This is a genomic window from Pantoea sp. alder81, assembly GCF_020179835.1.
In the GTDB taxonomy this organism is placed as follows: domain Bacteria; phylum Pseudomonadota; class Gammaproteobacteria; order Enterobacterales; family Enterobacteriaceae; genus Pantoea.
Map to the genome: position 1 here is coordinate 114,044 of NZ_JAIUDA010000004.1, position 57,188 is coordinate 171,231.

Annotated in this window: 53 protein-coding genes (2 of these 53 running past the window's edge); 20 read left to right on the top strand and 33 right to left on the bottom strand. The window is 54.2% G+C overall.

The genetic code is table 11. The features are described 5' to 3' along the window. The 4 genes in view from LBW88_RS12820 to LBW88_RS12835 are tightly spaced (at most 11 nt apart) and all read right to left on the bottom strand, a layout consistent with a single transcriptional unit that may run on beyond the window. On the bottom strand, window positions 1–727 hold the 5' portion of the coding sequence (locus tag LBW88_RS12820) for an MFS transporter (protein WP_224932659.1). The gene continues 587 nt to the left of window position 1, outside the view; 727 of the gene's 1,314 nt are visible here — the first part of the coding sequence; it begins with the start codon at window positions 725–727; its stop codon lies off the left edge, out of view. Next, the gene (locus LBW88_RS12825) at window positions 720–1,355 is read right to left on the bottom strand and encodes a DUF4286 family protein (RefSeq protein WP_224932660.1); all 636 of its coding nucleotides are present in this window, start codon (window positions 1,353–1,355) and stop codon (window positions 720–722) included. Before LBW88_RS12825 ends, LBW88_RS12820 begins: the two co-directional genes overlap by 8 nt. After that, on the bottom strand, window positions 1,355–2,698 hold the full coding sequence (locus tag LBW88_RS12830; RefSeq protein WP_224932661.1) for an amidase: 1,344 nt from the start codon (window positions 2,696–2,698) through the stop codon (window positions 1,355–1,357). Before LBW88_RS12830 ends, LBW88_RS12825 begins: the two co-directional genes overlap by 1 nt. Window positions 2,699–2,709: 11 nt before the next feature. Further along, window positions 2,710–3,390 carry a DUF2848 domain-containing protein gene (locus tag LBW88_RS12835; RefSeq protein WP_224932662.1) on the bottom strand — a complete coding sequence of 227 codons (681 nt, stop codon included), beginning with the start codon at window positions 3,388–3,390 and terminating at the stop codon, window positions 2,710–2,712. 114 nt (window positions 3,391–3,504) lie between these two features. Between LBW88_RS12835 and LBW88_RS12840 the strand changes: the two genes are divergently transcribed. Further along, entirely contained in the window at window positions 3,505–4,179 is a 675-nt protein-coding gene (locus LBW88_RS12840; protein ID WP_224932663.1) for a GntR family transcriptional regulator, read from the top strand. 226 nt (window positions 4,180–4,405) lie between these two features. Here LBW88_RS12840 and LBW88_RS12845 read toward each other — a convergent pair whose 3' ends face one another. The 6 genes from LBW88_RS12845 to LBW88_RS12870 form a co-directional block, all read right to left on the bottom strand. Further along, window positions 4,406–4,966, bottom strand: coding sequence for a hypothetical protein (locus LBW88_RS12845; RefSeq protein ID WP_224932664.1), 561 nt, complete (start codon window positions 4,964–4,966; stop codon window positions 4,406–4,408). 326 nt (window positions 4,967–5,292) lie between these two features. Then, window positions 5,293–6,603, bottom strand: coding sequence for an MFS transporter (locus LBW88_RS12850; RefSeq protein WP_224932665.1), 1,311 nt, complete (start codon window positions 6,601–6,603; stop codon window positions 5,293–5,295). A gap of 576 nt (window positions 6,604–7,179) precedes the next feature. After that, on the bottom strand, window positions 7,180–8,574 hold the full coding sequence (locus LBW88_RS12855; RefSeq protein ID WP_224932666.1) for a c-type cytochrome: 1,395 nt from the start codon (window positions 8,572–8,574) through the stop codon (window positions 7,180–7,182). Next, a complete protein-coding gene (locus LBW88_RS12860) occupies window positions 8,571–10,226 on the bottom strand; it encodes a GMC family oxidoreductase (protein ID WP_224932667.1) in 1,656 nt (551 codons plus the stop codon). The genes LBW88_RS12855 and LBW88_RS12860 overlap by 4 nt, the downstream gene beginning before the upstream one ends. Before the next feature lie 29 nt (window positions 10,227–10,255). Then, window positions 10,256–10,822 (bottom strand): sorbitol dehydrogenase family protein, encoded by a 567-nt coding sequence (locus LBW88_RS12865; protein WP_224932668.1) that lies wholly within the window; start codon window positions 10,820–10,822, stop codon window positions 10,256–10,258. Between the two features lie 529 nt (window positions 10,823–11,351). After that, window positions 11,352–12,374, bottom strand: a complete 1,023-nt coding sequence (locus LBW88_RS12870) for a LacI family DNA-binding transcriptional regulator (RefSeq protein WP_224932669.1) — start codon at window positions 12,372–12,374, stop codon at window positions 11,352–11,354. A gap of 239 nt (window positions 12,375–12,613) precedes the next feature. Here LBW88_RS12870 and iolG point away from each other — a divergent pair, with 239 nt between their 5' ends. Continuing rightward, window positions 12,614–13,612, top strand: a complete 999-nt coding sequence (iolG, locus tag LBW88_RS12875) for an inositol 2-dehydrogenase (protein WP_224932670.1) — start codon at window positions 12,614–12,616, stop codon at window positions 13,610–13,612. A gap of 201 nt (window positions 13,613–13,813) precedes the next feature. On the opposite strand, the gene LBW88_RS12880 is transcribed toward iolG, so the two are convergent. After that, window positions 13,814–14,539: a pirin family protein gene (locus LBW88_RS12880; protein WP_224932671.1), complete on the bottom strand. Its 726-nt coding sequence runs from the start codon at window positions 14,537–14,539 to the stop codon at window positions 13,814–13,816. A gap of 123 nt (window positions 14,540–14,662) precedes the next feature. On the opposite strand from LBW88_RS12880, the gene LBW88_RS12885 reads away from it, so the two are divergent. After that, complete coding sequence (locus tag LBW88_RS12885; RefSeq protein WP_224932672.1) at window positions 14,663–15,541, top strand: LysR family transcriptional regulator; 879 nt, start codon at window positions 14,663–14,665, stop codon at window positions 15,539–15,541. 298 nt (window positions 15,542–15,839) lie between these two features. Here LBW88_RS12885 and LBW88_RS12890 read toward each other — a convergent pair whose 3' ends face one another. The 5 genes from LBW88_RS12890 to LBW88_RS12910 all read right to left on the bottom strand — a co-directional run bounded on the left by LBW88_RS12890 (window position 15,840) and on the right by LBW88_RS12910 (window position 21,584). Then, complete coding sequence (locus LBW88_RS12890; protein ID WP_224932673.1) at window positions 15,840–17,075, bottom strand: MFS transporter; 1,236 nt, start codon at window positions 17,073–17,075, stop codon at window positions 15,840–15,842. A 251-nt stretch (window positions 17,076–17,326) separates the two neighbouring features. After that, window positions 17,327–18,262: an ROK family protein gene (locus tag LBW88_RS12895; protein ID WP_224932674.1), complete on the bottom strand. Its 936-nt coding sequence runs from the start codon at window positions 18,260–18,262 to the stop codon at window positions 17,327–17,329. After that, entirely contained in the window at window positions 18,259–19,125 is an 867-nt protein-coding gene (locus tag LBW88_RS12900; protein WP_224932675.1) for an ABC transporter permease, read from the bottom strand. Before LBW88_RS12900 ends, LBW88_RS12895 begins: the two co-directional genes overlap by 4 nt. Continuing rightward, window positions 19,125–20,045, bottom strand: a complete 921-nt coding sequence (locus LBW88_RS12905) for an ABC transporter permease (RefSeq protein WP_224932676.1) — start codon at window positions 20,043–20,045, stop codon at window positions 19,125–19,127. Before LBW88_RS12905 ends, LBW88_RS12900 begins: the two co-directional genes overlap by 1 nt. A gap of 3 nt (window positions 20,046–20,048) precedes the next feature. Beyond that, window positions 20,049–21,584 carry an ABC transporter substrate-binding protein gene (locus tag LBW88_RS12910; protein WP_224932677.1) on the bottom strand — a complete coding sequence of 512 codons (1,536 nt, stop codon included), beginning with the start codon at window positions 21,582–21,584 and terminating at the stop codon, window positions 20,049–20,051. Window positions 21,585–21,784: 200 nt separating this feature from the next. Here LBW88_RS12910 and LBW88_RS12915 point away from each other — a divergent pair, with 200 nt between their 5' ends. The 3 genes from LBW88_RS12915 to LBW88_RS12925 are packed head-to-tail and all read left to right on the top strand — an operon-like array spanning window position 21,785 to window position 26,158. Then, on the top strand, window positions 21,785–22,918 hold the full coding sequence (locus tag LBW88_RS12915; protein ID WP_224932678.1) for an ROK family transcriptional regulator: 1,134 nt from the start codon (window positions 21,785–21,787) through the stop codon (window positions 22,916–22,918). 10 nt (window positions 22,919–22,928) lie between these two features. Next, window positions 22,929–24,371 carry a M81 family metallopeptidase gene (locus LBW88_RS12920; RefSeq protein WP_224932679.1) on the top strand — a complete coding sequence of 481 codons (1,443 nt, stop codon included), beginning with the start codon at window positions 22,929–22,931 and terminating at the stop codon, window positions 24,369–24,371. Further along, window positions 24,368–26,158 (top strand): ABC transporter ATP-binding protein, encoded by a 1,791-nt coding sequence (locus LBW88_RS12925; protein ID WP_224932680.1) that lies wholly within the window; start codon window positions 24,368–24,370, stop codon window positions 26,156–26,158. The genes LBW88_RS12920 and LBW88_RS12925 overlap by 4 nt, the downstream gene beginning before the upstream one ends. A gap of 69 nt (window positions 26,159–26,227) precedes the next feature. Here LBW88_RS12925 and LBW88_RS12930 read toward each other — a convergent pair whose 3' ends face one another. From LBW88_RS12930 to LBW88_RS12945, 4 genes are all read right to left on the bottom strand, one after another. Next, window positions 26,228–26,689, bottom strand: coding sequence for a helix-turn-helix domain-containing protein (locus LBW88_RS12930; protein ID WP_097118777.1), 462 nt, complete (start codon window positions 26,687–26,689; stop codon window positions 26,228–26,230). A gap of 108 nt (window positions 26,690–26,797) precedes the next feature. After that, complete coding sequence (locus tag LBW88_RS12935) at window positions 26,798–27,256, bottom strand: acyltransferase (RefSeq protein ID WP_224932681.1); 459 nt, start codon at window positions 27,254–27,256, stop codon at window positions 26,798–26,800. A gap of 79 nt (window positions 27,257–27,335) precedes the next feature. Further along, a complete protein-coding gene (locus tag LBW88_RS12940; RefSeq protein WP_224932682.1) occupies window positions 27,336–27,734 on the bottom strand; it encodes a tautomerase family protein in 399 nt (132 codons plus the stop codon). Then, on the bottom strand, window positions 27,734–28,042 hold the full coding sequence (locus LBW88_RS12945) for a carboxymuconolactone decarboxylase family protein (protein ID WP_100703090.1): 309 nt from the start codon (window positions 28,040–28,042) through the stop codon (window positions 27,734–27,736). Before LBW88_RS12945 ends, LBW88_RS12940 begins: the two co-directional genes overlap by 1 nt. A 98-nt stretch (window positions 28,043–28,140) precedes the next feature. Between LBW88_RS12945 and LBW88_RS12950 the strand changes: the two genes are divergently transcribed. Beyond that, window positions 28,141–29,025 carry a LysR substrate-binding domain-containing protein gene (locus LBW88_RS12950; RefSeq protein WP_224932683.1) on the top strand — a complete coding sequence of 295 codons (885 nt, stop codon included), beginning with the start codon at window positions 28,141–28,143 and terminating at the stop codon, window positions 29,023–29,025. Between the two features lie 9 nt (window positions 29,026–29,034). Then, window positions 29,035–29,745 carry a GNAT family N-acetyltransferase gene (locus tag LBW88_RS12955; protein WP_224932684.1) on the top strand — a complete coding sequence of 237 codons (711 nt, stop codon included), beginning with the start codon at window positions 29,035–29,037 and terminating at the stop codon, window positions 29,743–29,745. A gap of 56 nt (window positions 29,746–29,801) precedes the next feature. Here LBW88_RS12955 and LBW88_RS12960 read toward each other — a convergent pair whose 3' ends face one another. The 3 genes from LBW88_RS12960 to LBW88_RS12970 are packed head-to-tail and all read right to left on the bottom strand — an operon-like array spanning window position 29,802 to window position 32,413. Then, the gene (locus tag LBW88_RS12960) at window positions 29,802–30,467 is read right to left on the bottom strand and encodes an RraA family protein (RefSeq protein WP_224932685.1); all 666 of its coding nucleotides are present in this window, start codon (window positions 30,465–30,467) and stop codon (window positions 29,802–29,804) included. A gap of 9 nt (window positions 30,468–30,476) precedes the next feature. Next, entirely contained in the window at window positions 30,477–31,424 is a 948-nt protein-coding gene (locus tag LBW88_RS12965; RefSeq protein ID WP_224932686.1) for an ABC transporter substrate-binding protein, read from the bottom strand. Window positions 31,425–31,444: 20 nt separating this feature from the next. Then, window positions 31,445–32,413: a Bug family tripartite tricarboxylate transporter substrate binding protein gene (locus LBW88_RS12970; protein WP_224932687.1), complete on the bottom strand. Its 969-nt coding sequence runs from the start codon at window positions 32,411–32,413 to the stop codon at window positions 31,445–31,447. A 179-nt stretch (window positions 32,414–32,592) separates the two neighbouring features. Here LBW88_RS12970 and LBW88_RS12975 point away from each other — a divergent pair, with 179 nt between their 5' ends. Genes LBW88_RS12975 through LBW88_RS12990 form a run of 4 tightly spaced genes read left to right on the top strand, consistent with a single transcriptional unit; the run spans window position 32,593 to window position 37,211 of the window. After that, complete coding sequence (locus LBW88_RS12975; protein ID WP_224932688.1) at window positions 32,593–33,918, top strand: LLM class flavin-dependent oxidoreductase; 1,326 nt, start codon at window positions 32,593–32,595, stop codon at window positions 33,916–33,918. Next, window positions 33,902–34,366, top strand: coding sequence for a tripartite tricarboxylate transporter TctB family protein (locus LBW88_RS12980; RefSeq protein ID WP_224932689.1), 465 nt, complete (start codon window positions 33,902–33,904; stop codon window positions 34,364–34,366). Before LBW88_RS12975 ends, LBW88_RS12980 begins: the two co-directional genes overlap by 17 nt. Next, window positions 34,366–35,865, top strand: coding sequence for a tripartite tricarboxylate transporter permease (locus tag LBW88_RS12985; RefSeq protein WP_224932690.1), 1,500 nt, complete (start codon window positions 34,366–34,368; stop codon window positions 35,863–35,865). Before LBW88_RS12980 ends, LBW88_RS12985 begins: the two co-directional genes overlap by 1 nt. Next, window positions 35,862–37,211 (top strand): MmgE/PrpD family protein, encoded by a 1,350-nt coding sequence (locus LBW88_RS12990; protein ID WP_224932691.1) that lies wholly within the window; start codon window positions 35,862–35,864, stop codon window positions 37,209–37,211. The genes LBW88_RS12985 and LBW88_RS12990 overlap by 4 nt, the downstream gene beginning before the upstream one ends. Here LBW88_RS12990 and LBW88_RS12995 read toward each other — a convergent pair. Beyond that, window positions 37,180–38,349: an ROK family transcriptional regulator gene (locus LBW88_RS12995; RefSeq protein WP_224932692.1), complete on the bottom strand. Its 1,170-nt coding sequence runs from the start codon at window positions 38,347–38,349 to the stop codon at window positions 37,180–37,182. The two genes, LBW88_RS12990 and LBW88_RS12995, sit on opposite strands and share 32 nt — an antisense overlap. 261 nt (window positions 38,350–38,610) lie before the next feature. On the opposite strand from LBW88_RS12995, the gene LBW88_RS13000 reads away from it, so the two are divergent. From LBW88_RS13000 to LBW88_RS13020, 5 genes are read left to right on the top strand one after another with little or no spacing between them, the layout of a single operon-like run. Further along, window positions 38,611–39,858: an extracellular solute-binding protein gene (locus tag LBW88_RS13000; protein ID WP_224932693.1), complete on the top strand. Its 1,248-nt coding sequence runs from the start codon at window positions 38,611–38,613 to the stop codon at window positions 39,856–39,858. A 9-nt stretch (window positions 39,859–39,867) separates the two neighbouring features. Further along, window positions 39,868–40,776 (top strand): carbohydrate ABC transporter permease, encoded by a 909-nt coding sequence (locus LBW88_RS13005; RefSeq protein WP_224932694.1) that lies wholly within the window; start codon window positions 39,868–39,870, stop codon window positions 40,774–40,776. Then, window positions 40,766–41,605 (top strand): carbohydrate ABC transporter permease, encoded by an 840-nt coding sequence (locus LBW88_RS13010; protein ID WP_224932695.1) that lies wholly within the window; start codon window positions 40,766–40,768, stop codon window positions 41,603–41,605. Before LBW88_RS13005 ends, LBW88_RS13010 begins: the two co-directional genes overlap by 11 nt. An 8-nt stretch (window positions 41,606–41,613) precedes the next feature. Next, window positions 41,614–42,555, top strand: coding sequence for a carbohydrate kinase family protein (locus LBW88_RS13015; RefSeq protein WP_224933007.1), 942 nt, complete (start codon window positions 41,614–41,616; stop codon window positions 42,553–42,555). A gap of 3 nt (window positions 42,556–42,558) precedes the next feature. Then, complete coding sequence (locus LBW88_RS13020) at window positions 42,559–43,641, top strand: ABC transporter ATP-binding protein (protein ID WP_224932696.1); 1,083 nt, start codon at window positions 42,559–42,561, stop codon at window positions 43,639–43,641. A gap of 189 nt (window positions 43,642–43,830) precedes the next feature. Here the strand turns inward: LBW88_RS13020 and bamA are convergent, their stop codons facing one another. Together bamA and LBW88_RS13030 are read right to left on the bottom strand one after the other, a co-directional pair. Then, window positions 43,831–46,269 carry an outer membrane protein assembly factor BamA gene (gene bamA, locus LBW88_RS13025; RefSeq protein ID WP_224932697.1) on the bottom strand — a complete coding sequence of 813 codons (2,439 nt, stop codon included), beginning with the start codon at window positions 46,267–46,269 and terminating at the stop codon, window positions 43,831–43,833. A gap of 205 nt (window positions 46,270–46,474) precedes the next feature. Beyond that, window positions 46,475–47,884, bottom strand: a complete 1,410-nt coding sequence (locus tag LBW88_RS13030) for an MFS transporter (RefSeq protein WP_224932698.1) — start codon at window positions 47,882–47,884, stop codon at window positions 46,475–46,477. Window positions 47,885–48,000: 116 nt separating this feature from the next. Here LBW88_RS13030 and LBW88_RS13035 point away from each other — a divergent pair, with 116 nt between their 5' ends. After that, window positions 48,001–48,855: a helix-turn-helix transcriptional regulator gene (locus tag LBW88_RS13035; RefSeq protein WP_224932699.1), complete on the top strand. Its 855-nt coding sequence runs from the start codon at window positions 48,001–48,003 to the stop codon at window positions 48,853–48,855. A 112-nt stretch (window positions 48,856–48,967) separates the two neighbouring features. Here the strand turns inward: LBW88_RS13035 and LBW88_RS13040 are convergent, their stop codons facing one another. Continuing rightward, window positions 48,968–49,870, bottom strand: coding sequence for a LysR family transcriptional regulator (locus LBW88_RS13040; protein ID WP_224932700.1), 903 nt, complete (start codon window positions 49,868–49,870; stop codon window positions 48,968–48,970). A 95-nt stretch (window positions 49,871–49,965) separates the two neighbouring features. Between LBW88_RS13040 and LBW88_RS13045 the strand changes: the two genes are divergently transcribed. Beyond that, window positions 49,966–50,973: a zinc-dependent alcohol dehydrogenase family protein gene (locus tag LBW88_RS13045; protein WP_224932701.1), complete on the top strand. Its 1,008-nt coding sequence runs from the start codon at window positions 49,966–49,968 to the stop codon at window positions 50,971–50,973. Window positions 50,974–51,072: 99 nt separating this feature from the next. On the opposite strand, the gene LBW88_RS13050 is transcribed toward LBW88_RS13045, so the two are convergent. Beyond that, window positions 51,073–51,594, bottom strand: coding sequence for a type 1 glutamine amidotransferase domain-containing protein (locus tag LBW88_RS13050; protein ID WP_224932702.1), 522 nt, complete (start codon window positions 51,592–51,594; stop codon window positions 51,073–51,075). A 403-nt stretch (window positions 51,595–51,997) separates the two neighbouring features. Here LBW88_RS13050 and LBW88_RS13055 point away from each other — a divergent pair, with 403 nt between their 5' ends. Next, window positions 51,998–52,579 (top strand): hypothetical protein, encoded by a 582-nt coding sequence (locus tag LBW88_RS13055; protein WP_224932703.1) that lies wholly within the window; start codon window positions 51,998–52,000, stop codon window positions 52,577–52,579. Between the two features lie 184 nt (window positions 52,580–52,763). Here LBW88_RS13055 and fucP read toward each other — a convergent pair whose 3' ends face one another. The 5 genes in view from fucP to LBW88_RS13080 are tightly spaced (at most 36 nt apart) and all read right to left on the bottom strand, a layout consistent with a single transcriptional unit that may run on beyond the window. Then, complete coding sequence (gene fucP / locus LBW88_RS13060; protein ID WP_224932704.1) at window positions 52,764–53,990, bottom strand: L-fucose:H+ symporter permease; 1,227 nt, start codon at window positions 53,988–53,990, stop codon at window positions 52,764–52,766. Between the two features lie 36 nt (window positions 53,991–54,026). Further along, entirely contained in the window at window positions 54,027–54,377 is a 351-nt protein-coding gene (locus LBW88_RS13065) for an L-rhamnose mutarotase (RefSeq protein ID WP_224932705.1), read from the bottom strand. Continuing rightward, entirely contained in the window at window positions 54,374–55,150 is a 777-nt protein-coding gene (locus LBW88_RS13070; RefSeq protein ID WP_224932706.1) for an SDR family oxidoreductase, read from the bottom strand. Before LBW88_RS13070 ends, LBW88_RS13065 begins: the two co-directional genes overlap by 4 nt. Beyond that, complete coding sequence (locus LBW88_RS13075) at window positions 55,128–55,982, bottom strand: amidohydrolase family protein (protein ID WP_224932707.1); 855 nt, start codon at window positions 55,980–55,982, stop codon at window positions 55,128–55,130. Before LBW88_RS13075 ends, LBW88_RS13070 begins: the two co-directional genes overlap by 23 nt. Before the next feature lies 1 nt (window position 55,983). Beyond that, a protein-coding gene (locus tag LBW88_RS13080) for an L-fuconate dehydratase (RefSeq protein ID WP_224932708.1) crosses the window boundary here: on the bottom strand, window positions 55,984–57,188 show its 3' portion. The gene runs 82 nt beyond the window's last position; 1,205 of the gene's 1,287 nt are visible here — the last part of the coding sequence; the start codon falls outside the window, past its right edge — the gene reads right to left on this strand; it ends in the stop codon at window positions 55,984–55,986.

Below are 57,188 nucleotides of genomic sequence, written 5' to 3' on the forward strand. Positions count from 1 at the left end.
CTTCTTTCAGTGGCGTATGCGTAGTTTTTTCCGCAGCCTGCATCGCGACAAAGGTGGGTGTTTCTTCCACGCCACGGCGTAACCACAACCCAAATATGACCAGCAGCAGACTCAGCAGGAACGGAATGCGCCAGCCCCATGCCTGGAACTGATCGGCGCTCATCATCACCGTCACCATCGTGATAAAACCGGTGCCAATCAATGTGCCGCAGGAAGGCCCAACCTGCGCAAAGGAGGCATTACGGCCTCGCTTGTCAGCATCGCCGTGCTCCATCGACAGTAAAACGGCACCCGCCCATTCACCGCCCAGCGCAATACCCTGCACAAAACGCAGCGCGACCAACAGCACCGGACTCCAGATGCCCCACACCGCATAGCCGGGCAGCAAACCCATCAAGGCAGTGGTGACGCCCATGATCACCAGCGTGATGATCAACACAGCTTTGCGCCCGGCGACATCCCCCAAATGTCCAAATACAAAACCACCCAGCGGTCGTGAAATGTAGCCCACTGCATAGGTTGAAAATGCCAGAATAGTGCCGACCAGCGGATCGAAGCTGGGGAAAAACACATGGTTAAATACCAGGGCCGCCATGATGTTGTAGACCGTGAAGTCATACCACTCTAGCGCGGTGCCGATAGAGCTGGCGGCAGCCAGACGCCCGGTTTTTGACGAAGTGCGCTTGTCACGCACCGTCTGCTGCAAAGAAGAGTCTGTGTTAGCCATGTGCCAACTCCTGTTTAGTTAACTGCCAGCTAAAGGCATAGCGTTGAACATCGCCGGTCATACATTCCGCCGCGTGTGAAGCCAGTTGGTCACAGCTTGATGCGTCACTACAGTGAATCAGAAGCATGGGTAGCATCTGACGCTGTTCTTTACTCTCCATCGGCAACGGAGAACTGAGTGCGACATCCGGAGTCAGCAAACTAGAAGCGATATAACCCGGTGTGACGCCGATCTGCTGCTGCCAGGCGGTTAACACCTCAGCATCCAGCGCTTTCAACGTCACCACCGCCAGATGGTTGCCCGTTCCTTTGCCATGTTGATGGGTGACCGCGTTGACCCGACGCATTGGGTTCACCATCTTTTGCAGATTTTTCACTGACCATTCGGTCTGGCGCGTAAAGGCCGCGTGATAATCCGCGCTGGTGAAAGCTTCCAGCTCCTCGGTTTCGTATAAGCCAAGATATTTGCGCTCGGCATTGATTGCCTGATAGCGCGTTCCGCTCAGGAAGCCAGCGATCGCGACGCGCTCCTCTACATGTTCATGGTCATACCATTGGTTGAAGTCTGATTCGTCTTCAGCGCCAATGTTGGTAGCAACAAACAGCATGCCGTGGGGTTGAGTCATCATTAGGATCTCCAGTTAAGGGCAGTTTCCACGGCGAGCGACCAGCTGATTAAGCGGGCGTCATCACCATGAACAGAAGCAAGGCTTAGGCCAACCGGTGCACAACCGGTTTTATGGCAGGGTAAAGAGAGCGCACAGCCGTCCAGCATGTTGATTACGCTGGTGTTACGCAGCATCAGCGCGTTGACTTCCATGTACTGCTGCGCATCTTCCAGTGAAGCGATGGTCGGCGCGATACGTGGAACGGTAGGCATCAGTAAGGCGTCAAAGTCGGCCAGTATGCTGTTAACGCGCAGCTGCCACGCTTTCCGCTGTTGATGAAGTTCATTGGCATCTTGTTCCGTCAACCAACTGCCGCGTTGCACACGCACCAACACTTGAGGATCGTAAGCTTCGGGTTGCGCCAGTGCGGTTCGTTGATGCCATTGCCATGCCTCGTATGCGGTAATGCCGCCACGCGCATTCATGCTGTTCAACTCATCCAACTCTTCGAGCGGTAGTGCAACCAGGGTGGCACCGGCCTGTTCCAGTGCTTCGATGGCATTTTTCCAGGCCTGCGCAACGTCTTCGTCGAGTCCATCCAGCACGCGGGTCTGCGGAATGGCGAAACGAGCATTGCGCAACTCCACCTGCTGGAGTTGAAGCGGCTGTTCTGCGATGACGCTATCCAGCAGCCAGCAGCTGCGCACGTCATGGGCAATCACACCGATACTGTCGAGTGAGGCAGAGAGCGGTAACGTTCCCAACTGATTGATGCGATTCGCGGTGGGTTTAAAGCCAGTCAAGCCGCACAGCGCAGCAGGAATACGCACCGAACCGCCCGTGTCAGTGCCAATGGCGCCAAGACACATGCCATCGGCGACGGCGACAGCTGCACCTGAGGAAGAACCGCCTGGAATGCGTTTTTCTGCGCGCTGCCATGGATTGCCTGGGGTGCCGTAATGCGGATTGATGCCCAACCCGGAGAAGGCGAACTCCGTCATATTGGTTTTACCCACAATCGCGGCGCCTGCTTGAATTAGGCGATCGACTACGCTGGCATTCGCTGCCGCCGGTTTTGCATTTAGCAGCAAATGTGAGCCCGCCGTGGTGGGCTCGCCTTGCACATCAAACAGGTCTTTGATACTCACGGGTAGCCCATCAATGACACTCAGGGGCTGTTGGGTTCTCCAGCGCTCGCCTGCCGCGATGGCTTGCTGCGTGGCCGGTGCGGCATAGTGTGTGGTGAAAACCAGTTCCCCTTCCTTTGCCGGATCCTGCGCCGCGTGCAATGCCGATTCAGTGAAAGCCTCAGGAGACGCATTTCCTGCCTGAAGCTGCTGACTAACTTCCCAGAGTGTGGTCATGAGCATGCTCCTTAAGCGACCACTGGCAACGCGCCAGTGCAGTAAGCGTGTTCAAGCGTGCGATTCAGGCGCGGGTCGTACAGCGCCATGCGAAATTCGCTGGAAGGTCGAATACCGCCAATCGCACCCAGCGTGCCGCAGGACATTGCCAATCCTTCTTGTGCGGTGTTGCCGTTCAGATAGCGGGCCAGCAGATCTTGCGGCGTGAGTAACGAGGCCAGTGAGCCCTGCTGATACACCACCCATTTGCCCTGCTCTTTAATCCACGAGGTGAGTTCCAGCACATCCCAATGTTCAACCACTTCGCTCATTCGCCAGGCTTTGCTGGCAACCGGTTTGATACAGGCCTGTTTGGAGAGGGCGACGCTGAAGGTTTCCAGATAACGGTCGGTGTGATCAGAAGTCAGCGACACCCACCACTCGCCGCGATGAAAGAACACGAAGGGTTCTGCTTCACCTGAGGTTTCATTGCCGACCACCTCAAGCAGTGGCTGCTGGCTCAGTTGATTGGTCGCGACGCGATAAAACAGCGGCACTGCACCGGGAGCGGGCACGCCTAGCGCCTCCAGCTCCCTGATATGGTGCAACACCGCATCCGCATCACGTCCGGCCCAACCCGCGATAATAAAATGGGAAACTTCGACATCGAGCGTGGTAGCGGCTTCATCGCCTGTTGTGAACTGAAGGTGCATGTGATGATCTCCATTTGAAAAAACACTGTGAAATTTCACTGTGATTTCAAACTAGCGATTTTCATGCCAGATTTTTGTGTAATATGTCTCATAGGCAAAAAAAGGAACGTCGTGATGAGTGAGTCAGTTACTGAAAATGTGAACCCAGCCAGCAGGGAAAAAAGTCTTTCTTTGAATGAACAGGCTTATCTGGCGTTCAGGCACAAGCTCATCACCCTGCGCTACAAGCCGGGGGAATATTTAAATACCGCGCAGGTGATGGATGATTTGGCCATGGGCCGAACGCCGATCAATCAAGCGATTCATCGGCTGGCCACTGAAGGGTTGTTGCAGATTATCCCGCGTAAAGGCGTGATGGTGGCCCCCCTGTCGATTGATGATGCGCTGGAGTTAATTGAGGTGCGACTGGTCAACGAAACCCTGTGCGTCGAGTTGGCCAGCCAGAAAGTGATCGATTCACACCTTCAACAGCTACGCGAACTGAACCAGCAAATCGCTCAGGCGAGCAAGTCACGCAGTCGTGAACAGATGATGCTGCTGGATCGTGAGTTTCACCAGGCGTTGGCCGATATCGCCGGAAACAGCCGGCTTTCAGATATTCTTAGCGTGATCCATGCGCAGGCACAGCGTTTCTGGGCTACAACGCTGTCTAACGTTGTCCATATGGATGAAGTGATTGCGGAACATGATGAGATTATTGAGGCGCTGGAGTCTGGGGATAAGCAACGCGCGGCCGATGCGGCCCGTGCTCATATTTTCTCGTTTAAACGCGCCCTACTTTCGACCTGATGTCTCCCGCAGTTTTCCACCCTGCCGCTTATATTTTGCGAGTAACCCAGCAACCGGATTTCGGCGACTGGGCGATGAAATGTTTGCTGATGATCCTAACGGCGACTTGAAATTCTTCTGCTGTAAAAGCGCTTTTTCTTTTTACCACGAACTATGGCGTAAATTGAAAATGCCAACACGATGCATAATATAAAAACCAAAACCAGTTGTGACATGACCAGCCTTATTATTGCTTACAGACAATCCCTTTAGCGATATAGATCAGTGCACGCTCAGAGAATGAACTCCGAATATGCAGTCGCCTTTTGCAATAGGAAAAGTTGTTCTTTATTGTTGAGTAACTTCTGTTCATTAGCGTCGCAATGTCGGCGATATCCACGCCTAACGATTTCATATAGATGATTTGCAAGCTCTGCAACGATAATCTGACGGGCCGATTTTCATGCAAAATTACCGCGCTCATGACGTAGCACAAGAGTGCATCTGCCGCTGACCTTAATGAAACGAAATGAATTCGTGAATACACCTCATAGTTGTCTCTGTCCTGGGTAAGGACGAAAATATAGGCTTTTTCACCGTGTCTTTTTCGCAACGCAAACACATCACTTATTCTTGCTTCTAAGGACATGGAACAGGCATTGACGATAATAATGGTACTGTCGGTGGGTTGCTGTGGAAATCTCTCACGCATCAGGGCTGAAATACCGGCTACGGTATATTGGCAATCTGAATACAGCACGAGCGACGTCGTTCCCAGATTAAGTACCCTGGCGTTAGTAAGTGGCATGCGAATACCCACGCAATGTTGCAATTAATTAGGTTTTTTCTGATTTACATTGGACTTAAGTCTCAAAAAAATCATACACCTTTCATATCATGCCGCGCAGGGTTATTTCATTTTGCTTGCGAGTTCTTTGCGAAATACTTACTCACCACCAATGATACAAGTCATTTAGGGTTTCAATATTCAAATAATTGGGGTTTTAAGGGGGCAAAACTTCGATAATTTTGAATGCAGTGAGTTTGGTACGCCAGTATGAATGAACTTTATGTGCCACTCTATAATGTTGTTTACGGGAGCCAGAGTTGCGCTGCCCGTGGCAGCGCACCCTTTCACTTCACACTCATCAACCGGTCATCCGTCCCTGATTCACGCGGGGCTGGTGGATTAATATCGCAGTTACGCGGCAGCAGTGCCGTAATAATCCCGGCCACCACCAGCGAACCTGCCAGCCAGCACACCGCCACATTCTGCCCGTATAACATTGTCATAATACCGACCAGATAAGGCCCGCAGAATCCGCCCAGATTGCCGAGTCCGTTAATCACGCCACGCGCACTGCCCGCCACTTCAGGTGCAGCAATGCGGCCGGGAATCGACCAGAACGGGCTGGTCGCCGCCTTCAGGAAGAATCCGCACACCACCAGAGCGATATAGGATGCGACGATATTGCTGTGCAACACCACTGAAGCCAGCAAGGCGGCGGCGAAGCAAAACAGCGAGACCATCACCCACAGACGACGCTTGCCGGTGCGATCGCTAAGCCAGGAGATGGCATAGATACCAAAAATAGTGGCAACAAACGGCAGTGCCGCTAATAAGCCGACCCCTGCCATATTCGTGCCGGTGAGATTTTTCAGGATGCTTGGCAGCCACAGCGTGTAGCCGTAATCGCCCGTCTGATAGAAGAAGTTCAATGCCACTAGCTTCATCAACCCCGAATTGCGGAATACCGCTTTCAGTGGTGCCTTGCTGACCGGTGCCGCGCGATGATGCACGGCACGATCGCGCGCCAGTTCACGTAACAGATACTCTTTTTCACGCGCGGGTAGCCAGCGCGCTTCTTCAGGACGGTCAGCAATCACCAGCCACCATACCAGCAGCACCGCCGCAGAGAGCAAGCCTTCGATAATGAACAGCCAGCGCCAGTCGAGCACGTTGATGATGTAGCCAGAGATCGGCGCGGTAAACATGCCACCCAGTGGCGCAAACATCATCACGAAGGCGTTGGCACGTCCGAGTTCCTTTTCCGGGAACCAGTTGCTGACCATGGTAAGCACCACCGGCAGCATGCCGCCTTCGGAGATACCCAGCACAAAGCGCAGCGCCAGCAGTTGGTAGTGATTAGTGACGAAGCCAGTAGCAATTGACACCACCATCCAGGCGATCAGCGACCAGGCGATAAAACGTTTACCGCTGCCATTCACCGCGATGCGCCCGCCCGGCACCTGTAAGAACAGATAACCAATGAAGAAGATGCCGCTGACCATTCCAGCCATCTGACTGGTGATCGCCAGGTCCTGATCCATGCCGCCCGGCAGCGCGAAGCTGATGTTTACGCGATCCATAAACGAGATGATGCAGGTAATCAGAATCGGGGCAATAACGCGATACCAACGTGTCCCGGGGATTTTCTCGTGCATAACGCCCTCTCTCTTTGCGCAACCATGCGTAAGCTCTATGGCTTCTTATTAAAGAGAGTTTGGTAATAATTATTGCGATCCTAATCACTGGGATGAATGTTAAGAAACTGTGTTACTTACGGCGTGATCGAAGGGGCACATTTTACGGGTTATGAAGCCATTAAGCGGAGCCATAGGGATTTTAAGCGGGATGATTCATTAAGACTGGTGACTAAAATAGCGGGTGTAACCTGATGCCGTAACATGACATGCAACAAGATCGCCATTAATGGTGAAATGCTGGTTAGTTAAGCGATGGGTGATAACGCAGTCTGGGGTCGCATTTGGGCTGCCGGTCCTCGCGCCGCTAACGCGGTACCTTCACTTTATTCGTCAGCCGGGCGGACGGGCGCAGACGGAACATCCCTGTTCCGCCTGCGCCTTTCGCCAGCATCCATGCTGGCTCTCCTGGCTTCCTCACTCCGTTCAGCGCTGCGAAATGCCAGCCCAAAAGCGCCCCCAGCCTGCTATTAAGCTTAAGTGCGTACTGTTAATAATAAGGGCATGACGTCTTTGGTTTTGGTGCCTGATATCATTTTAACTGCGCTTACGGCGCATGATGCGCCACACGACAAACACCACCAGCAACACGATAATCGCGCCAATCATACCCGGCAGCATCATGGGTTGCAGGCGCGCCAGCAGCGGTGGATGCCCCCCCTTCCGCACCCACGCCACATCACCCGCAGTCACGGTGACCGCGGCATTACCGTAATGCGCTAACACGAAGTTGCTGATATCGGCGACCTGCTGATCATTCAGTTTGTCGACATACGACGGCGAACTGAAGCCCGGCATCAACACCTGATGATCAGCCGTGTCGCGCTGAACACCAAACAAAATGGCAGAGATCAGGTTGTTCGGATTATGCAGTCCTGTTGCCGTGTTGTGGAACAGCGATGGATAAGCCTGATTGGCACTGCCTGCGCCATCCGGCTGGTGACAGCTGGCGCAGTTGCCGCTGAATAACACGGCACCGTTGTCCAGCGAGTGATTGGCGTTGCTCGGGTTGCGGCCACGCACGCTATTTTCCACATCATAAGGCGCGCCGTAACTGAATGCGGGTACGGTTTCACCTTCGTCACGAATCGGTGCGGTGCCTTTTAGGTAGGTGGCAATAGCGTGCAGATCGCTGTCCGGCAGATACTGCAGGCTGTGCTCAACCGCTTCCGCCATACCGCCTGCCGCCTGATTCTTGCCGGGCGCGCGGCCGGTTTTCAGGTATTGCACCAACTCGTCATCGCTCCAGCCACCAATACCGCTCACCTCATCCGAAGTGATGTTTGGCGCATACCAACTGCCCAGCGGTCCGCCCGCCAGTGGACGATCCTGCTGCTCCTGCATCATAAATCCGCGCGGCGTATGGCAGGTATTACAGTGTGCCAGTCCGTTCACCAGATAGTTACCGCGATTCCACTCCGCGCTTTTGCTGCCATCGTTCTGCCACATCTTGTCGTTGGCGAACATCATGTTCCAGAACCGCATGCTGAAACGCATGTTGAACGGGAACGGCAAATCGGTCTGCGGATTGTGCTGCGCTTGCGCTTTCACGCCATGCATCATGTAGTAATAAAGCGCGTGCAGATCGGCATCGGTCATCATGCTGTAGGAGGTATAAGGCATCGCCGGATAGAGCTGTGCGCCGTCCGCACGTATGCCGTGACGCACTGCCTCTGAGAACTGCGCTTCGCTATAGTTGCCGATGCCGCTGCTGTCGGGCGTGATGTTAGTGGCGTAAATAGTGCCCATCGGTGAGGCGATACCGTAGCCGCCGCTGTAGGCGGTTTTGCTGCCTGGTGCAGTGTGGCACGCCTGGCAGTCAGACGCCGTGGCAACCTGTTCACCTTGTCGTAGCAAATTCACATCCAACGTTTCCGCCTGCGCGCCAAAAGCCATCAGCGCGAATAGGCTACCTGCAAGCAGCGTTTTCATGCGAACTCCTTCATGCGCAGGCTGATGTCATGTGCCGCTTTCAGACCGAGCGCCGCCATGGTCAGCGTACTGTTAACCACGCTGGCGGAAGGGATCGCGCCACCGCCCGGCAACCACAGGTTTTCATGATCAAAGGCACGGCAGTTGCCATTAACAACCGCATCTTTGCCGCTTTTGCCCATGATCACGCCGCCCATGATGTGGTTGTTGGCGTTCAGGCCTTTGCTGATAGCGAACTCTTTGCCGTTAAACAGCTTACCGATTTTCTCCAACTGCTCATGCGACACTTCCGCGCCCTTACGCACGTAATCGCCCACGTCGTAATAGATATCCGGGCATGCCAGTCCGTGTGGATCTTTGCGGGTTTTGCTCAGGGTGAGACGGTTTTCCGGATCCGGTAACGGTTCGAGGCTGATGGAGATATCGACGCTGTGCACTGAGCGATAACGAATCTCCTCATCCAGCACTTTGCCGACCAGCCCCTTTTTCAGCGCCTGTTGTGTGGCTGCCACTACGCGCGAGATATTGTTTAAAATCATTTTGTTGGCCGAGTAATCACGACGGAACTCGCCATCACGATAGCCCACCATACAGCTGCTCTGCGCCGGTCCGCGTCCCAGCCACACCGGTTCTTCGGTAAGGAACGAGCAGTGGAAACCGGAGTGATCCATCATGTTACGGCCGACCATATCGGAACCGTTAGCGATGCCGTTCGGATTGCCCCCATTAGCCGCCAGCAGCAGCAAGCGCGGGGTTTCAATGCCGTTACAGGCCAGTGCGAAGGCTTTACCGCTGGCTTTGTGCGAGGCGCCAGAGGCATCTTTCCAGTGCACGGCGGTGATGCGGTTATTGCCGTCGGTATCGATTTTGTAAACCACCGCTTCGGCCAGCACCACTGCGCCATTACGCTCGGCGCGTTCGATGTGGTGGATACCGTTATACATCGCGCCAATTGGGCAGATCGGTTGGCAGTTGTTGTTGCCACAACAGGTAGGACGCCCCTCCCACGGACGCGTGCTGCGCCCCTGGGGGATCGGCACCAGGTTGTAACCGTGCGGATTCACCACGCTGGCGAAGTAATTATCCCCGTGAGCAAACGGCACCATATCCATCGGATACGGTTGGCTGCGTTCGACCGGCGACTGCATGTGTGGATCGTTCGGCCCCGCCACGCCAATCTCGTTTTCGGCACGGCAATACCACGGCTCCAGCTCGTCATAACTGATTGGCCAGTCACGTCCCACGCCGTATTTTGACTCCATTACAAAATCGCTCGGGTGATGACGCCAGCACGATGCCGCCCAGTGCCAGGTGGTGCCGCCGACCGTGCGCAGATAACCCTGCTGGAAGCTGGATGCGTTAGGACCCGTGACGTTGACATAGTTGTTCGGCGGGAAATAGAGCGGCGCGGGCGCAAATTTGGACTGCGGATACAGCCCCTGAAAATCTGAACCTGCGCGATTCGCAAATGGCATATTGCGCCAGTTTTCGACCGCCTGTGCGCGATCAATACGTAAACCTGCTTCCAGTACCAGCACCGAGTAGCCCTGACTGACGAGTTCGTTCGCCATCAATCCACCGACCACACCTGAGCCCACAATCACAATGTCTGCGGAGGCATCACCCTGCGCAGTAAAAGTTGGTTTTTTCATGATTTTTTCATCGTTTTAGTTATCGGAAATTACAGCTGTTCGAGATGACCGTCGAGCTCATCCGGCACCGGAGCCGTCCACCAAATTGGGCCGTTGCCGCAGTACGTCGGCACCACCAAACCATCGCTAACCGTCTGGTACATCAGCGCCTGTTTGTAAGCCACCAGCGTGCCGTGGTAGTCATCCCCGACCGTGCCGGTGTACCAGGCTGTGACGATTTGATAGAGGAAATCATGCAGCCCGGCGCTGCTGGCTTTAGCCAGGAAATCCTGGGCGGTAATTTTTGGCGTTATCAGCGCATCGAGTTGCGCAACACGTGCCACAAATTGCGCGTCACGCTGCGCCAGAACCTCGTAAAAGCGGGCGGCAAGTGCTACATCCAGATGCTTATGCTCGGTGATTGCCTGCGAGATGCGAACAAACTGTTTCACTGCGTCGCTGGCGTGAATCACGCTGGCCGCAAACGCCCGCCCCGGCAGGGCTGCGACCGCGCCAGTGACGGTTAATCCGAGTGTGGCGAGCAGGAATTCCCTGCGAGTGGAACCGGTTCCATTTTTAGATGCAGAAACGGTTTCGGGTGCAAAATGTCGTTTCATGGGGTTACCTGATGCTGAGACAAAAGAGGAGAAAGCCAAACGGCGCTATCCTAACGATTTCGTTGCAAAACTGTTATCAGGATTTGAACGAAATCCCATTAAACGATGGGGTTTTAGCTCTAAATGATAATTTAGGTCAAAAATTGTTGGGTTTAGGATAGTTGCGAGGAGGGCTAAAATGGGCAACTTTTATTCAATCACTGAGGAGCAAAGTCAATTTCAGCAACACTGGGAATAGCAAGTGCATCCTGAATATTGTGTCGCTTACCAATTAAATTTTTTTTAACCTGGATTGTCATTGAAACTGGCTCGCTGCTCTATCCTCAATGATATGCACAAGGCGTTCTTCAGCCTGTTTCTTAGCAGCAGATTTTTTTGATTGGGTAAACAACCTGTAATAGTCAAAATTCCCATCCCCCTCCTGTTTAAGTGAAGACTTGTATGTTTGATAGGCCAGTGATTCATCTTATCAGCACTTCATTTTCTCAAAAGACAGATGTGGCTGGTAATCATCATTATTGCCTTATCACTATGAGAAATAGGAGTATCGGTGAAAAATCAGCAGAGGCGTTTTCACATCCTCCGGCGAGCGCTCACTCAGCGGCTGTTCAAATATCGTCAGACATTGCTCGATCTCGCGCCGCATATCATGTCCTAGCACCATATCCATCGTGCCTTTTTCCAGTAGCAGGCGACTCGATTCACTCAACTCATGTCCGGTGAAGATCACTTTATCCTGCACACCAAATGCCTCCAGCGCTTTTGCCACGCCTTCGTTGCCGCCCGCCGTGTTGTAAATTCCGGCCAGCGGCTCCCCCTCTTCCAGCCACTTTTTCACGCTGTGCCACGCGGTTTCCGCTTCGTCGTTAATATTGACGCGGTCGCGGATCGTCAGCCACGGGAAAGATTCGCGCAGCACGCGACGAAAGCCGATTTCGCGCTCCTCTTGCGTGCGATAGGTCGAACTGCAAATCAGCAGGATATTGCCCGGCTGTTGTTGCGGCAGCATACGCCCCATAAACCAGCCCGCCGTCGCGCCGGAGGCGGTTTGATCGATACCGACATATGCGGTACGCCGTGAATTGGGTAGATCGCTGGTCAGGCAGATCACCTGCACGCCATCATCAATGGCGGTTTTCACCACACGATTGATCTTCACATCATCACGACAGACTAAAATAATGCCGCTGGCTTCACTGGCGCGGCGTTCAATCAGCTTGCTAAAGCGCTCCGCGTTGAATTGCGCACTCGGCAAAGTATCCAGTGTGATGTGTAGCTGTGGACGCTCACGCATTACCGCGCGTGCATGCAACTCAAGTTGAGCAACAAAGCTGGTGCCGGACTCACACACAATCGCGATACGTTTTGCCGTTCCACGATGGTCTTCTGTGCCACTCAGCCCTAATCGCGCCATCGCAGTTTCGACTTTCTTACGCGTCACTTCGCGCACGCCTTCCCGACCATTAAGCACGCGGTCAACGGTGGCAGGGCTCACGCCCGCTTCCTTCGCAATATCTTTAATTGATGGCGACTTCCAGTTCTGCAGCGTCATAATCTTTCCTGATGTCCTTCACCTCATGGATGAAACAGTAGCTTGAGAAGAGACTAATAATCAAATCGTTATAACTCTATGAATCAAGTGAATTAGCTGCACTTTGATGTTATTCACCTCAAATTTTCATGTGATCACAATCATCTTTTCAGCATCTGTTTCAGGCTTTGCTTTGACTTAAAACTTCACCAATACGCTTAATAGCGCCATCACCTGTCGCCCTCATAGGAAATAAAAAAATGCTCAATGTTGCTCTCTTAGGTGCTGGCCGTATTGGACAGATTCACGCCGGAAATATCGCCGCGCATCCGCAGTGTCGCCTGGCATATGTGATGGATGTCTACGCACCTGCTGCCAATGCGCTTGCCGGGAAATACGGTGCTAAAGTGGCGGATCTCGACACCATTCTGGCGGACAGTTCGATTGATCTGGTGGCGATTTGCAGCGCCACCAACACTCACGCGGATTTAATTGAAGCCACCGCGCGTGCCAAAAAAGCCATCTTCTGTGAGAAGCCAGTGGATTTGAGTCTTGAGCGAGTGCAGAGTTGTTTAGCCACGGTGCGTGAAGCCGGCGTGCCGCTGATGATTGGTTTTAATCGCCGCTTTGATCCGAGCATGGCGCATTTGCAAGCGTGTCTGCGTGATGGCGAGATTGGTGAAACCGAGTTGGTGACCATCAGCTCACGCGATCCGGGTGCACCCCCTGCCGAGTACGTAAAAGTCTCAGGCGGCCTGTTCCGCGATATGACTATTCATGATTTCGATATGGCGCGCTGGTTATTAAATGAAGAGCCGGTGACGGTGTACGCCAGTGCGGCGGCATTAGTTGATCCTGAGATTAAAGCGCTGGGCGATGTCGATACCGCCGTCGTTACGCTGACCTGTGTCAGCGGCAAGATGGCGGTGATCACCAACAGCCGTCGTGCCAGCTACGGCTACGATCAGCGTGTTGAAGTACACGGCAGCGAAGGGATGTTGCAGGTGACGAATCAGCTGGAATCTCAGCTGGTGAAATCCGTGGCAAATGGCGTGGTGGCGCAGAAGCCGCAGCACTTCTTCCTGCAGCGTTATGCCGATGCGTATCGTAGTGAACTGGCGACCTTTATCGACGCGCTGGCAAAAGGCGAAGGTCAATATCCGAGCGGTAATGATGGATTGCAGGCGTTGTTACTGGCGGATGCAGCGCTGGAGTCATTGAAAACCGGCAAGCCGGTATCGCCGCAGTCGTTGCTGTAAGGCGGTGCTGATAAGGGGCGAACCCTGGTTCGTCCCTTCAACAACTACCCCTAAAGATGGAAGCTTGATTGAAAGCTCACTGAAGCTTAAGTAAACCGGTCAGAGCGCGACATAGGCAGCATTGTGCTGCTCATTCATGCCGACGTTAAGCAATCAAAACGCATAGGCTTCAGGGCGTCCGTTAAGACGCCCTGACCTGTTTTAACGCTGTGGATGATTCACTTCCAGCGGACGCAGATCAAACAGCAACACTTCTGCATCATTGCCATTGCTGAACTGCAGCGCGGTTTCATTACGCACACGCGCACCGTCACCTTCCTTGAATTTCACACCATTCACTTCGATGCTGCCGCGTGCCACATGAATGTAAGCGTAACGATCGGCATCCAGCGCGAAAGTCTGTTGCTCTGCGCCATCAAAGAAACCGGCATAGATGCGGATATCCTGACGCACGCTCAGCGAACCGTTATCCCCTTCCGGCGAGATAATCAAACGCAACTGCCCGCGTTTTTCGCTCTCTGCCACGGAAATCTGCTGGTAACCCGGCTGAGTGTTGCGCTCGCCCGGTACAATCCAGATTTGCAGGAAGTGAACGTTATCGCTCTTCGAGTGGTTGAACTCGCTATGCGTCACACCGCTACCCGCGCTCATCAACTGCACATCACCGGGGACGATTACTGAACCCGTTCCCATCGAATCTTTATGCTCCAGCGCACCGTCCAGCACATAGGAGATGATCTCCATATTGTTGTGTGGATGGGCACCAAAACCACGCCCCGGCGCGACACGGTCATCGTTAATCACCAGCAGGTCGGAAAAACCAGTCTGTTTGGGATCCCAATAGCTGGCGAAAGAGAAAGTGTGGTGCGAGTTCAGCCAACCGTGGTCACCCACTCCGCGTTGTTCTGACAGACGTTGTTCAATCATGGTTTGCTCCTCAAATGTGCGGTGGAAGGACGTTTGCCCTTCCGAATGAGGATAAGTATACGTAAACTAATTTGCCCAACAATGCCCTAACCTGACAATGACTGTCACCGAAAAGTGGACAATATGCAGATAGAAGATCTTCGTATTTATGTCGCCGTAATTAAAGCCGGTAACTTTACCGCCGCCGCCGAACAGCTGATGCTGTCGAAGCAATACGTCAGCCGCCGTATTGCCGCGCTGGAGGAATCACTCGGTGCGCGTCTGCTGAATCGCAACACGCGCAAACTGTCGGTGACGGATAACGGCCAGCTCTTTGCCCAACATGCACAACGTATTCTCGATGATGTGCAGGAAGCCCAGCAGGCGGTATCTGGCCGGCAACAGGTGTTGCAGGGCAGCTTCCGCTTGAGCGTGCCGATGTCGTTTGGCATCAGCCATTTGTCGCCGTATATCGCCGAGTTTCTCAGTCAGCATCCCGGATTGCAGTTCCAGGTGGAGTTGGCGGACCGCTATGTCGATATGGTCGGTGAAGGCTTTGATATGGCAATCCGTATTGGCACCCTGCCCGATTCCAGCTTAATCGCCAAACGTCTGGGCGTATTTCGCCGCGTGATCTGTGGCAGTCCATCCTACATTCAGGGCGCGGGCGCACCGCGTGAACCCGAGGATCTGCTTGATCATGCTTGCCTGCGTTACGGGCGCGAAAGCCAGACTGGCTGGGAACTGTTTAACGGTGAGCAGCGCAAGGTGATAGCGGTGCAAGGCCCGATGGTGAGTAATAACGGTGAGATGCTGCGTGATGCCGCGGTGGCCGGATTAGGATTGATTCTGCTGCCGGAATTTATCGTGGCACCGGCATTAGCCAGCGGTGATCTGATGACCGTGCTGGATGAGTGGCAGCCTTCCTCACTCAACCTGAACGCGCTCTATCCACAGCATCGTCAGCGCAGTGAAGTGAACAGAGTTTTTATGGCGTTTTTGCAGGAAAAGTTGGCAGGATGACCCAACTAAAAATCCCAACCTGCTGAGAAGCACAAGCAAGTGTTGTTAAAAAGGGCACCCTGCTTATGGCCGAAGCACCTCTGCAGCTGCCCGGCTTTCCGCAGCGCAGAGGCTTTTACGTTGGGCCAGGAGACAGTCGCATAGATGCGACTGTCAGTTCGGGTTGGCCAGGACGGCCTTACCCGAACGATCCGTCGGCACGACGTGGAAGCCGATGGCACCGCGTCAGCGGCGCGAGGACGGCCCGGTAGCCGCAGAGGTGCTACGGGTCCACGTTCAAACCTACATAGACGGGCCGTTAAACCCCGCCCTCATGCGCAAACGTAATCGACTTTCTCCGTGCATCGCGCACCGCAATAGCGTGGATCAGCAATCCAAACACCGCCAGAATCGCACCGACCCAGCCAGTGGACTGCCAGCCAAGTCCCGCAGAAATGGTCACGCCACCCAGCCACGCGCCTAGCGCATTCGCCAGGTTAAAGGCTGAGTGATTCAACGCCGCCGCCATAGTTTGCGCATCGCCAGCCACATCCATTAAACGGATTTGCAGCACGCTCGCCAGCGCCACCATGGTGCCCACCAGCATCACATTGAGTGAACCGGCAAACGCATAGTGCGCGGTAAACACAAAGGCGCTCAGCACCAGCACCGACCAGATCAGCACGATGCGAATGGTTTTCTCCAGCCCGCGATCCGCCAGACGCCCACCCACCACGTTGCCGATGATCATGCCGAGACCGAACAGCGCCAGCACCGCCGGAATCCAACTGACCGGCATCTGCGCCAATTCGGTTAACGTAGGTTTGACGTAGCTGAACACCGAGAACAAGCCACCGCTGCCGACCGCGCCAATCGCCAGCGTTAGCAACACCTGCTTGCGCGTCAGCGCAGAGAGTTCGCGTAGTGGGCTGGCGGTTTTATCACCGGCTACGTTCGGCACCCACATCCCCACCAGTACCATGGTCAACAGCGCTAACACGCCAACAATGGCGAAGGCTTCACGCCAGCCAAACACTTGCCCAATCGCGGTGACCGCAGGCACGCCGAGCAGGTTGGCAATCGTCAGGCCAAACAGCACCATCGAAACTGCCTGGGCGCGTTTTCTGCGCTCCACCAATCCAGCGGCGACCAGTGCAGCGACCCCGAAGAACGTACCGTGCGGGAAACCAGCGAGGAAACGTGCCAGCAGCATCGAGTAGTAACCTGGTGCAATCGAGCTAAACAGGTTACCCGCGGCAAACAGGCCCATCAGCGTCATCAGGAAATTTCGACGTGAGGCACGCGCACCGAGCACAGCCAACAGCGGCGCGCCAATCACCACACCGAGCGCGTAAATACTGATCAGGTGGCCCGCAGTGGGGATGGAAACATTGAGGCCGGTGGCGGCATCGGGCAGCAGGCCCATAATGACGAATTCGCCGGTACCAATGGCAAAGCCACCGGTGCCGAGCGCAAACAGCGCTTTCAGCACACTGGCGCGCGGCAGCGAAGCCTGTTCCGGCAGCTGATTAAGTTGAGGTTGTGCAGATGACATGGTTTTCCAGTAACGCAGGTGAAGAATCCAATCACAATCGTGGCGGCATTGAAGGCCACCATCGTTGAGACTGAAAGGATTTAGCTGCACATGATAACTGATTTAGATGAAATTTCGATGGCGGAGAATTATGTGGCTGCTAATTAATATTGTGATAACTGCTTAGCGCCCATCCCGGCGCAAAGTATCAGGACTTTGCGCCGTTATCGTCAGGCATTTTTACTGACATCGCTGCAGTATGTGCATTTTCTTTATGCAGCCTGACGCGCCAGCAGCGCCGCGCCGATCATTCCGCCGTTATGCGCAAACGCGCCGGGAACCACCAATGGATGCTGAGTACTGCGCAGCACATAACGCTGTACTTCCTCATTCAATGCTCCCATCAACGGTGTCACCGAAGCCAACCCTCCCCCCACTGCCACCAGCGATGCGCCAGTAATATTGATGGTGTAAGCCAGCGGCTGACTCACCAGTTGTAACCACACCTGAACGGTACGGTTAGCTTGCACTTCCTGCTGTTGCCAGCCGGCGATAATGTCGATGCTGCTCGCATTAACGCTATGCAAGGTGCGATGCAAATTCTCCAGCCCGCGCGCGCCACCGTAGCTATCGAGACAGCCTTTCTGCCCACAGGGGCAAGACTGGCGCGGCAAGCGAATAGTTTCGCCCTCAATATCCACTTCCGTGAGCGTAATCGGACCATGGCCCCACTCGCCGGTCAGGCCATTCTGTCCGGTAATAATCCGCCCATCCGCGACCAAACCGCCGCCGACGCCGGAACCGAGAATCGCGCCAAACACCACCTTATGCCCTTTGCCCACGCCTGCCTGCGCTTCCGCGAAGGTGAAACAGTCGGCATCGTTATGCACGATCACTTTACGTTGCAGTAACGCACCCAGCGCCTGGCTGAGATTGCGTTGATGAAAGGCCGGGATGTTGCTGGCAAACATCTCGCCGGTATCCGGTGCCACGATGCCTGCAGTGGAGATCGCCAGCGGTGAAACGATGTTGAAGTACTGCTGATGGTGTTCGATCATGCGGCCAATCAGCGCGGTGAAATCTGGCCAGCTGTTGGCCGGGATGGTTTGCTGATCGAGGATAGTCAGCTGCTGCTGCGCATCCATCACACCCAGCTTGACGAACGAACCGCCCAGATCGAGGCAGATCACTGCCGGTGTTGTACTCATAAACGTTTATCCATCACATCACGCAGGCCGTCGCCCAGCACATTAAAGCCGAGCACAGTAATCAAAATCGCCAGTCCAGGAAACAGCGACACGTAAATATTCAGCCCAAGAAAGTTGCGCCCATCACTCATCATAGTGCCCCACTCCGGCATCGGCGGTTGCACGCCCAAGCCGAGAAACGACAAGCTGGCCGCCGACAGCACCACTGCGCCCGCCGTCAGCGTCGATTGCACAATCAGCGGCCCAATCGAGTTGCGCAGAATGTAATGGGTGATGATGCGCGGATAGCGCACGCCCAGCATATGCGCCGCTTCGATGTACTCCATGTTCTTCAGGCCGAGCGTCAGGTTACGACTCAGGCGCGCATACACCGGAATCGAGAACAGCGAAATCGCGATCAGCATATTGGCCAGCCCTTCGCCCAGCACGCTGACGATCAAAATCGCCAGCACGATACCTGGGAAGGCGAAAATAATGTCCATCACCCACATAATCAGCGCATCGATTTTGCGTCCCGCCAGACCGGAGATGATGCCGAGCGGAATACCAATCACCATCGAAATCGCCACGCTCAGGCAGACTTCAAACAACGTGATGCGCGCGCCATAAATCACGCGGGCGAAAATGTCGCGGCCATAGTCGTCCGTGCCAAACCAGTGCGCTGCCGAGGGAGCCTGCAAGGTGTTCAGCAGATCCTGTTCGATGGGATCCCAATGGGTTAACAGCGGCGCTAACACCGCTGCCAGCACCACCAACAGCACCAACCCGCCGCCGATCGCTATCGACGGATTGTTCTGTAACATGCGCAGGAATTGGCGACCACGCGATCGGGTGGGCAGCAAAGAGGTATCGAGGCTGTTCATCAGTCGAACCTTATTTTTGGATTGAGCAGACCAATCAGAATTTCACCCACCAGGTTCATCAGCACCACGCCGGTGACCGCCACCAGCGTCACGCCCTGAATCACCGGATAGTCACGGTATTTCACCGAATCCACCAGCAGGCGGCCAATACCTGGCCAGTTAAACACCGACTCTGTGACCACGGCGCCACCAATCAAGCTGCCGAAGTTAAGTGCGACGATGGTGACAATCGGGATCAAGGCGTTGCGCAGCGCGTGTTTCCAGTGAATATTCGCTGACGATAAGCCTTTGGCTTTGGCGGTACGGATATAGTCCTGACTCAATACATCGAGCATACTGGAGCGCGTCATGCGGGCAATCATCGCCATCGGCAAAATCGCCAGCGTGACGGTCGGCATCACGTAGTTTTTCCATGAGTCCGCGCCCAACAGCGGCAACCAGCCGAGTTCCACCGCAAAATAGTTCATCGCCAGCAGTGCCAGCCAGAAGTTGGCTATCGATGCGCCCGCAATGGTCAGCACCATCACGATTTGATCGGGCATCCGCTGGCGATAGATCGCCCCGGTCATGCCCGCAGGCACGCCGATGGCAATCGCCAGCAGATAGGCGAGCGCTGCCAGCGACAAGGTGTAGGGCAAACGCTCGCTGATTTCGTTGATCACCGGGCGCTGTGACTGCAAAGATTCACCCAGATTGCCGTGCAGTGCTTCGGTAGCAAATTTGACGTACTGCACCGGCAGCGGTTGATCCAGCCCTAACCGGACGCGCATGTTATCCACCGCTTCCTGTGGCGCTTCCGGGCCTGCCATCAGGCGCGCCGGATCGCCCGGCAGCGCGCGGATGGCGATAAATACGATGATCGAGACGCCGAAAATAATCAGCGGTAGCGAGAGCACCTTTTTCGCGACATACGCTTTCATCTATCAGTTCTTCACTGCATCGCGAACCACAATCTGTCCGCCTGGCTGCATGGTGACGCCGCTGATGTTTTTGCGAGAGGCGTAGAGATCATCCTGATAGAACAGCAGCACCTGCGGGGCCAGCCCACTGATCTGTTTCTGTGCCTGGAAGTAGAGATCTTTACGCTTAGTATCGTCAAGCGTGGAGGCGGCGGTATCGATCAAATCATCGGTTTGCTTATCGCTAAAGAAGCCCAGGTTCGCGCCGCCCGGTGCAAAGCTCGCACTGTGATACAGCGGACGCAGTTGCAAATCAGAACCGTATAAACCGGATGACCACGACGCCAGTACTGCATCGGTGCCCTGCTGCGCTTTCTCTTTGGCATCCGCGAAGGCGGCTTTGGTCCAGACCCCGCTCTCCATCTGACGCACGTTGAGCTTCACGCCGATCTTGGCCCACAGCCCCTGTAACACCTGCGCGGTACGCGCTTCCGGTGCCTGAACGGCAATCGACATGCTGAAGCCATCCGCGTAGCCTGCCGCTTTCAGCAGATCTTTGGCTTTCTGCACGTCGTACGGGTAATCCTTCAGGCTCTTGTCGTAGTTGGCATCAACCGGAGCCAGCGAGGAGTTGGCAGGTTGCGCATAACCAAACATGATGGCTTTCACCAGCGCCTGCTGATCGGTGGCGAAATTCAGCGCCTGACGCACACGCACGTCACTCAGCGCTTTACTCTGGGTATTGAGATCCACCCAGAATACCGCCGCACCCGGCGACTGTTTTAAATTGACGTTGGCATTGTTTTTCAACATACCCGCAAATTGCGGCGGAACCGGGTTAATAATATCGACCTGACCCGATTGCAGCGCCATATTCATCACAGAGGGCTCACTACTCCACGTCCATTTAATTTCATCCGGGCCGGCTGATTTACCCCAATAATCGCTGTTCTTTTTCTCCAGCACGTATTCGCCGGATTTATATTGCTCCAGCTTATACGGCCCGGTGCCGTCGGCTTTATTATTGATGCTGCCCGCTTTATCGGCAGTGGGGCTAACCATTAATCCCGGCCCTGAAGCCAATACGGTTAAAAAGGCCGGATTGATTTTCTTCAGCTGGAATTCAACGGTTAAATCATCGGTTTTCTTCACGTCCTGAATAAAGGTACGAACTTTACCGCTGCCCGCCAGACCACGTTTGGTGTCTAAATGGCGCTGGAAGTTTTCCACCACCGCATCGGCATTAAACGGCGTGCCGTCATGGAATTTTACGTTGGGGCGCAGCTTAAAGGTCCAGTTCAATCCACTGCTGTCCGCACTCCAGGACAGCGCCAGCGCAGGAATAATTTTGCCGTCATCACCCAAACGCGTCAGGCCTTCGTACATCGGGTCCAGCACCGTGCCGGTAAACGTCGCCGTCTGGTTGCCTGGATCCATGCTGCGCGGGGGTTCGTTTTGCATGATCACCAGCTGGCTGGCCAATGCCGCCGAGCTTGCCAGTGACGCCAGAATACAACCGGCCAGCGTCAGTACCTTGAAATGCTTGAATGTGCTTTGCATGAAGGCCCTCAATGAATCATTGAACGTTCGGTGAAATAACCTCGTTATATAAGGCACATTCTCTAAACAAAAGCCAAGACGTTGGTTCATATATTTTACTTATAGTTAGATCTGCGTTCAAAAAATTAACTAAATAACGTTGTATTTGTTTTCTGGCCTGATTATTGTCAGGCCATATCGCTATTGCAGTGAGAACCGACATGCTCAATGCCCACCAGCAGCAAATTTTGCGTCTGCTTATTGCCTCACACGGCATGAGCCGTACCGCTATTGCGGAAAATATGAAGTTGAGCAAAGCCGCTATTAGCACGCTGGTGAAAGAGATGCTCAACGCGGGATTGCTGGAAGAGAGTGTTCCGGAATCCAGCGGCCAGGGTCGCCCATCGGTGTTATTAAAAATGCGCGCCGACAGTGCTTATTTCCTCGGTGCCTCGCTGCTCGGTGAGCAGGTGGTTTTAGTGTTGATCGATATGCACGGCCTGGTGCTGGCGAGTAAGCAGATGGCGCACAACCTCGATCCGCAGCAGCTAAGTACGGCATTAGCGGCGGCAATCCCCGACTTAATCGCTGAGAAAGGCATTTCAGCCGACCAGCTAATTGGCTTAGGTGTCACGCTTTCCGGATTTGTGGATGAAAATCAGTCAGTTTGCGTGCAGTCAGCACTGCTGGGCTGGAAAAACGTGCCGCTGGCCGAGATGCTGAAACAGCAAACTGGGCTGGACGTCTCGCTGGAGAACGATGCCAAAGCGCTGGCGGTCAGCGAGAAGATCTTCGGCGTGGCGAAAAAGGCGCGCAACTTCACACTGATCTCACACGGTGACGGCATTCGTTCCGCACATTTCTTCCAGGGCCAACTGCATCGCGGCGCACACGGCGGTGCCGGTGAAATTGCGCACTGCACCATTGAACCTGGTGGACGCCCTTGCCGCTGCGGCAAACGCGGTTGCCTCGATACCCTTGCTTCGCTCACGGCCATTCGTGAGAGCGTGCGCGATAAGGCGCTGGAGACACAATCTATCGCGGAACTGGAGACGCTGGCCGCCAAAGGCAACAGCGCCGCGATTGCGATTTTGCACCAGGCAGGCCATGCGCTGGGGCTCTCCATCGCCAATATCATTCAGATGAACGATCCCGAGCTGATCGTCATCGCGCATCAGCCCCATTCTTTCGACGGCTTACTGAAAACCGTGGTGATGCAATCCATCGACAGCCATGTGTTGCCCGCCATCATGGGCAAAACCCCGATTTCCAGCATCGTGATCAGCGAACAGAGCTGGGCGCGCGCCGCGGCAAGCGTGGCGGCATACCGATTTATCATTCAATTACCTGACTAGCGGAGGCTGTATGCGCATTGCTTTTGGTGGCATTCATACGGAGTGCAGTACATATAACCCGGTGCTGAACTACGCCGACGACTTCCGCATCGTGCGCGGTAACGATCTGCTGATCAATCCCTACTTTGCCTTTTTGCAGGATTACGATGCCGAATTTCTGCCGACCTTCCACGCGCGCGCCATCGCCGGTGGTCCAGTCGCGCGGATCACTTATGATGACTTCAAGCAGGATTTTCTCACCCGATTGCAAGCACAACTGCCGGTGGACGGCGTCTACCTTGCGATGCACGGCGCAGTGTATGTCGAAGGGATGGAAGATGCTGAAGGCGATTGGATCACTGCCACCCGTGAATTGGTCGGCCCGGATTGCCCGATCACCGTCAGTTACGATCTGCACGGCAACGTGACGCAGCGCATCATCGATGCCATCGACATGTTCTCCACCTATCGCACCGCTCCGCACATCGATGTGGAAGGGACCATGCGTCGATCGGTGTCAATGCTGGTGAAAAGCCTGCAAACCGGCGTGAAACCCGGTGTGATTTGGGCACCCATTCCGGTGGTGCTGCCCGGTGAGCGCACCAGTACCGAAGATGAACCGGCAAAAAGTTTGTACGCGCGTCTGCCGGGCATCAATGAAATCGATCACATCTGGGATGCGTCGTTGATGGTCGGCTATGTCTGGGCCGATGAACCGCGCGCCACGGCGGCGGCGATCATGACCGGCACCGATGCTGATGTGCTCTCCGAACAGGCAGCAAAACTGGCGCTGGCCTACTGGCAGGCGCGTGATGAGTTCGTCTTTGGCTGCGTCACCGGCAGCACCGAAGAGTGCGTGAAAATGGCCGTCGCCAGCGAAACTTCACCGGTGATTTTGGCCGATTCGGGCGATAACCCGACCGGTGGCGGCGTAGGCGATCGCGCCAATCTGCTGGCCGAATTGATTCGCCAGGGCGCGCAGGATGTCATCGTCGCCGGGATTACCGACAAACCTGCCACCGATGCTGCTTTCGCCGCAGGCGTCGGGGCGAAGCTCACGCTCACGATCGGTGCCACGCTCGATCCCGCGGGAGGTAAAGTCACCGCAGAATTTGAAGTGCTGCTGGTGAGTGATGATGCGCGTTCGCTGGCTAAACAAGCACTGCTGAAAACCGGTGGAATTATCGTGGTAGTCGCCGACCGTCGTCGTCCTTATCACAATATCGCGGATTTTGAATTGCTGGGGCTTCATCCCTCGCAGGCAAAAATTGTGGTGGTGAAATCCGGCTATCTGTCACCGGAACTGGCACCGCTCGCCAATCCTAACCTGATGGCGCTGTCCGAAGGCGTGGTGGATCAGTACGTCGAACGTCTTGAACGTAAACGTAAAATGCAACCCGCTTATCCTTTTGACACTGATTTTGAGTTCCTGCCGGTCAGCACCCGTTCGGCTCGCTTTGTGGCGGCCAAATGAGTCGCGAGCCGGTGCTGCAGGTGGAAAACCTCACCGTTGCGTTTCGTCACGACGATCAGTGGCGTGAGGTGGTGAAAAACGTTTCGATGACCATCAATGCCGGTGAGACGCTGGCGATAGTGGGTGAATCGGGATCGGGCAAAAGCGTCACGTCGATGGCGATCATGCGCCTGCTGAATATGCGCCACGCACGTGTGACCGGCAAAGTGCTGCTGAACGGCGTGGATCTGTTGAATCTGAGCGACAAGGCGATGCGCGATATTCGTGGTAACGCTGTGGCGATGATTTTTCAGGAGCCGATGACCAGCCTGAATCCCTCGTTTACCATTGGCCACCAAATCGCTGAAGTCTTGATCAACCATCGCAACATCAGTAAACGTGCAGCGCGAGAAGAGACGGTAAAGCTGCTGGAGAAAGTGCGCATTCCCAATGCCGCTAAACGCTTCGATGATTATCCGCATCATTTTTCCGGCGGCATGCGCCAGCGTGTGATGATCGCCATGGCGCTGGCGCTGCGACCCAAACTTCTGATTGCCGATGAGCCCACTACCGCGCTGGATGTCACCATTCAGGGCCAGATTCTTGATCTGATTAAGACGTTGCAGGAGGAAGAAGGCACCGCGGTGCTGTTTATCACCCACGATATGGGCGTGGTGGCGGAAGTCTCGGATCGCACGCTGGTGATGTATCAGGGCGACGTGATGGAAACCGGCGCCACAGCGGAAATTTTCTCGGCGCCAGCGGCAGATTATACCCGCACGCTGATCGCTACCGTGCCGCAGCTCGGCGCGATGCGTGGCATTACCGGGCCGCAGAAGTTTGCACTGAAAGGTGATGTGGTGGCGCTGCAACCTGAGCGCCCCACTTCGCAACAGCCGCTTCTGTCAGTGAAAAACCTCAGCACCCGGTTTAGCATCCACGAAGGTTTGTTAAGCCGCAAAACTGGTGCGGTGCATGCAGTGGAGAATATTTCTTTTGATCTGATGCCCGGCGAAACCTTGTCGCTGGTCGGTGAATCCGGCTGTGGGAAATCCACTACCGGTCGCTCCCTCACCCGGCTGGTGAAAGCCGATGCGGGCGAGATCGCTTTCGATGGTTATGACGTACTGAATCTCTCATCCAGCGAACTGCGCCAGTTACGCTGCGCGATGCAGATGATTTTCCAGGACCCGTTTGCCAGTCTCAATCCGCGCATGTCGATTCTTGAAGCCTTAACTGAGCCTTATCTGCAACATCAACTCGGCAGCAAACAGGCCGCGCGGCAAAAGGCGGCGGAGTTGATGGAAAGAGTGGGTTTATCTGCGGCGATGATGAAACGTTATCCGCATGAGTTCTCCGGCGGTCAGCGACAGCGCATTTGTATCGCGCGCGCGTTAATGCTCGATCCCAAAATGATCATCGCTGATGAGTCGGTCTCTGCGCTGGATGTGACCGTGAAGGCGCAGATTATTAATCTGCTGTTGGATCTGCAAACCAGTCTCGGGCTGTCGTATCTGTTTATCTCGCACGATATGGCGGTGGTGGAACGCATCAGCCATCGCGTCGCGGTGATGCTGCTGGGCGAAATTGTCGAGATCGGCCCACGCGCCGCCATCTTTGAGAATCCGCAACATGACTACACGCGCAAGCTATTGTCATCGGTGCCAGTGCCCGATCCGGCACGACGCCACCTTAAACGGCGTATGGAGGTTAGCGAGCTGAAAAGCCCGGTGCGCGCGCTGGGGTTTGTGTCGGAAACGCGATGCTATCGCGAGGTCAGTGCCGGGCATTGGGTGATGGAGAGTTAAAGCAGCCGATGCATACTAATTAGTAAAACTGCCCGTGTAACGCGGGCACCGTATAAGGCGAGTGAGTCATTAGTAAAGACCAAGTCCCTGGCTTAAGTCAGCCAACTCCTGCATAGCATTATTGCTTTCACTTTCGCGCTGAGCTTTATAGCGCATCAGATCTGCAAAAAGCACACGGCGATGGCGGCCAGTTTTATGATATGGCAGCTTCCCTTCTTCCAATAGTTTCACCATGTGAGGCCGTGAGACATTGAGGATATTGGCTGCTTCCTGTGTGGTTAATTCAGCATGAACCGGAACGACCTGCACCGCATTTCCTACTGCCAGTTCTCCCAACACCTTCATTAGCAACGTTAAAGCTGAGGTTGGCAATTCGATTTGGTGAGTTTCGTCGTTTGCATCCTGAATGGATATGACTTGTGTCTCCAGCTTTGTGGAGAGAAAAGTCGCCAGTTCTCTTTGTCCACGCAGAGCGGCCTCAATTTCCTTCTGAGCCGGAAGGCTGACATTGTCCAGAATTGAGTTTGTCATGAGTTTTTCCAGTTTCTTCGTTCGTGAGTTACAACGCTCCAATACTAATCGAAACAAACGAAACAAACGACATACGAAATAAACGAAACAACCAGTCTGTTCCTTGTGCTATAGCAACCGCAGTAAACGCGCCGGGTTTCCGGCGTAAACGCCCTTCTGCGTGATGTCTTTCGTTACTACGCTGCCCGCGCCGATCACTACGTCATCGCAGATAGTCACCGCCAGAATAGTCGCCCCACTGCCGATTGAGACGTTGTTACCGAGCGTGATGCGCCCCCAGCTTTCTCGATCGGCATTGGGTTTGCCATCACGGAACATATCATTGGCGAACATCACGCCGTGACCAATAAAGCAGTTTTCACCGATGTGAACGTATTCACAGATGAAACTGTGCGACTGCACTTTCGTGCCGCGTCCTACCACCGTATGCGCCTGGATTTCGACAAAGGGTCCAATGAATACATCGTCATGCAGTGTGCAGCCATAGACATTCGCGGGCTCATAGATCGTGACGTTATTCCCCGTTTCGACGTTTTTGACTGCCACTTCGCGTAGGTTTGGCTGCATTGAGGTCCCTTAATCTTGCAAGTAGGCACAGATACGCGCCTTCCTGTTAATATGCTTAGCGGTTCTGCCACGTTTACCGCTAATCCTGTGGAATCATCCCCAATTCAAACATTTCACCGCCGCTAAAGCTCCAGTCTTCGGCGTTTGTTTGCTGGATGATGATCATTAAATCCGCCGGTCTTAGCTGCAACCGTTCATGGAAAAGGTCACTTAAGCGCTGGTACGTCTTGCGTTTCTGCGCTTCACTTCGCGTCTTCCCGGCCACAATATGCAGCAGCACATAGCGCTCACTGCGTCCATCACTGAGGTAGTGTGCATCATAAATCAGGCGTTGTTCTGGCAATACTTCAATCACCTGAAAACGATCTCGCAGCGGCACGTTAAATTCCGCCACCAACACCTCATGCAGTGTATCCGACAAGACTTTTAAATCGGCTTCGCTCCAGCCGTGACGCACTGTTATCCGGGTAAAGGGCATTAGATAGACTCCTGTTCAAGCACAGTAAGCGCACTCACCGCAGCTGGCCAACCTGCGTAAAACGCCAAATGGGTGAAAAGTTCTACCAACTCCTCCTGACTTAATCCGTTTTGCACCGCAAAGTGCAGATGCCAGGGCAATTGCCGATCGCGACCCAGTGCAGTTAACGTCGCAAGCGTGATCAAGCTGCGCTCGCGTGGTGTCAGCGTGCTACGCTGCCAGATATCAGCAAATAACACCTGTTGCGTCAGTTCTGCTAGTTTCGGTGCAACACGTTCTAAAGATTCTCGATCCAACGAATGGCTCATGGTTTTCTCCTGCGGGGGTAGGCAGTGATTGTGTTGTACCGCTACAATCCTGAAAATCACATTATTCAGGAACAACAATCCTGATTTAAAGGATGATAATGGAAAAGCTTCCGGTATCACTCGACAGCGATGCTCTGCGCAGTTTTGTACTGGGGATTGAATGTGGCAGCTTCGCGCTGGCGGCACAGCAGCTTTGTCGTTCAACCTCCGCTGTCAGTGCACAACTGAAAAAACTGGAACAGCAGTGCGGAATGGCGCTGGTCACCAAGCGCGGACGCCATTTGGTGCCCACGGAGGGTGGGGAGATGCTGTTGAGCTATGCCCGGCGATTAATCGCATTGAACGATGAAGCCTGGCGCGCGGTGCGCGGGGAACTGTTGCAGGGCGATGTGCGCATCGGCATGCAAGAGGACTTTGGCGAATCGCTGATGCCAGGCATTCTTGGTCCCTTCAGCCGCCAGCATCCCGGTGTGCGCATCAGTGCCCGCGTGGATCGTAATCAACCGCTACTCCAGTCGATGGCGGAGAAAAGCCTCGATATGGCCTTACTGTGGCAAGGCGATGATTTACCCGCGCAAAGCCAGTTACTGGGGCAAACAGCGCTGACCTGGATTGGCGCAGAAAACATGGATATTGCGGATGTCCTGAAACGAGGCGAAGCTCTGCCATTAGTCATGTTTGAGGCGCCTTGTCTGATGCGCACGCGTGCCATCACGGTACTGGAACAAGCGGGCATTGCATGGCGCGTGGTGTTTACCAGCCACAGCCTCAGCGGCATCTGGGCTGCCGTGCAAGCCGGATTGGGCGTGACCTTGCGCAGCCACATTGGATTACCCGCCTATTTGTCTCCCCTTACTGCCCCATTGCCATCGCCAGGTCATATGGGCATTGCATTGTTGCAGCATCAACCTGAAAACGCGACGCAGCAGATGCTGTCGCAACTAACACGCCATGCCGTGGCCAGTTTTCTTCAATCAAGTTAAGGACAGACGATGACGCAACTGAATCAATATGGTCAGACAGTGGGTGAAGCTCTGCCGCATTGGCAACCGCTAATTGCGCCGCCCGCTGTCGCCTTAAAAGGTCGATTTTGCACCCTCGAACCGTTGAGCGCTGCTCACAGCACAGCCTTGTTTGCCGCCTTCTCAAGCGCACCAGACGATCGTGACTGGACCTGGCTGGGCGCGACGCAACCCGCTTCGCTGGCAGAGATGGAAAGTTGGGTCAGTGGAAAATGCCGCGACAGCGGGTTAGTGAGTTATGCGGTGATCGACCATCGCACTCAGCTAGCCGCGGGTGCGGTATGTTTCGCCAATATTGACGGCCAGAACGGTGCGATAGAGATCGGTCATGTCACCTGGTCGCCGTTGATGCAGCGTAACGTATTAGGCAGTGAAGCAATCTTCCTGTTACTACAGCAGGCATTTGGATTGGGCTATCGCCGGGTGGCCTGGCGTTGCGACTCCACCAACCTCGCCTCACGTCGGGCAGCGGAACGCCTTGGCTTTACCTATGAAGGGCGTTTCCGCCAGGCAATGACTCGCAAGCAGCGCAATCGCGATACCGACTGGCTGTCGATGATTGATGGCGAATGGCCGCAGGTGGAGCATGCGTTATCGGCCTGGCTGGCAATAGACAATATGAGTGAGGATGGGCTGGAGCGTTTAAAACTGGCGACTTTTTTCGCTAAAATATCTCAATAGATTGGAGTGAGGGCGCTTAACTTTCAAGCGCCCCACCACAATTTCCTATGCATGCGTTAAATCACGCCTAATAATTGCAGTTTTTTCTCAACCCAATCCCGCTTATTTCGCCCCTCCTCAATCGCTTGCAGTTTGGCCAGTTCACTGAGGTGTCGCTCATGTGCCAGTGCATGGATGCGGTCGATTTCTGCAAAGGGTACGCAAAGAAAGCCATCCTCATCGCCAACAATTAAGTCACCTGGTTCGATCACCATGCCACTGATTGAAATCGGCACGTTCACTTCGCCGGGGCCATCTTTGTAAGGGCCGCGATGGGTCACTCCTGCGGCGTACACAGGCAGGCGGTTTTTGCCAATGCTGTGTGTATCGCGCACTGCACCGTTGATCACCACGCCTGCCACGTGCTTCTTTGCTGCGAAGGCGAGCATTAACTCCCCTACAATGGCGTTGGTAAGATCTCCGCCGGCATCTACAACAATCACATCGCCAGGCTCTGCAATATTCAGCGCGTAATGCACCATGAGGTTATCACCTGGCCGTGACTTAACCGTCAAGGCAGCACCTGCCATATATCCACCTGCATGATAAGGGCGCAACCCGGCACCACCTCCGCTCATACGGTGCATGGCATCGCTAATATTCGCCACCGGAAGATCATCATAAGCGGCTATTTGGGCCTGACTTGCTTTGCGCGTCCGCTCCACGATACGAAAACCGTTCATATTAATGCCTCACGACTGAGTAGCGAATATTTCTTCATTCAATTTGGCTTCTTTCACTGCGCCGTAACCAATAAACCAATGGTCGAGGATCTTTTGATAAGTCCCATCCTGAATCAGCGAGTTAAGGGCAGCCTGCACCGCTTTTTCCAGTGGTGATCCTTTTGGCATACCTATCGACATCGGCGGTTCTTGCACGCTGATCTCACCGGTTATAGCCAGTGCTTTCACCTGCGCCGCTTGCCAGGCCAGGCCTTCCCATGGACCGTAATAAAACGGAATTCGGCCACTTAAGACTGCAACAATCCCGTCAGGGCGACTCGGGAATACTGCAACTGTGATCGCGGGTTTCTTATCATTCACACAGGAATGACTAGCCTCATTGAGGAATTCAACCTGGGCAGTTCCCACCCCAGCGCCTACCGTTTGCCCGCACAACGCCGTTAAAGCCGTGAAGGGAGCGACTGCTCTATCCTTACGCGATATGACGGCCTGCCGGGAACTATCGAAATAACTAATGAAGTCAATTTGTGCGAAGCGTTTTTGGCTTGGACGAATATTCGATAGCACGGCATCAAAGCGCCCCGTTTTTAAACCTGGAATAATATTGTCAAATCCTCCGGTATCACGCCAAATGACTTTTAAACCCAACCGCTGACCAATGGCATTCATAATATCGATATCACGCCCGGATAAGGTTTTGTTGTCTTCGAGGAAGAACGTGGTTGGCGGCGTATTGGGATTGGTTCCTGCAATCACATACCCTTTTTCCACCGTTGCTGCAGGTAACAGTGCCTTTAACTTATCATCTGCATTGACGTTGAAGTTCAATTTCGCTGACACGCCAGGCTCTACGGCATTTGCCCGGGTAAAGGTTAATATCAGCGCAACGCTTAAGAGAACCAGAAATAAACCGGACTGCTTATTGTAATAAGCAGCCTCACTCTTCTTGTCGTTCATGTCATCCCTTATTAAGCGAATTAGTTTGCCTGAATGTTGGCTTTTTTGATGATGTCTTTGCTGATATCCCAGGTTGCCTGCACCAGCGCTTCGGTTTGCTGAGGAGTTTTCCATTCTGGTGTCACGCCGATATTTTCCAGCGACTTCACCACCTGTGGATCACTTAACACCGCCTGATAGCTGGCTCGCAGCTTTGTCAGAATAGGTTGCGGCGTTTTGGCGGGTGCAAGAGCGATAAATGAACCAGAGAATTTCCACTGTGGGTAAAGCTGGGTGATTGACGGCACACCGGTGAGATCATCCGCTTTTTCCGTGCCGAAAAATGCCAGCCCACGTAGTTTGCCACTTTTAACAAATCCATTCGCAAGGGGATCAGAGACCACATCAATATGTCCGGCTACCGCATCCGAGAGTGCCGCGGCGCTGCCTTTATAAGGCACATGCAGAATATCTGTACTGCTTAGCAACTTGAAATACTCCATAGAAATATTACCTGGCGTGCCATTACCGGACGTGCCATAGGTTAATTTTCCAGGGTTAGCTTTGGCGTAATTAATTAGTTCCTGAATAGAGTGAATCGGCAAATTCGGATTAACCGCAATCACTGACCGAGAGCCACCAATATGGGCAAGGGGCGTAAAGTCTTTAAAGGAATCAAAATTTGCGGGTACCAATTGCGGAGCGATCGCCACATTACCGATTGAGGCATTAAATAGGGTGTAACCGTCTGCTTTGGCATGTGCTACGTAGGCGGCGCCGACTGTGCCACCGGCTCCCGGTCGATTATCCACGACCACCGGCTGCCCAAGCTGCTTCTCCAGTGCTTGAGCCACAATACGCGCTGCACTGTCATTGGTGCCACCCGGCGGATAAGGCACCACATAGGTAATAGCATGTTCTGGCCAGGCGGCGTGTGCGGACAATGACCAGGCACTGGCTAGCAGGGCAATCAGCAGCGTCTGCTGGCGATAAGCGGTTAGTTTTTTCATAAGGATTCCCATAATGTGAATAAAGCATTTCTATTTTTTGTTATTAGTTATCTGGAATTACTCTTTAACCAATCAACTGTTCATAAATTATCATGGAGTCCTTACTCTCATTATGCCAATTACAACTAACCATGTTCGGGAATTAAATAACATGGCTGATTTTTTATTCCGGGGAATTCATGAAACGATTTATGCGTTTAGGGCTATTTGTGCACGCCGCAGGCCATCACTCAGCGGGCTGGAGACATCCAGAAGCCGAATTTGGCAGTCTCAATTTTGATTTGATTCAACGGCTGGCGAATGAGGCAGAAAACGCCTGCTTTGATATGGTGTTCTTTGGAGACAAACTCAGCACCAGCACCCAGGATCATCCCTCCATTATTGTGCGGTTTGAACCCGTCGCGCTCCTTGGCGCATTGAGTGTCAGTACCACACGGATTGGGCTGGCCGCGACCGCTTCAACCACCTATTCCGAGCCATATCAATTGGCTCGCCAGTTCGCCACTCTCGATCATTTATCTCGTGGCCGAGTCGGTTGGAATGTGGTGACCAGTGCCTATGACGTCGCCCACAATTTCACTCAGCCAACCCACCCTGATCATGCTGACCGATATGCTACGGCGCATGAGAGCGTACAAGTGGTTAAAGGTCTGTGGGACAGCTGGGAAGATGATGCGTTAGTGGGCGATAAGTCCAGCGGCCAGTTTATGGATAGCAAGAAACTGCACACGCTCGATCATCATGGCGAGCACTACCATATTGCTGGTCCACTAAACATTACGCGTGGCCCGCAAGGTCATCCGGTTCTGATCCAGGCGGGTTCGTCGCCAGCAGGCATTGCCCTGGCAGCCGCGACTGCGGAAGTGGTGTTTACTGCACAGCAGTCGCTAAGTGGGGCGCAACAGTTTTATCGCACCCTTAAACAGCAGGTTGTGCAGCACCATCGTCAACCGGAACATTGTCTGGTGATGCCCGGCGTGATGCCACTGCTGGGTGATACCGATGAAGATGCCTGGCAGCAATTGGCAGAACTACAAGCTTTTAGCAATCCGCAAGAGGCCTTTCGGCTGCTCAATGATCGCTTAGGTCATGACGTTTCCGGTTATCCGCTCGATCAACCTTTGCCAGAGCTACCGGGCACGCAAGCCATGCAGAGCCGCGCACGTTTGCTCTTGGACTTGTGCCACAAAGAGGGGCGAACCTTAGCTGATCTGCTCAATCTGGTGTCAGCGGCGCGGGGTCACTGGCTATTAGTGGGAAGCCCGCAGACCGTAGCAGACCAGTTAATCCGTTGGTTTGACAATGAAGCGGCTGATGGCTTCAACATCATGCCCGCCTGGTTCCCGGGAGGGCTGACGCGATTCATTGATCAGGTCCTACCTTTGCTGCGTGCCCGCGGTTATTTTCGCTCTGAGTATCAGGGTTCCACCCTGCGCGAACACCTCGGTTTGCCCAAACCTGCCAACCGTTATCAGCAGGAGACTGTCAATGAAACTGACGCGTGATCTTCCAGGCGCTGTTTCCGGCCTGATTTACCTTGTGTTGGGGAGCGCTTTTGCAGGCTGGTCGGCGTATGCCTATCCACTCGGTACGCCCTCACGAATGGGACCCGGATTCTTTCCTTTTTGGTTGGGTGTCTTACTGGCTATGACTGGCTTGTTTATTTTAGTTCGCCTGGTTAAGCAAGCCGAGCGCATCAGCATTGAGCGCGCACCGCTGCGCCCATTACTGTGGATTTTCGCTGCCATCGCCCTGTTCATCCTGACCCTGGACCGCCTTGGTTTAGTGATAGCCGTGATGCTGTTGATATTGATTGCAGGTCAGGCTCGGCGAGACACGACGTTAAAAGAGGGTTTGCTGTTAGGCAGTGTAGCCGCACTGTTTAGCGCACTGGTATTTGTCAAAGGGCTGGGACTGATTATGCCCCTGTGGCCAACCCTGGGAGGCGCGTGATGGAACTGTATGATCATCTCGCCCTTGGCTTTGCAACCGCTTTTACTATGACCAATCTGCTTTATGCGTTGCTGGGATGCGTGTTAGGTACGCTGATCGGCGTTCTGCCGGGTCTCGGTCCGGTCGCCACCATCGCCATGCTGTTGCCGGTGACCTATGGCATGGAGCCGACTCCGGCGCTGATTATGCTGGCCAGCATCTATTACGGTGCGCAGTACGGCGGCTCCACGACGGCGATTTTGGTAAATTTACCCGGTGAATCCTCATCGGTGGTGACCGCATTAGATGGCTATCAAATGGCACGTCAGGGGCGTGCGGGTGTGGCATTAGCGACGGCGGGGATAGGATCATTCTTTGCCGGTTGTGTCGGTACATTGCTGATCGCGCTTTTCGCCACGCCGTTAACCGCGCTGGCATTGGACTTCGCAGCAGCAGATTACTTTTCGTTGATGATTTTTGGCCTGGTTGCAGCGGTGATTATGGCCTCGGGATCGGTCAGCAAAGCCATCGGTATGATTTTAATTGGGCTGTTATTCGGCACCATCGGTACGGATGTCAATTCAGGTTTAGCGCGCTTCACTTTCAATCAACTAAGTCTGATGGATGGATTGGATTTCGTCTGCATCGCTATGGGCATATTTGGCGTCGCAGAGATTGTCCGCAATCTGGAGTCTCACAGCGATAAAGATCCCGGTTCGGCACCGCTCACGACACTGTGGCCTAAGCGCGAGGATTTTCGTCGCATGTGGCCAGCGATATTACGAGGGACAGGCGTAGGATCATTGCTCGGCATTCTACCCGGAGCGGGAGCAACCCTGGCGTCATTCTCCTCTTACAGCCTTGAGAAACGATTATCAAAGCAATCACATCAATTTGGTAAAGGGGCAATCGAGGGAGTGGCAGGCCCGGAATCGGCGAACAATGCGGCGGCACAAACCTCCTTTATCCCGCTGCTGACGTTGGGCATTCCCTCCAGCGCGACCATGGCGATGATGGTAGCCGCGTTAATGATTCATAACATCCAGCCTGGCCCGCAGGTCATGACCAGCAACCCCGACTTGTTCTGGGGCTTAATTGTCTCGATGTGGCTGGGTAATCTGATTTTGGTGATCCTCAACCTGCCGATGGTTGGCATCTGGGCGCGTTTACTACGGGTGCCTTATCGTTGGCTTTATCCATTGATTTTGATGTTCTGCTGCATCGGTGTGTTTTCTATTAAGAACAGTGTCGATGACTTATGGCAGATGCTGTTTTTTGGTTTGTTGGGCTATGGGTTTGCACGTTTAAAACTGGAAGCGGCACCCCTCATGTTGGGCTTTGTGCTTGGGCCTTTGCTGGAAGAGAACTTTCGTCGGGCTTTGTTGCTGTCCCGAGGTGACTTTAGCGTGTTCTTCAGCCGACCGATATCTGCCACGTTATTAGTGGCGGCGTTGGGGTTAATTTTGCTGATGTGCCTGCCAAGGCTCAATAAGTCTCGCGAAGAGGTATTCCAGGAATGAACCACTTTACTAAGCAACTGATTCAAGTATGCCACCCACACAATCGCCCCTATCCTGCCGATGTCAGGCGCATCGCGCAACACAGTTTGCTGGACTGGATAAGTGTGCTTGTGGGAGGTCTTGACCAACCAGTTACGCAAATTGTTTTACAGGAGGCATTAGATAACGGTTCTTCCCCGCAGGCTTGTGTACCTGGCACCCCCTATCGCGTGAGCTTGCGCGATGCGGCGCGCATCAATGGTACAGCGTCCCATGCATTAGATTTCGATGACACCCATTTACCCTCACGCGTGCATCCTTCTACGCCTTTGTGGCCCGGCATTCTGGCGCTGGCTGAAGAGCTTAATCTGCCAGGCCATCGCATTATTGACGCCTTTATTGCCGGGGTTGAATTTCAATCGCGATTGGCCGCGGCCTTTGGGGAATCACACTATGCTGCTGGCTGGCACAACACTGCCACGCTCGGCACTTTCGGTTCAGCTTTTGCCTGTGGCGTATTGTTAGAACTTGAACCCTCGCAGTTAGCCGCTGCGCTCGGGATTGCAGCCAGCCTGACCAGCGGTCCCCGTTTGCAATTTGGCAGTGATGCGAAAGCGCTTCAGTGTGGCTCTGCGCCCTCTAATGGTTTGTTCTCCGCACGATTAGCACAACGCGGTTTAACCGCACATCCGGCCATTTTCGATCAACCTAGCGGGTTTATTAAGATGATAGCTACCACGTTCACCCGTCAAATCGACAGTGAACGCTGGTATACGCGTGACATCGTTTATAAATACCATGCTTCATGCTACGGAACTCAGGCGCCCATTGCGGCGGCTCTCTCTTTACCACAAGGAGCATTTCCTGAGGGCCCAATTAGTGTGTGGATAGAACCGCAATACCTTAGTGTGTGTAATATCTCGATGCCACTAACGCTGAATGAAGCGCGGTTTAGCGTTCGCCATATGGTCGCAATGGCACTGCTTGGCCGAGACACCGTCAGTGAATCCGGTCTGCATGAGAGTTTGCTCGATCATTGCGTGACGCAACTGCGGGAACGCGTTTACGTAGAGGCCGATAGCAACCTTGCGCGTGCGACGTCTCGCATCGTGTTTAGCAACGGAGCAATCTATCGCGCGGACATGAGTCAACCTGAGCAAGATCATCAACGGCAGCGTCATCAGCTGGAACAGAAGTCATTGCGGTTACTCACAGGAACTTTTAGTTCTGAACGGATCGCGCGCATTCACCTTTGCATCGCAGAAATAGATAGCGATATCTTAGTCAACACGCTCTGTAGTGAAGTGTCGTTAAAAAATCGCACAGGGTATTCTGTTATTTCATCAATACCTGAAACTGCGGATTAAACTCGTCAAAAATTGGCAACGCCGCTGCCCCTAATGCCGCGGTATCACTGCCGGTTAAGCCGGTTTTCAAACGTGATCCAGTGAGATAACGCCCGCGCACCGACTGATAAAGCGGTGGCAGGCGCTGAATGATCTTATCCAGTAGCGCTGCGGGCATCATGCCGCCGATGATCACACTCTCCGCATCGAAAATGCACTCCAGCATATTGATACCCTGGCGCAATGGCGTCAGCACCGTATCAATCCAGCGATCGAATACCGCGGGATCAATCTCCAGCAAATCGTCTGGCAATGCGGTCATCGGGTCCAGCCCACAGAACTCATAGGCAGCCTGCAGTGAGACATAGCGCTCCAGGCAGCCGTGATTGCCGCAGTAACATTCGCGTCCACCGGGTTCCACCACCACATGTCCGATTTCACCAGCATTGTGCGCATGGCCGCTATACACATGGCCATCCATGATGATGCCAGCGCCCAACCCTGTTCCAATGTAGAGATAGATAAACGAGTTGAGTTGGCGTGCGACACCGTGGAAACGTTCCCCAATTGCCGCAACGGTGGCATCGTTCTCCAGCGTCACCGGTACGCCGCTCATCTCCGCCAGTCTGGCTTCGATATCAACCGCCTCCCAGCCGTGCAAGGTGGTAGGTCCCACTGATGAAATTCCCTCCACGCCAAACGGTCCCGGCATCACCACGCCGATCCCCAATACTTTCTGCCAGCGGGCACCGAGTTGCGTTTTGATCTCCGCCAGCACCTCCGCAATGCGCGCTAAAGTGGCATCGGGCTGAGGTTTTTGCACCAGAATAAGGCGACGGAAATGAATTTCACCGGTGAGATCCACCAGCACGATCAGCAAGGTTTGATGATCGAGATGAATGCCAATGGAGAACGCACTGGCCGGATTAAGAATCACCGGAATCGCCGGCTGGCCGCGTCCCTGCTTGCGCGGTTGGCGGCTGGTGAGCAGTTCAGCGCCTTCGAGTTCCGCCACAATGTTGGAAACGGTTTGTGGCGTCAGAGCGGTCAGTCGCGCCAGCTCAGCCCGCGTCAGCTCGCCGTGCAGGCGGATCGCTTCGATGATCACACGACGGTTGTGCGCGCGCGCATGTTCCAGATTGGTTCCTGATGTTCTCATCCTGCTTCCCTCTTCTCACGACCGCGACTGCCAGCGCATCAATATCTATGATCGGCTACACATTTTACAACCTGTTTACCTGACAGCGGCAAAAATCTGTGCAGAGTAGTGTGCAGCGGCAAACGAGATTTATGCCCTGGCACGTCACTTGCTTTAGCTCATTGATGTCAGCTGCAGCAACCTGACAACCTGTGCGCGTTATTAAATCAATCAAATTGATTTAATTAAACACCCTCTTCTCGCATCAAGGCGGAAAAAGTTATGAAAATCCGGTTCTCAACCACATTGAAAGGCTGTGCCATCGCGGTGATGTTAGCCAGCGCAGGTAATGCGGCAGCCGCAACCACCCTCAATGCGCTGTTTATGACTCAGGCGGCTTACAGCGAAAATGATATTCGCGCCATGACGCAGGAGTTCCAGAAAGCGCATCCGGACGTGCAGGTCAATCTGGAGTTTGTGCCGTACGAAGCGCTGCATGACAAAATTGTCGCGGCACGTGGCGCTGGCGGCAATGGTTATGACGTGGTGCTGTTTGATGCCATCTGGCCTGCTGAATTCACTAAGTTTGATCTGCTGCAGGACGTTAGCAGCCGCATCGCGGCAGATGAGAAAGAGAAGATCTTCCCAGGCGCGATGAACACGGTCGTTTACAACGGTAAAACTCTCGGCATGCCGTGGATCCTCGATACCAAATACCTCTATTACAACAAAGCGATGCTGGAGAAAGCCGGAATCACCACCCCGCCGCAAACCTGGCAGCAGGTGATCGATGACTCGCGCATCATCAAGCAGAAAAACATCGTTAAATATCCGCTGGTGTGGAGTTGGTCGCAGGCAGAAGCGCTGGTGTGCGATTACACCACGCTGGTGTCGGGCTTTGGCGGCAAGTTCTACAACAACGGCAAGCTCGATTTCTCCAGCCCGGCATCCTTGCAGGCAGTGAAGCTGATGAAAAGTTCGCTGGATGAGGGGCTGAGCAATCCGGCATCACGTGAGTATCTGGAAGAGGATGTGCGTAAATCCTTCTCCAATGGCGATGCCGCCTTCGCGCTGAACTGGACCTACATGTACAACATGGCCAACGATCCGAAGCAGAGCAAAGTGGCCGGTCAGGTCGGGATCGTTCCGGCACCGGGCGATGCGCCAGGTAAATTTGGTGCAGTGAACGGTTCGATGGGTCTTGGTATCGCCAAAGGCAGCACCCACGGAGATCAGGCGTGGCAATACATCAGCTACATGACCTCACAGCCGGTGCAGAACAAATATGCCACTCTGAGCCTGCCGATCTGGAAAAGCTCTTATCAGGATCCAGCGGTACTGAAGAACCAGGAGAGCCTGATTGCGGCGGCTGACAAGTCACTGAATGTGATGTTATCGCGCCCGGAAACCGCTGATTACTCCCGTCTCTCCAATACCTTGCAGCAGCAGTTGCAGCAAGTGCTGGTGGGCAGCGCCACGCCAGATGCGGCGATGCAAACGGTGGATAAAAGTGCTGCGCGTTTACGTTAAGGGGTCAGCATGCTGAGTTTGCGTCAACGCGAACAACGGCAGGCATGGGTGCTGTTAGCACCCATGTTGCTGGTGATGCTGTTGCTCACCGCCTGGCCGTTGCTGCGCACTATCTGGCTGAGTTTCACTGATGCTGCCCTGATCGGCAGTGGTGAATCACCGGCCTGGGTTGGGCTGGAGAACTATCTGTTTGCCATCACCGATCCCGATTTTCAAACTTCGCTGTGGCGCACACTCTACTTCACCGTGGTCTCGGTGGCGTTTGAGGGGGTGATTGGCGTGCTGGTGGCATTGTTACTGAATCAGAAATTTGCCGGACGCAATATTTTGCGCGTGCTGGTGATTCTGCCGTGGGCGCTGCCAACTATCGTCAACGCCATGATGTGGCGCCTTAATTTCAATCCGGATTACGGCAGCATTAACGCCCTGCTCACGCAACTGGGCATTATCGATGGTTATCGCAGTTGGCTGGGATCGCCTGATTCGGCGCTCAATGCGGTGATGTTCGCCGACATCTGGAAGAACTATCCGCTGGTAACGTTGCTGGTACTGGCTGCGCTGCAATCCATTCCCGACGATCTGTTTGAAGCCGCGCGACTCGATGGCGCATCCGCCTGGCGGCGTTTCCGTGCCATCACCTTCCCGGCGATTGTGGGTGCGCTGAGCGTCGCACTGGTGCTGCGTACCATCGATGCCTTCAAGATTTTTGACATCATCTATGTGATGACGCGTGGCGGCCCGGTGGATAGCACCAAAACCCTGAGTTTCTATGTCTATCAGGAGTCATTCAGCTATTTACGCGCAGGCAGCGGTGCGGCGTACGCCATGCTGATGACGTTACTGTGCGCGGTGCTGATCACGATTTACATGATGTTATTACTGCGTCAGCGCCGAAAAGGGAGCGCTTATGAAGGTTAAGTTGCGCGTCGCGGCGAAATACGTCGCCGCACTACTGGTGGCCATTTCTGTGCTCGCACCAATGGGTTGGCTGTTTTTGATGAGCGTCAGTGCCGCCAGCGATCTCACCCGAGTGCCGCTGGAGTGGCTGCCGCGCCAGTGGGATTTCAGCCGCTACGGCAGACTGATTTCACTGGAACCCGGCCAGCCCGGCACGCTGTTCCTGCATGCGTTGGGCAACAGCCTGCTGGTGGCAACCGGGGCGACCATTATCTGCCTGCTGCTGGCGATTCCGGCGGCGTTCAGTTTCTCCCGCTACCGTGGTCGTGATGGCTGGCTGTTTGCCTCGCTCGCCATCTATATGGTGCCGCCGGTGGCGTTTGTGCTGCCGCTCTACTTCCTGCTGCAACAGCTGGACCTGCTTAACACGCGTCCCGGTCTGATCATCGTCTATTGCTCGCTGATCCTGCCGTTCCTGACCTGGATGCTGAAGAACCAATTTGATTCCTTACCGCAGGATATCGAGCAAGCAGCACGTCTTGATGGTTTGCGTGTCTGGCAGGTGCTGCTGCGCATTACTTTGCCATTGGCAAAACCGGTATTGGGTGCAGCGGCGCTGTTTGGCTGGTTACTGGCGTGGGATGAATTTTTCTATGCGCTGTTGTTCACCAGCAACATCGCGGCACAAACCCTGCCGGTGACGATTGCGGGCTTTACCGCCGGACGTGCCACCGATGATGGTTTGATCGCGGCAGTCGGAATTTTGGCATCCGTGCCACCGCTGTTTATTGCTATCTGGCTGCAAAAAACGCTGGTGAGCGGCCTGGCCAGTGGCGGGAGCAAAGGATGAAGATGAACATGGACTCTACCGCCACGCTGTATGTGGTCGGCAATATTAACGTCGATTTGATTATGGGCACGCTCGACCACTGGCCACAGCGCGGCACCGAAGTGATGGTGAATCACAGCGAACTGCGTCCGGGGGGATCGGCAGGCAACTGCGCGCTAGCGCTGGAAGCGATGCAGGTGCGTCATCGTGCGGTGGCGAATCAGGGCGATGACGGCCTGAGTGCCTGGCTGGGTAGTTACTTCCCGCACAGCGTCGCACACTGGACGCGCTATCACTGCGAAACCTCACTCACCGTGGGCGTGACGCACTCCGATCACGAGCGTTCGTTCCTCAGCAATCTCGGCCATATCGTGCGACTCACCGCTGAGGATGTGCTGAATCAGCTGCCGCTGAGCGCCAGCGAGGGCGATATCGTGCTGCTGTGCGGCACCTTCTTGTGCCTGCATCTGTACAACGAATATCCGCTGTTGCTGAGTGAATTGCAGCAGCGCGGGTTTATCACCGCCGTGGACACCGGCTGGCCGCCGCAGGGTTGGACCGAAGAGGTTCGCCAGCAGATGGCGCAGTGGTTGCCGCTGTGTGACTGGCTGCTGCTCAATGAAGTCGAAACGCTGGGCCTGATGGACGCGGAGGATCTCAACGTGGCCGCCACCCAACTCGCACAAAGACTCAGCGGGCGTGGCGGTTGCGTGGTCAAATGCGGTGCGCAAGGCGCAGGTTGCTGGCAATCACATCAGCACCTCAATCAGCCCGCGAAGCCCGTCACCGTGGTGGACACTATTGGTGCAGGCGACAGCTTCAACGCCGGTTTCCTCACCGCGCTGTTGCATCAGCAAGATATTACTACCGCGTTGCAATGGGGCATCGCGGTGGCTTCACTGGCAATCAGTACCCTGCCGCGTCGCTATCCCGACTGGCATCAACTGCAACTTTCCGCACAGGAGCGCTAAATCATGGCCAGTGTTGAACTCGTAAAAGTGGCTAAGCGCTACGGCAAACAATCGGTTCTGCATCCGCTCGATCTCACCATTCCCGACGGCAGTTTTACCGTGCTGGTCGGCCCATCCGGCTGTGGAAAATCCACTTTATTACGCCTGCTTGCCGGTCTGGAGAGTCTGTCGGACGGCGCGATCATGATGGATAAAGTGCAAATAAACGATCGCGATCCGGCCGACCGTGACATGGCCATGGTGTTTCAAAGCTATGCGCTCTATCCGCATCTGACGGTGGCAGAGAACCTCGCGTTTCATATGCAGGTGAAGAAAGTGAAGCGCGAAGAGCAGCAGAGCAAAATCGAACGCATCGCCGGCATTCTCGGCATTGATAAGTTGCTGGGGCGCTATCCGCGTGCGTTATCCGGCGGGCAGCGCCAGCGTGTGGCGATGGGCCGCGCGATGGTGCGTAATCCAAAGGTATTTCTGTTTGACGAGCCGCTGTCCAACCTCGATGCACAGCTGAGGATGGAGTTGCGTGCGGAGATTAAATCCCTGCATCAACGCTTCAAAACCACCATGGTGTATGTCACGCACGATCAGGTAGAAGCCATGACGCTGGCGGATCAGATTGTGGTGATGAAGGAGGGTCGCATTGTGCAGCAGGGTGCGCCGCTGGCAATTTATGACCGTCCGGCAGATACCTTCGTGGCCCGTTTTATCGGTTCGCCGCCGATGAACCTGCTACCGGCGCAATTGATCACCCGCGATGGCATTCCCGGCGTGCAGTGTCAGGATCTGTGGCAACCGCTGCCTTTGCGCTGGCAAGCGGCGGCACGCGATCGTGAAGGTGCTGAAGTGACGCTGGGCGTGCGTCCTCACGACCTGATCGAGGCCGACACGCGCGCGCTCGCCACGGTAAAAGTGATTGAAATCACCGGTGAATCGACGTTGTTGCATCTCGAATGGCACGGCCACCCGATGCATATGCAGATCGCCGGACGCCATACTGCGGTAAGTGGCGACCAGATTCGTCTTGGATTAAATGCCGAGAAGATTCATCTGTTTGATGTGGAAACCGGATTACGTTTGAGCGAAGGTTAAATAATATAAAAAAGCCACCCAAATGGGTGGCGAAATATATTGACAGAAAATGCATAACAACGATGGTGGCAGGCACTCATTCCCTAAGCACCGTACCCTGACTATTTTACGCAAACGGCTATTTAATTCTGCTCTCTCTGTTTAAAGATAACGTAAATCTTACTTCGTTATTTAACAAACAAATAACCGCTACCAGGTTTTCCCGATATTAAACTGGAACTGCTCGGACTTATCGCCTTCATATTTCTTGATCGGTAAGGCGTAAGAGAACACCAGCGGACCAAGCGGCGATTGCCATTGCATTGCCAGACCGCTGGAAACACGAATTTCACTTGGATCACCATAATCCGGAATGCCTGCCGCGCGCGTTTCCGCGGTATTTTCCCATTTGGTATCCCAGACGGTACCGGCATCGACAAAGAATGAGGTACGCAGTGAATCCGCATAGCGATCGCTGACAAACGGCGTTGGAACAATTAATTCCGCGCTCGCCACTGCCATGGCGTTACCGCCTACTGCGTCATCTGATTTAGACACCGCACAATTACCGTAGCTGCTTTCACTGCCAGCACAGCTGTAATAGGCCGCTTTTGGACCAATGGTATTGGACGAGAAACCACGCACGGAACTGGATCCACCGGCATAGAAGTTGTCATAGAACGGCACTTCTTTACCACCAAATCCATCCGCATAGCCCGCTTTAGTTCGGCCCATCAGCACCCAACGATGGTCATTACTCAACGGTAAGTAAGCATTGGCACTCAGCGTACTTTTGTAATAGCTGTTGGTTGATCCGGGGATCGTCACCTTGGTATTAAACCCAGCCGTGACGCCCGACGTTGGGAAGAAACCACGATCCAACGAGTTGTAGTTCCAGCCAATGTTCCAGAAGAAATCATTAGCGACAAACTTCTCATCGCTGGTCGCGTAATCGTCATCATCATCTTCATTGGTGGTGATCACTTTCGGATGGATGCCCTGCGATCCCAGATAGCGCCACATCGAGACCTGTGGTGCCATATTGCTGACGCGGTTGTAGCTATAATCCAGTCCTGAACTCAGATTACTGTTTTCGCTGATCGGGAAGCTTAATGTGCTGCTGGCACCAAAACTCTTCAGCGTATATTCAGACAGGTCATTATCTTCAGCGCTGTAATCGTTGTAGAACAGCTTGCCGCCTAAGCTGACGCCATCCACGGTGAAGTACGGATTGGTGGCGGCAATCTCAACATAGGTTTGATAACTGTTTTTGGTGCCGCTAAAACTCACGGTATTACCGGTGCCCATCCAGTTATCCTGGCTGACGCCAAGCTGATAACTGATACCGCTGTCGGTGCCGTAGCCGAGACCGACGTTGAAGGTGCCGGTATTACGCTCTTTGACCTTGTACACCACGTCGACCTGATCCGGACTGCCCGGTACACGCTGAGTATCGACATCCACGCTTTCGAAATAGCCGGTGCGATTGAGGCGAGCCTTACCTTGATCGACCGCATCGCTGGCCAGCCAAGAGCCTTCCATCTGACGCATCTCACGACGCAGCACCGAATCCTTTGAGGTGTCATTGCCGCTGAACTTCACCTGACGCACGTAGAAACGATGCCCCGCTTCAACATTGACGTGCAGCTTGACGGTTTTGTCTGCATCGTTAATTTCAGGCTGAGAACTGACCTGCGGAAAGGCATAGCCGTAGCGACCGAGCAGCGCCTTGATCGCGCCTTCGTTCTCGGTAATTTTGGCACCGCTGTACAACGCACCAGACGGTATATGTGCCAGCTTCTCAATTTCAGCGGAGTGTCCCGCCATATCACCGTTCAGGATGACATCGGAAATATGGTAAACATCCCCTTCATGAATATTGACCGTCAGATAAATACTTTTCTTATCAGGCGTTAAACTCACTTGCGTGGAATCAATATTAAATCGTGCGAAGCCGCGATCGAGATAATAGCTACGCAGCATTTCTAAATCGCCGGACAGTTTTTGTTTCTGATATTTCTGATCGGCAATTAAATTCCACCACGGCACATCATCACGCAGCTGGAAATGAGAAATTAATTCATCAGAAGAGAAGGCGTGATTGCCGACAATATTGATCTGCTGAATCTTCGCTGACACACCTTCGGTAAACACGAACTTCAGATCGACACGATTGCGTGGTAACGGCGTGACCACGGCTTTGACGCTGGCAGTGTATTTGCCCGCGCTGTAGTAAAAATCTTCCAGCCCTTTTTCGATGTCCGAGAGCGTGGTGCGATCCAGCGCTTCACCGACTCGCACACCGGTAGCATCCAGATTTTGCTTTAGCTGATCTTCTTTAATCGCCTTGTTGCCGGAGAAGGAAATATTGGCAATGGCAGGACGTTCTTTCACGCGGATCAGCAGCGCATCGCCATCGCGCAGCACTTGTACATCTTCGAAGTTGCCAGTGGCAAAGAGCGCTCGAATGGTGTTGCGAATATCGTCATCCGAGACGCGATCGCCCACGCGTACCGGCATACTCAGCATTGCCGCACCCGGTGCTACGCGCTGCAAGCCGTCAAAGTGAATATCCCTGAGGGTGAAATCGTCTGCACCAAAGGCTGTGGTGGTTACCATGAAAAGTAACCCGGTTAACATCTTTTTCATCTGCTATGAGCCTGCCGTTTTTCCATTCAACGCATTTCTGCCGCACCACAAAAAAACGGGCTGAACACGCGGTTCAGCCCGTTAGTTGCGGCGATATGTTCCGGAAAAAAGACCACTGCGCCAAAGGTAAATTCAGCGCAATCAACGGATTTTCGCTTACCTTACAGTAAGCTGAAAAGCCGCTGCAGAAATCACTGCATAAGGATTACCCTTCCGCCGTCACCGGTTGAAAAGTACGACGGTTCAGACTGGTCAAAATCACCAGCGTCACCATCATTAACAGCTCCACGCCCAGGGTGCCGGAGATGGCTGCCAGATGATTGCCATGCACGTTAATCTGTGTGAAAACACCACCCAATAGCATCGGCCCTAAACCCAGTGCCGACTGTTGTACGGTGGATAACACCGCACTACCCGCGCCCGCCTGATGATGCGGTACACCGCTCATGCCAATACGGTAGAAGGTGCTGACGATAAATGACTGACCAAAACCAATCAGGATGGTGGCGGGCATCAGAGTAAAGACGCCGACAGCTGGCCAGGCAAACTGGAAAGTGGCGATCAGGGCGATCAAACCGACCATCTGGATACCACAGCCCATCAATAGCGTGGTGCGTTTACCAAAACGCTCAACCATGCGCGTCGAACGCATCGCGCCGATAAAGTAGGCAGCGCCCAGTGCGATGAATGCGTTGCCAGACTCAAACGCGGTTAAACCGATGCCCGACTGCAGCGTCAGCGCCACTGCAAACATAAAGCCGCTCCAGCAGGAGAAGAACAGTACCGCCAGGGTTAAACCAAAGCGGACGCTTGGCAGACGCAGCAGCGAAGGTGGCAGCAACGGCGAACCGCCTTCCGCTTCCAGACGCAGCGAACTCTGACGCAGGCGATGCAATAACACCGGGAACAGCACCAGCAGCAGAATGCACGGCCATGACCAGTGCAGCAGCGGACCGAGCGCGAGCGCCAGCATTAAACAGCCAATCGCGCCCGCTAACAGCAAGGTGCCGCTGATATCCACCGGCACACGCTGGTTATTGTGCGTTTCAGGCACAAAACGACGCGCCGTGATCAGCACAAACAGGCAAATCGGCAGGTTGATCAGGAATACGCTGCGCCAGCCGTAGCCGCCGATATCTGCTTTGATCAGGAATCCACCCAACACCTGGCCGATGATAAACGCCAGCCCACCAATGCCCCCGTAGAGACCAATGGCGCGTGCGTGCTCCCTGCCCTTCATGGTCACGTGCATGGTGGCGAGAATTTGCGGCACAATGAATGCCGCGCCGACCCCCTGCAATGCGCGAGCAAACATCAACAGGCCGACGCTGTTGGCGATGCCGCATAATAAAGATGCAATACCGAAGATCCATACTCCTGCCAGGAAAACCCGACGACGTCCGTAATTGTCCCCCAGGCGTCCGCCCATCGCCAGGCAGATGGCGAAAGCAATGCCGTACACGGCGACAATCAGCGCCAGCTCAATCGATGTGGCGCGCAAAGTATGCGCCATGGCATCCAGCGCCACATTGACAATGGAAAAGTCGATCATGGGCAGGAGTTGCCCTGCCAGCAGGACCACCAGTCCCGCGCGTTGAAGTTGCGATGTGTGCATCGGTTTTAACCTTGTTTTTAAGTGCAGTACGGCATAGCATCACCTAACTATTAAACGGGTACCAGTTCTTGTTTATCATGGTATAAACACTACCCGTCTCGTTTGGAGATCTGCTTATGAGCACGGCTATTGCCCCCGTCACGGCTGAACACAACAATCGAAAACTGCTAGGCACTTTTTTACGCACGCGTCGTGAAAGCCTCGATCCAAACCGTCTGGGTTTGCCGCATATGCGCCACCGCCGCACGCCCGGTTTACGCCGTGAAGAAGTGGCGCAGCTAGCGGATGTCGGCGTGACCTGGTACACGTGGCTGGAACAGGGGCGCGATATCAAAGCCTCGCCGAAAACCCTGACCGCCATTGCCACGGCATTGCAGTGCAACGATGTCGAGACACAGCATCTGTTTTCCCTTGCCGGACACTCGTTGCCCTCGGTGCGGGTGGCCGCTGCCTGCTGCAAAATCGCGGCGCATAATCAGCAGATGCTGGACGCCATCCAGTTACCAGCGATTATTGAGACGCCTCGTTTCGATATCCTCGGCTACAACGCGGCGTGGTGCTCGCTGATGGATGTGGATCTGGCCGGGATCGCAGTGGAAGATCGTAACTGCATCTGGCTGGCGTTTAATCATCCTGCCTGGCGTAAAGCGATGAGCGACTGGGACGACGTGATGCCGCAGATGGTGGCGATGTTTCGTGGTCAGATGGGCGAACACCTTGGCGATCCGCACTGGGAAAGCTTTCTCGCTCGTTTGCTGAATAGCTCTGATGAGTTCGCGCAAACCTGGCAGCGCTACGAATTGGGCAAGGTGGAGAACCGCCTGAAGCGCTTTTATCGTCAGGAAGTCGGAGAGATGACGCTGCGCCAGAATAACTGGTGGTCCGCTTCGCGCAATGGCGACCGCCTGCTGGTGTATGTGCCGGATGATGAGCAGAGTGCGGCGTCGCTGCAGAAATTGATGAAGGGATAGCGGTTATCGACCACCAGCGTCATCATGCCCGGCATCCACTGAGGCAAACGGCTGTAACGCTATTCATGCCGTTGCAGCCACTTCACCTCAGAATTACGTCAGGGATTTGACACTACCAGCGCTTTTCCGCAAACCAGGCCACCAGCCATTCTGTCAAGGCACTGATTTTCGCCGACTGCAGTTGGCTGGAGGGTTTCATCAGCCAGACGCCATCTTCCCCAACTGCCTGCCAGTCAGCTAGCACCGGCACCAGCGATCCTTCAGCCAGCTCCTTTTGCACCAGCCAGTTGGCCGCCAGTAATACGCCCATGCCAGCCTGTGCCGCCAGCACCAGTGCATCCATCTCGTCGCTCTCAAATCGGGTTTGCACGGGTACGGCTATCTGATGACCGTCTTTCTCCAGGCGCCATTCCGGCCAACTGTGCATCGGGGTAAACCCCAGACAGTCGTGCTGGCGGAGATCCTGTGGCTGGCTTAGCGCAGGATGACGTTCCAGATAATCTGGCGCCACGCACAGCATCCGGCTGGTGTCCGCCAGCTTACGCGCTATTAGTCGGCTATCCGTGAGCACGCCGATGCGGATCGCCATATCAAAATTGTCCCCCAGCAAATCGACATAGCGGTCGCTGCAATTCAACACGATGCGAATATCGGGATAGGCCTGCAAAAAACCGGGCAACGCCTGTGCCACCCAACTGCGACCAAAAGAGGCTGGCACGGTTAAGCGGATGGTACCCGCCGGACGTGCGGCCAAAGCCCGCGCTTCCTCTTCCGCTTCCCGTAATAGCTCATCGGCAAGTTCGATTTTCTGCCGATAGCGCTGCCCTTCTTCCGTGGGACGTATGCGGCGCGTGGTGCGTTCGATCAGGCGAATGCCCAGCCGTTTTTCCAGGGCAGCTATGCGGCGCGACACCACCGAGACATCCCGTCCTAGCTCACGCGCCCCAGCACTGAAGCTGCCTGCACGCACTACCGCTAAAAACGCTTCGCGTTGGCGGAAATCGTCATCCTGCATTATTGCTCCCTGTGCAACAGTCATTTGGTTTTGACATCGATTATAGCGCCTGTTTTCGCGCCACACTGGCTGTACTTTGAAAACAGGAGAATTTTATGCAAGCTATCCAATTAACTGCGCCCAACATCGATGCCCTGAATATCACTGAACTGCCGCGCCCACAGCCAGGCCATGGTGAAGTGTTAATACGTCAGCATGCGGTGAGCCTCAACTACCTCGATTTGGCACTGGCAACGGGTCAGTTTGGTGCCATCGCGCAGCCCATTATTCCGGGTGCTGACAGCGCAGGTGAGATTGTTGAATTGGGGTCGGGGGTAGGCGGCTGGCAAATCGGTGAGCGCGTTGTACCGGGTATGATGCAAAGCTGGCATGCGGGTTTGATACGCGCTGAACATCATCATGCCCTGCGCGGTGTAACCGATAATGGCGGGCTGGCGGAGTATGCCGTTGTTCCGGCTGCTTCATTAGTGCGCATCCCTGATTCTCTCAGCTGGCAGCAGGCCGCCACGCTGCCGATAGCTGCGACGACGGCCTGGAACGCCATCGTTCGCGGTAAGGTTCAGCCTGGCAGTACCGTGCTGTTGCTCGGGACGGGTGGCGTGAGTCTGTTTGCGCTGCAATACGCTAAAGCAGCGGGCGCACGAGTGATTATGCTCTCCTCTTCCAATGAAAAACTGGCGAGAGTGAAAGCACTGGGTGCCGATGAAGCGATTAATTACCGCGATGATCCCGAGTGGGATAAACGGGTGATGGAGCTGACGCACGGTCAGGGTGCGGATCTGGTGCTGGAGTCAGTCGGTGCGGCGACTTTCGCAAAGTCGATCAGTGCTGCCGCCTATAACGGAACGATTTTTGTGATTGGGTTTGTGGGTGGTGCGGAGTTAACTGTGCCGGTACTGCCGATAATGCAGAAGATGTTGAATATCGTGGGTAATAACACCGGTTCAACAGAGGATCTGCAGGCGGCGGTGAGAGCGATTGAGACTGCTGGGATTGTGCCGGAGGTTGATCGTGTGTTCGGCTTTAAGGATACGCAGCAGGCTTATCGTTACCTGCAATCCGCCGGGCACGTTGGGAAAGTGGTGATTGATTTAAGTGTGTAACTGTTCGGAATCGCAGTTAACGCCCTTGAAATCTCATAAGTCACAGCAAGGTCGCCATTATGGCGACCCACTTGCCAGCGCTAACATCGGATTTCACGCTCAGGACGCGTTTAGAATTCGTAACGCTTCGCGATTAAACGCAGGAAGATCATCCGGTGTGCGGCTGGTGACGAGCTTATCGTCATCGACGACCACTTCCTGATCATAAAAGTCTGCCCCCGCGTTCCGCAAATCAATGGCGATGGCTTTAACACAGGTCATCTTGCGGCCGCGCACACCATTGGCGCTAATGAGCAACTGCGGACCGTGACAAATTGCGAATACCGGTTTGCCGCTCGCGACAAATTCTTTGGTGAAATTCACAAATCGATCATCACCGCGCAGTGCATCAGGCGAGTGTCCCCCGGGCAGCAGTAATGCATCGAATTCGGCGGCGTTAACGTGATCAATATCCTTGTCAATGGTGACTTCGGCTTTACCTTGCTTCCCTTTCACAACCTTTCCCGCTTGCATCTCAATCGTCACGACCTCATGACCCGCTTTGGTATAGGCTTCTGCGGGCGAGGTGAACTCTGAATCTTCAAATTCATCAGTGATCAGGACGGCGATCTTCTTACTCATTTCCTTCTCCTTGCTGGGAAAACGCGGTGCGTTTATGGCCTGGATAACCCAACAAGTCTGGTCGCCATGTTTTAGAATGCAAGCCAGGCGGCTGACATGCATGGCAATTTGAAGGGAGTGTTTCTCTGCTTTGCATAGATCTGCCATCCCAGGGTGACGATTTATCTCACGCCTGTTTTCTGCAGGCAAATCGTCGTTTGATATCTGATGGACGTCCGTAGTAGCAACCTGCCGCTTAAGCTTGTCCGCTGTGTGCAAGTACGGAAAACTTAGCAGATTATTACGGTCAGAAGTTTGGGTCTCACGAATATAATAACTATAAATAACAATATCTTAATGTAACAATCGAAAAAATAATTCATTTCAGTATTATCTGATAGCTTATTAAATTAGGGGTGTATTTATGCGTAAGGAATGGCTATTAGCGGCAGTACTTCTTTCAGGATGCAGTTCAATAAACAATTATGAGTCTTTAGAACAGCCAGCCAACACTCCTCTTAAAACATACGTAGGTGGAGAAGTTTTCAAAGTCGATAAATCGTCTGACCTTCCTAATGCCTTTGGTCATGCGGATGTGTTTGGAGGTAAAGTTGATAGAGGCTTCAGTGAACTTCGCTACTTAGGTGTTCAGCAGAATGGATACTTGGGATTTGCGGTGGTTGAAATGGAAACTCGATCTAATGAATCAACAATGAGTCGTTATGGCATGTCAACGACCACTATTAATACTCAAAGCAATATCAATGGTAATAGCTATGGTCACATAGCGGGCAATAATTATTATGGTTCTGGGACTTATCAAAGTAATACAACAGGTACAGTCACAACAGTGAATGCACCTGAAGGTCATACTGTATATCTGCCGTCAAACGCCACCACCTTTGTCATCCCACCAAACCAGCAGCAACTGCAACTGGGGAGCGTTAGCGTGATGATTATGAGCTATGATTCAACATCATTGACTTACTCACTATCAAAGTACTGAAACAGTCTTAGGCCTTAGCCTTTCACTGTCAGATTTAAGTGAGATTGCTTGCAAGGTGTTTTCAAGATTCGAAGAGTTTTTGAGCCTCCACTGTTGTCATAGAGGTTATTAGCCGCACACCGCAGGTAATGTTCATTCATAAGGCGATTCCAATGAATCGCCCATAATACCCTGACTCACTAATTCATGAATGTCTGCGCTGTCTTAACGCATAAGCCAGCACCACAACAAAACACATCAGTGGCAAACTGTAAGCCACGGCAGTACTGACTTTGTCAGAAATCAGCCCCATGAAATAGGGCATAATCGCGCCGCCCACAATTGCCATGATCATAAATGAGCTGGCCTGTTTAGTCGCCTGGCCGAGGTTTTTTACGCCCATGGCAAAGATGGTGGGGAACATAGTGGACATAAAGAAGAAGATGGCGATCAATGCAATCACGGAAACATCGCCTGCGCCCAGCATCACAACGGCACACAGCACAATATTGATCAGCGCATAAGCCGCTAGCATGGCTGCCGGTTTCACCCTGCCCAACAGCCAGGTAGAGAAGAAACGTCCCAGCATAAAGCAGATCATCGCGACCGAAAGCATATAAGCCGCGCTTTGGTTGGTCACGCCGTGCCAGTGCTCGGTGGCATAGTTAATGAAGAAAGCGCCCACTCCGACCTGAGCGGCAACATAAAAGAACTGCGCCACCACACCGCCGACAAAATGTTTTTGCTGCCATAAAGTGGCGCCGGGCTGCTGAATATGTTGGCTGGCGGATTCGCGAATGTCCGGTAAGGCGGTACGTTTAAATAACAGCGCAATGGCGATGACCACACACGCAATCACTACATAAGTGATTTTGACGGTGTCCTGTGCCGCATCCTGGTTGGCCTGGGTAAAGAACAGCGAGCCACCAATCATCGGTCCCACAAACTGCCCCAGCCCGTTAAACGATTGCGCCAGATTGAGACGACGCTCTGCGCCGTTGGGATCGCCCAGCACTGTGGCATACGGGTTCGCGGCAGTTTCAAGGCAGCCCAGTCCGCACGCCAGCACGAACAATGCAAACAGGAATACCGAGAAGTTATTGACCATCGCCGCTGGCACAAATAACAACGCACCAATGGCATACAGTGATAACCCCGCCAGTATTCCAGCTTTATAGCCGTGACGCTGCATAAAATAACCCGCGGGCAGCGCAACAATAAAATAGGCACCGAAATAAGCCGCCTGTAATAATCCCGATTGTGCTTTGGTAACGTTCAACGTTTCCTGAAAGTGTTTATTCAGCACATCCAGCAGGCCGTATGACACGCCCCACATAAAAAACAGGGTGGTAATCAGCATAAACGCCCAGCGCAGGCTAATAGTTCCCCTGACGCCCATATTTTCAGGCGTCTCGACGCGTTGTGTTGACATGGTTATATCCTCGTAGGGTACAGTCGGTAAGTGTTGTTATTGGTCCTGCAAAGAGAATATTCGCGCCATCGCCACCCATTTTTCCCCTTCGGGCGTCCAGGGCGTTGGCTGTTGGAACTGCCACATCAGCGCTTCCCAGCGCTGAATATGCGGATCCTGTTCAGATGCCTGAGCAAAATCCTGCGTATTAAACCGATCATTCACCTCCATCACCATAAAAAGACGTGTGCCAAGCCGGTAAATCTCCATTTTCACGATGCCGTGCTGGCGCAAATGCTGCGCCACTTCCGGCCAGATTCGCTGATGCAGACGCTGGTATTCGGCAATTTTGTCCGCCTCGTCCACCAGATCCAGCGCCTGACAATAACGCTCGATTGCGCCACTCATAACAGCGCCCGATCGAGATGCAGATAGCCACCATCGACGCTCAGCCACTCGCCGGTAGTATGAGAAGCGCGCTCCGACAGCAAAAAGACCACCGTGTTAGCGATCTCCTCCGGAGTCGTCATACGTTGACCGAGTGGAATACGCTGGGTGATTTTCTCCAGTTCGGTTTGCGGATCGGCAAAAGTACTAATCCAGCGTTCATACAGCGGCGTCATGACTTCGGCGGGAATGACGGCATTCACTCGCACGCCCCTCTTGCGCAGTGAAACTGCCCATTCGCGCGTCAGTGACAGAATCGCCCCTTTGGCTGCGCAGTAGCCGCTGGTACCACCCTGCCCGCTCAACGCGGTTTTTGAAGCAATGTTGACGATCGACCCACGGCTGCTTTCCAGCGGTCGCTGGCAGAAATGCGTCATCTGGTAATAGTGGATAAGGTTCTTTTCCAGCGAGGAGACAAATGCGCTGCGCCCCGCTTCCAGACCAACGCCATCGTTAACCCCGGCGTTATTCACCAGCCCGTCGATGCGGCCAAACTGCTGCTGCACGGCCTCAACCGCGTGCTGACAATTTTGTTCGTCGCAAAGATCGGCCAACAGCACTTCCGTTTTCGGTTGTAGTTCACGCAGGCTAGCCAGCCACATCTCATCTGGCTGCGCGTTGCTGACGATGACGGGAATCGCCCCCTCTTCAGCCAGCAAACGTGAGATGGCAGCGCCGATACCCGATCCACCGCCGGTGACGATGATCACTTTATCCTGCAAAAACAGATTCATTATTCTCTCCTGTCAGGCTGTAGACCTGCGCGGCCGTGTTACCCCAAATGGCGGCCTGTTCATCAGCGGATAACTCCGCTATCGCGTCGTCTATCAATTGCGCCACCGCGTGATATTCCGCTGCCAGCAGGCAAACTGGCCAGTCTGAACCAAACATCAGCCGTTGCGGACCGAAACGCGCCAGCGCCTCGTCAATGAAGGGCCGAAGTTGCGCGCTATCCCATTGTCCGGATGAGACCTCGGTGACCAGTCCGGACAATTTGCAGGCCACGTGCGGCATCGCAGCCAGTTCCGCAACCTGCTCGCCCCACGCCTGAGCGCCGCGCGCCATATCCGGTTTTCCCAGGTGATCAAGCACCAGCCAGTGGCGATCATGCTGAGCGGCAAACCGGGTAGCGTCTGCCAGATGCCGCCAGGTCACCAGCATTTCCCATACGTAATCTTGTTGCTGCAGATAGCTGATGCCACTGGACACAGACGGTTGCTGCAACCAAGCTGCGGGATCGCGCTCATCCTGCACCAGATGACGAAAACCCCGCAGCAGCGGATGCTGCAATGCCAGTAACTGCTCTGCCAGGTCCGTGGCCGAGACGTCTATCCAGCCAATCACCTGCGTTGCGGGTTGCTGCTGCGCCCACTGCAACAATTGTTGCGTTTCGCCCACGCACTGCCGAGCTTGTACCGCGATCGATCCCTGCAACTGATGTTGCGCCAGCAGCGGAGCGAGGTCGTCTGGCAGAAAATCCTGTTGCAGACAGGTCATTGAATCCGCGATCCACGGGTAGTCAGCCGCGTCAAAGTGCCAAAAATGCTGATGAGCGTCGATTCGCACTTCAGCCTCCCTGCGCGCGATAGCGGTACTGCTCGCGTGATGCGGGATACATTTCGATTGAGAAGCCGGGCGCAGTGGGCGGCATATAGGCAGCCCCGCGAATCTCACACGGATGGATGAAATGTTCGTGCAGATGGTCGACATACTCGATAACCCGGCCTTCATGGCTGCCGGCAATACAAACAAAATCGATCATCGAGAGGTGTTGAACGTATTCGCACAGTCCGACCCCACCAGCATGCGGGCACACCGGCAGCTGGTATTTCGCTGCCATCAGCATCACCGCCAGCACTTCATTAACGCCGCCGAGACGACAGGCATCGATCTGCACAACATCAATCGCTTCGCGCATAATCAGCTGCTTGAAGATGATGCGGTTCTGGCACATTTCACCGGTTGCGACCTTGACCGGCGTAACACCCTGACGAATCTTACGATGTCCTTCGATATCATCCGGGCTGGTGGGTTCTTCAATAAACCACGGTCGCGCGAACGCCAGCTTCTGTACCCACTCCACCGCATCATTCACTTCCCATACCTGGTTGGCGTCGATCATTAACTGACGGTCCGGCCCCAGCACCTCACGCGCAATGCGCACGCGGCGAATATCATCTTCGAGATCGCGTCCGACTTTCAGTTTGATGTGGGAGAATCCGGCGTCGACCGCCTGCTGGCAAAGACGGCGCAGCTTGTCGTCGTCGTAGCCCAGCCAACCCGCCGAGGTGGTGTAGCAAGGATAACCATGCTGCTCAAGCTGACGGATGCGCTCTGCTTTGCCCGCTTGCTGCGCTGTGAGTAATGCGAGTGCTTCATCCGGCGTGATGCAGTCGGTGAGATAGCGAAAGTCGATGCAGCGCACCAGCTCTTGCGGCGACATATCAGCCACCAGCCGCCATAGCGGTTTTTCTTCTGATTTCGCCCACAAATCCCATACCGCGTTGACCACTGCGCCGGTTGCCAGGTGAATAGCGCCTTTATCCGGCCCTATCCAACGCAGCTGGCTGTCGCTGGTGATGTCGCGCCAGAATTGCCCCATATCGGCGGTGATCGACTCCAGCTTGCGCCCGACGATCAGGTGTTCCAGTGCGCGTATCGCTGCACAGCAAATTTCATTACCGCGTCCAATGGTAAAGGTCAGCCCGTGGCCGCTGATAGCAGCGTTATCCGTCTCGATGATGACGTAAGCCGCTGAATAATCCGGGTCAG

Excerpts from the sequence above, each read along its gene's own strand:
- LBW88_RS13055 (WP_224932703.1), top strand. The coding sequence starts at position 51,998 with ATGCGTAAGGAATGGCTATTAGCGGCAGTACTTCTTTCAGGATGCAGT.
- LBW88_RS12845 (WP_224932664.1), bottom strand. The coding sequence starts at position 4,966 with ATGCCACTTACTAACGCCAGGGTACTTAATCTGGGAACGACGTCGCTC.
- LBW88_RS13035 (WP_224932699.1), top strand. The coding sequence starts at position 48,001 with ATGAGCACGGCTATTGCCCCCGTCACGGCTGAACACAACAATCGAAAA.
- LBW88_RS12870 (WP_224932669.1), bottom strand. The coding sequence starts at position 12,374 with ATGACGCTGCAGAACTGGAAGTCGCCATCAATTAAAGATATTGCGAAG.
- LBW88_RS12930 (WP_097118777.1), bottom strand. The coding sequence starts at position 26,689 with ATGACAAACTCAATTCTGGACAATGTCAGCCTTCCGGCTCAGAAGGAA.
- LBW88_RS13050 (WP_224932702.1), bottom strand. The coding sequence starts at position 51,594 with ATGAGTAAGAAGATCGCCGTCCTGATCACTGATGAATTTGAAGATTCA.
- LBW88_RS12995 (WP_224932692.1), bottom strand. The coding sequence starts at position 38,349 with ATGAGAACATCAGGAACCAATCTGGAACATGCGCGCGCGCACAACCGT.
- LBW88_RS12895 (WP_224932674.1), bottom strand. The coding sequence starts at position 18,262 with ATGAGTACAACACCGGCAGTGATCTGCCTCGATCTGGGCGGTTCGTTC.
- LBW88_RS12985 (WP_224932690.1), top strand. The coding sequence starts at position 34,366 with ATGGAACTGTATGATCATCTCGCCCTTGGCTTTGCAACCGCTTTTACT.
- LBW88_RS12975 (WP_224932688.1), top strand. The coding sequence starts at position 32,593 with ATGAAACGATTTATGCGTTTAGGGCTATTTGTGCACGCCGCAGGCCAT.
- LBW88_RS13015 (WP_224933007.1), top strand. The coding sequence starts at position 41,614 with ATGGACTCTACCGCCACGCTGTATGTGGTCGGCAATATTAACGTCGAT.
- bamA (WP_224932697.1), bottom strand. The coding sequence starts at position 46,269 with ATGAAAAAGATGTTAACCGGGTTACTTTTCATGGTAACCACCACAGCC.
- LBW88_RS12990 (WP_224932691.1), top strand. The coding sequence starts at position 35,862 with ATGAACCACTTTACTAAGCAACTGATTCAAGTATGCCACCCACACAAT.
- LBW88_RS12880 (WP_224932671.1), bottom strand. The coding sequence starts at position 14,539 with ATGATTGAACAACGTCTGTCAGAACAACGCGGAGTGGGTGACCACGGT.
- LBW88_RS12965 (WP_224932686.1), bottom strand. The coding sequence starts at position 31,424 with ATGAACGACAAGAAGAGTGAGGCTGCTTATTACAATAAGCAGTCCGGT.
- LBW88_RS12905 (WP_224932676.1), bottom strand. The coding sequence starts at position 20,045 with ATGAAAGCGTATGTCGCGAAAAAGGTGCTCTCGCTACCGCTGATTATT.
- LBW88_RS12920 (WP_224932679.1), top strand. The coding sequence starts at position 22,929 with ATGCGCATTGCTTTTGGTGGCATTCATACGGAGTGCAGTACATATAAC.
- LBW88_RS12960 (WP_224932685.1), bottom strand. The coding sequence starts at position 30,467 with ATGAACGGTTTTCGTATCGTGGAGCGGACGCGCAAAGCAAGTCAGGCC.
- LBW88_RS12825 (WP_224932660.1), bottom strand. The coding sequence starts at position 1,355 with ATGATGACTCAACCCCACGGCATGCTGTTTGTTGCTACCAACATTGGC.
- LBW88_RS12950 (WP_224932683.1), top strand. The coding sequence starts at position 28,141 with ATGGAAAAGCTTCCGGTATCACTCGACAGCGATGCTCTGCGCAGTTTT.
- LBW88_RS12840 (WP_224932663.1), top strand. The coding sequence starts at position 3,505 with ATGAGTGAGTCAGTTACTGAAAATGTGAACCCAGCCAGCAGGGAAAAA.
- LBW88_RS13065 (WP_224932705.1), bottom strand. The coding sequence starts at position 54,377 with ATGAGTGGCGCAATCGAGCGTTATTGTCAGGCGCTGGATCTGGTGGAC.
- LBW88_RS13010 (WP_224932695.1), top strand. The coding sequence starts at position 40,766 with ATGAAGGTTAAGTTGCGCGTCGCGGCGAAATACGTCGCCGCACTACTG.
- LBW88_RS12910 (WP_224932677.1), bottom strand. The coding sequence starts at position 21,584 with ATGCAAAGCACATTCAAGCATTTCAAGGTACTGACGCTGGCCGGTTGT.
- LBW88_RS12850 (WP_224932665.1), bottom strand. The coding sequence starts at position 6,603 with ATGCACGAGAAAATCCCCGGGACACGTTGGTATCGCGTTATTGCCCCG.
- LBW88_RS13030 (WP_224932698.1), bottom strand. The coding sequence starts at position 47,884 with ATGCACACATCGCAACTTCAACGCGCGGGACTGGTGGTCCTGCTGGCA.
- LBW88_RS12855 (WP_224932666.1), bottom strand. The coding sequence starts at position 8,574 with ATGAAAACGCTGCTTGCAGGTAGCCTATTCGCGCTGATGGCTTTTGGC.
- fucP (WP_224932704.1), bottom strand. The coding sequence starts at position 53,990 with ATGTCAACACAACGCGTCGAGACGCCTGAAAATATGGGCGTCAGGGGA.
- LBW88_RS12925 (WP_224932680.1), top strand. The coding sequence starts at position 24,368 with ATGAGTCGCGAGCCGGTGCTGCAGGTGGAAAACCTCACCGTTGCGTTT.
- LBW88_RS12915 (WP_224932678.1), top strand. The coding sequence starts at position 21,785 with ATGCTCAATGCCCACCAGCAGCAAATTTTGCGTCTGCTTATTGCCTCA.
- LBW88_RS12940 (WP_224932682.1), bottom strand. The coding sequence starts at position 27,734 with ATGCCCTTTACCCGGATAACAGTGCGTCACGGCTGGAGCGAAGCCGAT.
- LBW88_RS12830 (WP_224932661.1), bottom strand. The coding sequence starts at position 2,698 with ATGACCACACTCTGGGAAGTTAGTCAGCAGCTTCAGGCAGGAAATGCG.
- LBW88_RS12955 (WP_224932684.1), top strand. The coding sequence starts at position 29,035 with ATGACGCAACTGAATCAATATGGTCAGACAGTGGGTGAAGCTCTGCCG.
- LBW88_RS12980 (WP_224932689.1), top strand. The coding sequence starts at position 33,902 with ATGAAACTGACGCGTGATCTTCCAGGCGCTGTTTCCGGCCTGATTTAC.
- LBW88_RS12835 (WP_224932662.1), bottom strand. The coding sequence starts at position 3,390 with ATGCACCTTCAGTTCACAACAGGCGATGAAGCCGCTACCACGCTCGAT.
- LBW88_RS12890 (WP_224932673.1), bottom strand. The coding sequence starts at position 17,075 with ATGTCATCTGCACAACCTCAACTTAATCAGCTGCCGGAACAGGCTTCG.
- LBW88_RS12935 (WP_224932681.1), bottom strand. The coding sequence starts at position 27,256 with ATGCAGCCAAACCTACGCGAAGTGGCAGTCAAAAACGTCGAAACGGGG.
- LBW88_RS13000 (WP_224932693.1), top strand. The coding sequence starts at position 38,611 with ATGAAAATCCGGTTCTCAACCACATTGAAAGGCTGTGCCATCGCGGTG.
- iolG (WP_224932670.1), top strand. The coding sequence starts at position 12,614 with ATGCTCAATGTTGCTCTCTTAGGTGCTGGCCGTATTGGACAGATTCAC.
- LBW88_RS13020 (WP_224932696.1), top strand. The coding sequence starts at position 42,559 with ATGGCCAGTGTTGAACTCGTAAAAGTGGCTAAGCGCTACGGCAAACAA.
- LBW88_RS13005 (WP_224932694.1), top strand. The coding sequence starts at position 39,868 with ATGCTGAGTTTGCGTCAACGCGAACAACGGCAGGCATGGGTGCTGTTA.
- LBW88_RS12865 (WP_224932668.1), bottom strand. The coding sequence starts at position 10,822 with ATGAAACGACATTTTGCACCCGAAACCGTTTCTGCATCTAAAAATGGA.
- LBW88_RS12885 (WP_224932672.1), top strand. The coding sequence starts at position 14,663 with ATGCAGATAGAAGATCTTCGTATTTATGTCGCCGTAATTAAAGCCGGT.
- LBW88_RS13040 (WP_224932700.1), bottom strand. The coding sequence starts at position 49,870 with ATGCAGGATGACGATTTCCGCCAACGCGAAGCGTTTTTAGCGGTAGTG.
- LBW88_RS12900 (WP_224932675.1), bottom strand. The coding sequence starts at position 19,125 with ATGAACAGCCTCGATACCTCTTTGCTGCCCACCCGATCGCGTGGTCGC.
- LBW88_RS13045 (WP_224932701.1), top strand. The coding sequence starts at position 49,966 with ATGCAAGCTATCCAATTAACTGCGCCCAACATCGATGCCCTGAATATC.
- LBW88_RS13070 (WP_224932706.1), bottom strand. The coding sequence starts at position 55,150 with ATGAATCTGTTTTTGCAGGATAAAGTGATCATCGTCACCGGCGGTGGA.
- LBW88_RS12970 (WP_224932687.1), bottom strand. The coding sequence starts at position 32,413 with ATGAAAAAACTAACCGCTTATCGCCAGCAGACGCTGCTGATTGCCCTG.
- LBW88_RS12945 (WP_100703090.1), bottom strand. The coding sequence starts at position 28,042 with ATGAGCCATTCGTTGGATCGAGAATCTTTAGAACGTGTTGCACCGAAA.
- LBW88_RS12860 (WP_224932667.1), bottom strand. The coding sequence starts at position 10,226 with ATGAAAAAACCAACTTTTACTGCGCAGGGTGATGCCTCCGCAGACATT.